Below are 57,671 nucleotides of genomic sequence, written 5' to 3' on the forward strand. Positions count from 1 at the left end.
AAAGCGGTCGAGTTCGTCAGGAGCGGCGCCGAAGTGTATCGGAACGTGTGACATGCCCCTGATCCAGATTGAACTCAACGGCCAGCCGCGTCCGGCGGCCACCACACAGAGCCTGCAGGACCTGATCGCCGCGCTCGAACTCACCGGCAAGAGTCTTGCGGTGTCGATCAACCGCGAGGTGGTCAAACGCGCCGAGTGGCCCCATCGCCACCTGCAGGCGGATGACAGAATCGAAATCGTTCACGCCATCGGCGGCGGCTGAACAGGAGGAAACACCATGCAGCTCGATGACCTGCCCGCGACCAGCGAAGTCGCGATGAAAGAAAACGACACCGACCATCAGCTCACCATCGCCGGCAAGACCTATGGCTCGCGCCTGCTGGTCGGCACCGGCAAGTACAGGGATTTTGAGGAGACCCGCGCCGCGGTCGACGCGAGCGGCACATCCATCGTCACCGTCACCATCCGCCGGGTGAACATCGGCCAGCATCAGCACGAACCCAATCTGCTGGACGCAGTACCGCCTTCGCAGTTCACCATCCTGCCCAACACCGGCGGCTGCTTCAACGCCAGGGATGCGGTCTATACGCTGCAGATGGCGCGCGAACTGCTGGGCGGGCACTCGCTGGTCAAGCTGGAGGTGCTCGGCGACGAGAAGACCCTGTTCCCCAACATGCCCGAAACCCTGAAGGCGGCCGAAACGCTGATCAGGGATGGGTTCGACGTCATGGTCTACTGCAGTGACGACCCCATCCAGGCAAAAATGCTCGAAGACATGGGCTGCGTGGCGATCATGCCGCTGGCCTCGCTGATCGGCTCGGGCATGGGCATTCTGAACCCGTGGAACCTGTCACTGATCATCGAGCAGACGCAGGTGCCAGTGATCGTCGATGCAGGCGTCGGCACCGCGTCGGACGCCGCCATTGCGCTGGAACTCGGCTGTGACGGCGTGCTGATGAACACCGCGATCGCCAGGGCGCAGGACCCGATCCGGATGGCGCTGGCGATGCGCGACGCCGTACGCGCCGGACGTAATGCCTATCTGGCGGGCCGCATGCCGAAGCGCTTCGCAGCTTCGCCATCCTCTCCGATGTCGGGGCTGATGAGCTGATCAGGCGGCGGGGCAAGCCGCCCCGCCATCCATGTTTCCGGCAATGTCCTGCCGGCGTCCGTGACAGGATAATCTTCACTGTCGTCACCCCTACTCCCGGACCCGATGAGTATTCGCCCCACCTCTGCCATGTGGAAACAGTTCATGCAGCGCGAAGCCGACAGCGCGATGAGCCTGCAGGGACAGATTCGTCAGATGCTGGTCGCCGCCATCCTCGACCGCCAGATTCCGCTCGACGAACCGATTCCTTCCAGCCGGGAGCTGTCGTCGCACATCGGCGTGGCGCGCAATACGGTCGTCATCGCCTACCAGCAACTGGTGGATGAAGGCTACTTGCTTTCGCGCGAACGCAAGGGCCACTTCGTCAACCCGGCCATACTCGAAGGCCGTGCGGGCAAAGTCGAGACGCCACACGCCGACCCCGCCGCCGCGGCACCCGACTGGAACCGGCGTTTCCGCTTCCGCCCCTCCGCGCAACGCAACATCAGCAAGCGAGCCGACTGGCAGCACTATCCTTACCCCTTCGTCTACGGTCAGTTCGATCCCACGCTATTTCCCACCGCCGACTGGCGAGAGTGCTGCATGAAAACACTCAGCGTGCTCGAGATCAGCGAATGGGCGCAGGACATGATCCTGCGCGACGACGAGTCGCTGGTCCGCCAGATCCGCACGCGGGTCCTGCCGCGCCGTGGAGTCTGGGCTTCGGACGACGAAATCGTCATCACCGTCGGCACCCAGCAGGCGCTCTATCTGCTGGCCGACCTGCTGATGAGCAGCGACACCCCGGTCGGCATCGAGGACCCCGGCTATCCAGACGCGCGCAACATCTTCAGCAGCCGCACCCGGCGCATGGAAAGCCTGGAAATCGACCAGCACGGGCTGGTCGTCGACGACCGCCTCAAGCGCTGCGACTATGTCTACGTCACGCCGAGTCACCAATGCCCGACCACGGTGACCATGCCGCTCGAGCGTCGCGAGGCCTTGTTGAAAATGGCCGAACAGTCGGACTTCATCATCATCGAGGACGACTACGACAGCGAGAACCCGTTCGAAGGCGAACCGCTGCCCGCGCTGAAAAGCCTGGACCGCAGCAATCGCGTAATCTACATCGGCAGCCTGTCGAAGAGCCTGGCACCGGGCATGCGCCTCGGATATGTGGTCGGTCCCGCCGAGCTGATCGGCGAGTTGCGCGGCGTCCGGCGCTTGAACCTGCGGCATCCGGCCGCCTACATGCAGCGCGCCTTTGCCATCTTCCTCTCACTCGGACATCACGACTCGCTGCTGCGCAGGTTGTCGACGGCACACCACGAGCGCGCAGCCGCCCTGACTGCAGCGCTGGCTCGCCACCTGCCCCAGTTTCGCCATGTGCCGATCGCCGGTGGCTCGTCATGCTGGGTGGAAGGACCGGACTGGCTCGACGCCGGCGCGCTTGCCGAGGCGGCACTCGCGCACGGCATCCTGATCGAACCCGGCAGCGTGTTCTTCACCGCCGAGCCGCCCCCAAAGAACTGTTTCCGTCTGGGGTTTTCGTCCATTGCCGCAGAGAAAGTCGAACCTGGCATCAAGGCCTTGGCCGAAGTCGTGAAAGACCTTCATTCGATCGAATAATTTCACGCATCTTCAAATACTTATCTGGACCAAACGATTCACGCGAACTGGTCCTACGTCGTTTCCCACCCGAGGCTTAACCTGTACTCACCTTATCGACTGATCAGCACCAGGGTGCCGATACAGCGACACCCGAGACAGCCCCGGACACACGAGGAAACAACATGACCCAACCTACCACTGCCCTTCTGGAAGCCTTTGGCGACGCCTGGAACCGTCACGACATCGACGCCCTGATGAGCTTCATGGCCGATGACTGCTCCTTTCACGCCGTGGCCGGCCCCGATCTGCTCGGTCGCAGCTTCGTCGGTCGCGACGCCGTACGCGAAGGCTTCATGCTCGCCTGGCAAACCTTCCCCGATGCGGCCTGGCTCGATGGCGACCATTTCGTCGATGGCAACCGCGGCGTCAGCGAAACCACTTTCGTCGGCACCAAGGCCGACGGCACCCGCATCGAAGCCCGCATGGTCGATATCTTCACCTTCCGCGACGGCAAGATCGCGGTGAAGAACGCCTTCCGCAAGGATCGGCCACCGGTCACGGCAGCCTGAACGCGGATTCACGCCACACTGAATCGAGGAATCCGAACATGGACGCAGCGACTGCCAGCTTGCGCGCCGCCACCGATGGCCGCGCCACCGCAGCTTCAAACCCCTACGACCCTGCCTACGACCCGCTGGTCTCGGCCACGCCCGGTCAGGGGCGCGACTACGCGCCGACCTACTGGATCGGCACCGCCGGCGAACCGCCGGCGGACGACGGTCCGATCCGCCACGACATCGACGTCGACGTCGCCATCATCGGCTCCGGCTTCACCGGCCTGACCACGGCAATCTTCCTCGCCCAAGAGTACGGTATCAAGGCCACGGTGCTGGAGGCCAACCGCAGCGCGTGGGGCTGCAGCGTACGCAATGGCGGTCAGGCGCAATGCGCGTCGGGTCGTCTGAAGCGCTCGCAGTGGATCGCGCGCTACGGCATGGAGGCCGCGCTCGGCCTGCATCGCGAATGCCTCGACGGCATGGAGAACTTCAAGGCCCTGATCAAGGACATCGATTGCGACCCGCAGCCCGGCGGCCATCTGTACGTTGCCCACCGCGCCCGCGTGATGCCCATCCTGGAGAAAGAAGCGCGGCTGCTGCGCGACGTGTTCAAGTACGACGCCCGCATCCTGAATGCGGACACCGTAAGACGCGAATGGGTGGGCGACGAGGAAGCCTGCGGGGCGATGCACGAACCCGAGGGCATCGGCATTCACGCCGGCAAACTGGCATTCGGCTATCTGAAGAAGGCCCGCGCACTCGGCGCCACCGTACATCCGGCCAGTCCGGTACAGGGCTGGGAAACCCGCAACGGCGTGCACTACCTCAAGACCCCAGGCGGCACGGTACGCGCCCGCGCAGTCGGCATCTGTACCGGGGGCTACACCTCGAACAGCCTTCATCCGCAACTGAAGAATCGCCTGTTGCCGATCCTGTCGAATTCCATCGTCACCCGACCGCTGACAGCACAGGAAATCGAGGCCTGCGGTCTGCGCACACACCAGGTGATCACCGACACCCGCGTCCTGCGCCACTACTACCGCCTGATGCCCGACAACCGGCTGCAAATCGGCAGCCGCAGCGCGATTACCGGCAACGATGCGCCGCAGAAGCAGTACGAACAACGCCTGATCGAGGACATGTGGCGCAAGTTTCCCGCGCTCCGTGGCGTGCAGATCGACTACTCGTGGTGGGGCTGGGTGGACGTGAGCCACGACATGATGCCGCGCATCCATCAGCCTGACCCGAAGGAATCGGTCTATTACGCACTCGGTTACGGCGGAAATGGCGTGATGTACTCGGCCCAGGCAGGTCGCCGCCTTGCGCAGTGGATTGCAGGCAAGGGGAGCGAACTGCACCTGCCGATCTTCACGTCGAAACTGCCCTTCCCAAACGTACGGGAAATGGTGGTATCGGAAGCCTTTGCCCCCTTCCGCCGCTTTGGCCAACGTTTCCTGTATCGCTGGTACGCCTACAACGACGAACGCCCCTGACCCCTGACCGCCCCTTTCAGCATCCCGGAAGGCCCCGAAACCTTAATCATGGGGAGAAAAGGTCCCCGACACGAAGACCCGACGCCGCAGCCCGCACCGCGGTGGAGGTTTTTCACAGCTAATTACCCGGCAATCAATCAGGCGATACCAAGCGAATTGCGGCGCGGTGACTCCCTCCCCTTCAAGGGGAGGGCTGGGGTGGGGATGGGTGTGGCCGGAACGCGGCAACCCATCCCCCTCCTGGCCTCCCCCTTGAAGGGGGAGGAACAAGGTGCCAAGACCTCCGCTTCAGAGGGAGGAACAAGGTGCTAAGACACGGCGTCACCGATTTGCTCGCCGGATTGATAGCCTTGCAGTGCCCCATGTCCGACCATCGGATGAGAAAAACAGACATACTGGAGACAATCATGAACCTGAAGAAAACCGTACTGATCTCACTCGTCACCGCCGGCCTGATGGCAGGCTCGCAGGGCGCACTCGCCGCCACCTTCAAGATGGCGCTCGGCGATGCGGCCGGCGGCACGCAATGGGAACTGGGCCAGACCTTCAAGACCGTGTTCGAACAGAAGACCGGGGGCAAGCACAAGGTCGACCTCTTCCCCAACGGCCAGCTCGGGGACGAGCAGAACACGGTCAACAATGCCGCGCTCGGCACGCTGGATTTCTCGGTATTGGCGATCAACAACGTCACCCCGTTCTCGCCGTCGGTCGGCGTACTGACCCTGCCCTACGTCATCCAGAGTGCCGAAGACGCGAAGAAGCTCACCCTTGGCGAGATTGGCAAGGAACTCACCGAGAACACGGTACGGGATGCTGGCGTACGCATCGTGGGCTGGGCCTACTCGGGCTTTCGCGTACTGACCAACTCGAAGAAACCGGTGACCAATGTCGCCGACCTCAAGGGCATGGTCATCCGCGTACCGAAGAACGAGATCATGATCGCCACCTACCAGGCCTGGGGCATCAACCCGACGCCGATGGCGTGGTCGGAGACCTTCACCGCCCTGCAGCAGCGCGTGGTCGACGGCCAGGACAACCCCTACATCACCGTTTCGGCGATGAAATTCAACGAAGTACAGAAGTACATCACCAATATCCGCTACATCTTCTCGCTGGAGCCGCTGATCGTCAGCGAATCGGTATTCCAGGAGCAGAAGCCGGACGTGCAGAAAGCCATCCTCGAAGCCGGTCGTGAAGCCACCGAGCACAGCTTCAAGTATCTGCTCGAAACCGAAGACAAGATCAGGAAGGACCTCGTCGCCAAGGGCATGCAGATCAGTGACGCAGCCAATGGCGAGAAGGAGTTCATCGATAAGGCCACCACCACGGTGTGGCCCAAGTTCTACGCCAGCATTGGCGGCAAGGACAAGCTGGACAAGGTCCTGAAGTCGCTCGGGCGATAAGTCCAACTCTGCCGGCGCCCCCTGGCGTCGGCAGCGCTCTCCCCGCGCACGTCGCGCCTCACAATCAGATTGCCAAAACGGGCGGACGCGATATCGTCTCCGTTCGCCACCATTCGATGCACTCGAACACCTGCTTCGCGGAGCCCGCCATGTCCATCAAGAACGTCACCCTCAAGCTCCTGGGCAACATCGAGGAATACCTGGCGGAAGCGCTTCTGGCCTGCTTCGTGCTGCTGCTGTTCGCGCAGATCCTGCTACGCCAGTTCTTCCAGTACTCGCTGCCCTGGGGTGAAGAACTCGCCACCTACATGTTCGTCTGGTTCGCCTATCTGGGCGCGACGGTCGCGGCAAAGATGTCGGCGCACAACCGCGTGACCTTCCAGTTCCAGTTCTTCCCGCCCATCGTGCGCAAAGTTTGCATGGCCGTGTCGGACGTGCTGTGGGTGTGCTTCAACATGTACTTCGTGTACCTGAGCTACGACTTCGTGTTCAACCGCATGAACCTGTTCTGGAAGTCGCAGACCCTCGGCCTGCCGATGAAGTACTTCTACATGATTCTGCCGGCAGCCTTCACCCTGATGTCGATCCGCATCCTGTGGAACCTCTACCTCACGCTGTTCAAGGGCGTGGAGTTGCTGGATCCCGAAGCGGAAGAGATCGAGAAGCTCAAGCAGACCGCTGCCACACAACAATAAACGCGGCCCACCGCAGAGAGACAAGTCATGGACGCCTATATCGTAGAGATCCTGTTCGGCGGATTCTTCCTCATGCTGTTGCTGGGGGCGCCGATCACCATTGCACTGGGTGGCGCGGCACTGGCCACCTTCATGGCGGTGGAGAAGAACCCCATTGCCTTCGTACAGATAGCCTTCACCTCGGTGGGCAGCTTTCCGTTGATGGCCCTGCCCGCCTTCGTGCTCGCCGGCGCCCTGATGGAAGCGGCCGGCATCTCACGCCGGCTGGTGGACATCGCTGAAACTCTGGCCGGCCCGATCACCGGCGGCCTGGGCACCGCCACCGTGCTGGCCTGCCTGTTCTTCGGCGCCATCTCGGGATCGGGCCCGGCCACCACCGCGGCCGTTGGCATGCTGATGATTCCGGCCATGGTCAAGCGCAATTACGACCGCGGCTACGCCTCCGCGGTCACCGCGGCCTCGGGCGGACTCGGCATCATCATCCCGCCCTCGATCCCGATGGTGATCTTCGGCATTTCCGCCATCGGCCTGATGCCGCCGCCGGAAGCCGTGGCCAAATTCGGACAGTTCGATACCGTGTCCATTCCCAAACTCTTCGTCGCCGGGGTCATCCCGGGCATCCTGATGGCGGGAAGCCTGGTACTGATCAATTACTTCATCTCGAAGAAGCACGGCTATGTCGGCCTCACCGAAAAGTGGTCCTTTGCCGACATCCGCGTGTCGCTGCGCAAGGGGGTATGGTCGGTACTGGCACCCGTCATCATCCTCGGCGGCATCTACGCCGGACTGTTCACCCCGACCGAGTCGGCCATCGTCGCAATCTTCTACACCTTGTTCGTGGGCATCTTCCTGCACCGCGAGCTGAAGTTCGCCTCGCTGCTCAACTCGCTGCGCACCACGACCTGGATCACCGGCCGCGTGCTGCTGATCCTGTTTACCGCAACCGTGTTTGGCCGCCTGCTGGTGGAACAGCGCATTCCGGCAATCATTGCCGATTCGATGCTGGGTTTGACCGACAACATCTACCTGATCTGGTCCATGGTCATCGTGTTCCTGCTCTTCGTCGGCATGTTCATGGAGACGCTGGCCGCCATCATGATCCTGGTACCGGTGCTGCTGCCGGTGATGTACACGCTCGGGATGGACCCGACCCACGTCGGCATCGTCATCATCTGCACGCTGTCGGTCGGCTTCATGACCCCGCCGCTGGGCGAGAACCTGTTCGTGGCGTCCGGCATTGGCGGCTCGAGCATCGAAGCCATCGTCCGTCGCATTCACCCGTTCGTCATCGTATCTACGATCACGATCTTCCTCATCGCGTTCTTCCCCAAGCTCTCCTTGTGGTTGCCGCACATGGTCGGTTACTGAGTGCGACGCCGGGGCGGATCGTTTCGGCCGCCCCGCTCCCCGCCCGGTCTCCCACCAAGAATCGTCCGTTCCGGAGGCACTTCATGCTGCAGACACGACACTCCCTTCAGGCGTTTGCGCTGGCCGCTTTCATCGGCCTTGCGTCACCGATCCACGCATACGCGACTTCGCCCACCCCTGCGGCCGAAAGCGCCCCCGGCGTCTACGGCAGCCCTCAGGGCGAGCGTGCCGCAGCACTGCTCGAACGCGCAGCCGATCATATTCGCAAGCACGGCATCATGGGTGTCGACGCATTCAGCCGTCAGGCCGAGTTCATCGACCGCGACCTCTATGTCTACGCGCTCGACATGAGCGGACGCTTTCTCGCCAGCGGCGGCGCGTCGGCCGCACTCGTCGGCCAGAACGTAATGGAAGAGACCGATCTCCAGGGCCGCCCCTTCTTTCGCGAGATGGTCGACATGGCTCGGACCCGCGATCAGGGCAGTATCGAATACCGTTGGTTCAATCCTGCAGACAGCAGCGGCGAACCCAAACTCACCCGTTTCCAGCGTGTCGGCAACATCATCGTCGCAGTCGGCTACTACGCTCCGCGGGCAACCCCGGCACAGGCCAGAAGCCTGCTGAAAAGCGCATTGAAGGCAATGATCGACGACGAAGCGGCGGCCCTCGCCGCGTTCCAGCAGTTCAAGGGGCCGTTCGTGCGCGACGACCTGTACGTTTTCGTTGTCGACATCGCCACGGGCAAGGTACTGGCACATGGCGCCAATCCCGGTCTGGTCGGATCAGACGGCAACGCGCAGCAGTCGCCCGACGGCCGACCCATCGTCAGCGAAATGCTCGCCCGCGTGCGCAAGTCGGGCAAGGGCGAACTGGAGTACGACTGGACAAACCCGACCACGGGCCGAGTCGAACGCAAACACAGCTTCTTCGCATCCATTCATGGTCGCCTGGTCGGCGTGGGTTATTTCTCGCGCTGACCAGAAAGCCGCTTCCGCGCGTCCTTCGCCGCCCCTCGTCTGGACCTTCATTGCCGAGCGCCCGCATGCACTTGGTCGGGAACTGATTGCCGCACGCAGCACTCATCCGGACAATGGCAATCCACTCGATCGAATAGGTGAACTGCAGGCGCTACATCAGACACTCATCGGCCACCTGTGGAAGCTGGTAGGCAGGCCGGTGAAAACCTGACATGAAATCAGCCTTACAATGCGGGTTCAAGACAACGCCCAGTGGAGCAGCAGCATGACTTACAAGGTTTTCATCGACGGTCGTCACGGCACCACCGGTCTCAAGATCGACGAGCGCCTGTCCGGCCGCGCAGAGATCGAGATCCTGACCATCCCTGAAGACAAGCGCAAGGACCCCGCGGTCAAGGCCGAGTACGTCAATTCGGCCGACGTCGTCTTCCTGTGCCTGCCCGATGCCGCCTCGAAGGAATCGGTCTCGCTGCTTGCCCCGGGCAACACACGCACCCGCTTCCTCGACGCAAGCACCGCGCACCGCACGCATCCGGACTGGGTCTACGGCTTTCCCGAACTCAATCCGGGCCAGCGTGAACGCGTGCGCAATGCGCAGAAGGTGGCGGTGCCGGGCTGTCATGCAAGCGGCTTCATCATGCTGATGCACCCGCTCGTGGCCGCCGGCATCGTGCCCGCCGACTATCCGGCCAGCACCTACTCCATCACCGGCTACAGCGGCGGCGGCAAGGAGATGATCGCCAGTTACGAAGACGCCGGCGAACTGGGCGACAACATGCGTAGCCCCCGCTTCTACGCCCTCGGACTCAGCCACAAGCATCTGCCCGAGATGCAGGCCCTGACCGGTCTCGCCAACAAGCCGCTGTTCACACCCATCGTCGGCAATTTTGCCCAGGGCATGGTGGTGGCCGTGCCGCTGCTGCCGCGCTTGCTCAAGCAGAAGGTCGCGGCGGCGGACATCCAGCACTTCTTCGCCGAGTACTACGCCGGAGAGACCTTCATCAAGGTCATGCCGTCGGACCCGGCGCCGATGCTCGATAACGGCTTTCTGCCCGCCACCACCTGCAACGACACCAATCGCGCAGAGATCTTCGCCTTCGGCCACGACGACCAGATCCTCGTTGCCGCGCGCTTCGACAACCTCGGCAAGGGCGCCTCGGGTGCGGCGATCCAGTGCATGAACATCATGCTGGGGCTGGACGAGTCGGCCGGACTGGCGGTGTAACAGGCATGAAGATGACGGGCATCGCGTTCGACAACACCTATGCGCGGGATCTGGTCGGGTTCTACGTACCCTGCCAACCCGAACCGGCGCCGGACCCGACGCTCGTCTACTTCAACCACGAACTCGCCGACGAACTCGCGCTCGGGCTGGACGATCTCGAGCCGCCGGCGCTGGCGGAGCTCTTCTCCGGCAACCGTCTGCCCGAGGGCGCGACGCCGATCGCCCAGGCCTATGCCGGCCACCAGTTCGGGCAATTTTCACCGCAACTGGGCGACGGTCGCGCGCTGCTGATCGGCGAGGTCATCGACCGCCTCAACCGACGCCGCGACATCGCCTTCAAGGGCTCGGGAAAGACCCCGTTCTCACGGCGCGGCGACGGTAAGGCCGCCATCGGCCCGATGCTGCGCGAGGTGCTGATCGGCGAGGCCATGCACGCGCTTGGCATTCCGACCACGCGAGCGCTCGCGGTGGTTGCCACCGGCGAGAGGGTGTATCGCGACCGCAGCCTGCCGGGCGCCACGCTGACACGCATTGCCGACAGCCACCTGCGCGTGGGCACCTTCCAGTTTTTCGCCACCCACGGGTCCATCGAGCAACTGACGACACTGGCCGAGTACACCATCGCACGGCACGACCCCGAACTCGTGGGCGCGCCGGATCGATACCTGAACTTTCTGCAACGGGTGGCGGAACGTCAGGCCGCACTGGTGGCGCAGTGGATGCACGTCGGTTTCATTCACGGCGTGATGAACACCGACAACATGAGTCTGGCCGGCGAAACCATCGATTACGGCCCCTGCGCCTTCATGGACGCCTACGACCCGGGTACGGTCTTCAGTTCCATCGACGACATGGGCCGCTACGCCTACGATCAACAAGCGCGCATCGCACGCTGGAACCTGGCCCGCTTTGCCGAAACCCTGTTGCCACTGCTCGCCGACGACGAGCAGCAGGCGATCGAGCTGGCCACCGGGGTGATCGACGCCTTCCCCGCACGCTACCAGCACCACTGGCTCGAAGGTGCCCGAGCCAAGCTCGGGCTGCGTGGGCAAATCGACGATGGCGAGCGCATCGACACCGCGCTTGCCCAGGACTGGTTGACTTTGCTGCAGGCCAAAAAGGTCGATTTCACGCTGGCCTGGCGACGACTCGCCGACGCCGCTGCGGGCGATGAAGGACCGCTGCGTGCGCTGTTCACCGAGCACCAGACACTCGACGACTGGCTGGCACGCTGGCAGGCGCGCTGCGCTGCAGAAGCTGACAGCCCCGGTCCAAGAGCGGAACACATGCGTCGCGTCAATCCGTGGCTGATTCCGCGCAATCACCGCGTCGAGGAGGCGCTCGACGCGGCTACGCAGGCGGGCGACCTGGCCCCCTTCGAGCAACTGCTGGAAGCCTTGCGACTGCCCTTCGAGGAACGCCCGGCATTCGCCCGTTACGCCGAGCCGGCACCGGCAGACTTCACCCAGGCGTTTCGTACCTTCTGCGGCACCTGAGTGCAGCGCGACCCACCGTCACCCGGTCCTGATCGCCGACACGACATCGACCGGCCGGGCGCAGGCCCGGAACACGAACCGGACATTCCCGGCGCCGGATGCGTCACCGCATTGGTTCGGCCAATCCGCCACCATTGAGCGCCTTGTCCGCCCTGAGCATGTCAACGGCCAGATCGACGAAACGCCTGACCTTGGCCGAGCGCAAGCGGCCCTCGCCGTGGATCACATGAACCGGCAGCGGCATCTCCTCATACGCTGACAGCACCACCCTGATCGTCCCCGCCGCCTCTTCATCCGCGATCTGATAGGACATCAGCCGGGTCAGCCCGAAGCCCTCACGGGCAGCCTCGAGAGCCCCGTCATTGGTGTTGACCAGAATGCGTGGCTTGAGCCTGATGCTCAGTTTCTTGCCGTCCCTGAGAAATGGCCATTCAGCGCCAGTCGAGACGGCAGTGGCGGAAATGATGCGGTGCCCAGCCAGGTCCTCGGGCGTGTCCGGCGTACCGTACTGTTCCAGATAGGCGGGCGCGGCACAGACGACACGACGCACCTGCCCCACCCGGATCGCATGCAGCGACGAGTCCGGCAAGTGCCCGATGCGAATGCCGACATCGAGCCCTTCGTCGACCAGATTGACGACACGATCGATGAGAAACGCCGATACCGTCGTCTGGTCGAAGATCCGCTGGTAAGCCGTGATGACCGGCATCACATAGCGCTTGCCGAACAACACCGGCGCCGTAACCGCGAGTCGTCCGCGCGGCGTCGCGTTGATCCCGGCCGCAGCCTCGTCTGCCTCTTCCACCTCGAGCAGGATGCGCCGCGCGTCCTCAAGATAGCGGCCGCCAGCCTCGGTCACCCGCACCAGGCGCGTGGTCCGCGTCAGCAGTCGCACGCCCAGACGCCCTTCGAGGCAGGCAACGGCACGGGTCACCGCCGGCGGGGACATGCGCAGGCGCCGCGCCGCCGCCGCAAAGCTCTCCTCCTCGGCCACCGCGACGAACACCGTCATCAGATGAAATCGATCCACCTATTCTTCCTGCTTCCGAAATAGTGGGTTTCATTCTACGGATATTCTTCTCACGGATGGAATTTGGCAGAGTGGCAGCCATTGGCAACGCGATCGCCAACCCAACAACACGCTCGACCGCCCACTCAAGCGGGGCAAAGTACGCTCCCGCTCACAAGGAGATATCCACATGGCCCGCGCCTTTGCAAAGATTGCCTTCACGCCTGGCGTCCAAGCCGTGCAGACGCGCATGGGCAGCCGCCACGCCTACCGTTCCGTCGACATGGGCGAATCGGAGGCGGTTGCACTGACCTCGTTCGAGACGGAATTCATCCGCAGCCGCGACAGCTTCTATCAGGGCACGGTCGGTGAAAACGGCTGGCCCTATGTGCAGCACCGTGGCGGCCCCATCGGGTTTCTGAAGGTGCTGGACGCACGCACGATCGGCTATGCGGATTTCTCCGGCAACCGCCAGTACATTTCGGTTGGCAATCTCGAGGGAGATGCGCGTGTGAGCCTTTTCCTGATGGACTACCCGGGACAGCGGCGCCTGAAGATCTGGGGGCATGCCCGCCTGATCGACAAAGACAGCGAACCGGCCCTGATTGCGCGGCTGGCATCGCCGGACTATCCCGCCCGTATCGAGCGCGGCGTGCTGATCACGGTCGACGCCTTCGACTGGAACTGCCCGAAATTCATCACCCCGCGGTTCACCGAACGCGAACTGAACGCGCTTGTCGATGACGGACTCGGCCAACCGGCGCCGCGCCGTCAGCGCGGAGGCGCCGGCCCGCACGGATGACGCCCGCAGGGGCCGCCGCGCGGCTGCGTCATCCCAAGAGTATCAGCACAAGCATCAGGCTGAGCGCCGACAGCAGCGTCTGCAAAGTGATGATGCCGGCCATCAGGTGGGCATCACCGCCCAATTGACGGGTCAGCACATACGCGGTTGGCGCCGTCGGCAAGGCGAAGAAAAGCACCAGGATGGCGCGTTCGTTGGCGGGCAGCCCGAGCAGGACGGCGCAGGCAAACGCGACTGCCGGCACCAGCAGGAGACGGCTCAGGCTGTTCGCGAGCAACGCCTTCAGCTCGCCGCGAAGTTCGCCCGGCTTCAATGCAGCACCCACGCACAGCAGCCCCAGCGGCAGGCTGGACGCCGCCAGCAGCGCCAGCAGTCGATCCGCGCCCCACTTGATCTCAATACCGCTCAGGTTGAGCAAGGCACCGGCCGCGCAGGCAAGAATGAGGGGGTTCTTCGCGATCGGGCGCAGCAGCGATTTCGCGCTGGTGTGGCACCCCGCAGACAGGGCCAGCACCGACAGCACGTTGACGGTGGGCACGAGCAGCGCCAGCATCACCGCCGCCAGCAGCAGACCTTCCTTGCCGAAAAAACCGCCAATCGCCGCCAGCCCCAGATAGGTGTTGAAGCGCAGCGTCCCCTGGAGCATCACACCGAAACGCGCCGCAGGCCAGGCATGAACCCGACGCGCGATCAGCAGCCCGACGCAACACGCCGCCAAGGCAAGCGCGACCGCCACCAGCAGGCGCGGCAACGCGGGGTTGTCCAGCGGCGCGCTCGCCAGGCTCTTGAACAACAGCGCAGGGAAAAGCACGAAATAGTTGAAACGCTCGGCACCGGGCCAGAACTCCCGCCCCGGGAACCCGTGCTTCTGCATGTAGAACCCGGTAACGATCAACACGAAGAGCGGCCACAATGCCTGCAGCACGTCGATCATCGGCGTGGAAATCCTACGAATCGTCTGCAATTCCTCGCAGACGGGTACAAGCCGTCACCTGAACCGGGCATAGACGGATATTCCAACGCAAACCACGAATTCGATCACCATTCCACTCCACCAAGGCGCATGTGCGCGATCAAGAGTCGTCCTCGTCATCCGCTAACGAGCAGCCATTCTTCAAGAACGGCATCGCCCGGCGACAGGCTGGCGATTGTTGAGCGGCAGCATGGTACAGCACGACCTCGCCACCAATGTTGGAGCACTCGGCCAATGGCCGTCAGCATACGATAAGTGGCCTGGGCCCCTTTCCCGGGGATGCCAGACACGGTAGTCGCTCGAGACGCACTTACCGAGCCAGGCAATGCGCGGAATGCTAGCTGAACGACGCCAACTGCTTCAGTCCGCCATCAACGATACCCTGCAGCACATTCATCGCCGTGCGACAAGCGATTGTCAGTTCTCCATGAGGGGACATTGCCAGTGCGATATGCCTGGTAATGGATGGATCGACAAGTCGCGACGCCTTCAGACGGCACGCCTTCGCCGCAGCGGAAATCGCGTACGGGCCCAGAAGCGCATAACCTCCGCCTTCGGAAACCACGTGGGTCTGCAAGGCAAGGCAGTCCGCCTCAAGCACGACATTCAGCGAGATACCGTGATCGGCGCTGAGTTGGTCGAGACGGTCGCGCCAACTATTCGGTCGGCAGAAGAGGACAAGTGGAAGCTCGTGAAGCGCGGCAAATGAGATCGTATCGTGAGCCGTCAAGTGACTATCCGCAGGACCGACGAGATAGGTATCCGTTTCGACAAGGTAGACGTCGCCGTTTCTGGGCGTGGGGCTATGGCGAAACAAGATAGCCAGATCCACGTACCCGGTTTCCAGCCAGTGTTCAAGCTGGGCCCCCTGTCCCTCGCGCACGACCAGATCGATCATCGGAAACTCCGATCTGAGCCGAAAATGCAAGCTGCTCACAAGGGGGTGTGCAACTGAAGGCAGGATGCCAAGCCGTACCGTTCCAATCGGCGTTCCCGCCGCTTCTCGAATGTCGTTCGACAACTGAGCCGTGCTCGCCAGCCAGGCACGCACCTTGGGCATGATGCGCAGCCCAAGCTCGGTCAGCACGACGCCTCGCCCCGTGCGCTGGAACAAACGCCCTCCGCACTCGCGTTCAAGATCCGCAATCTGCCGGCTGATGTGGGGTTGGCTAGTGCCATACGCCACAGCCACTTTGCTGAGGCTCCCAAGCTCGACTGCGTCGATGAAGAGTTTCCAGGTCTCGAAGTCCATATCGCCAACGACTCAAGCCAAACGTTTGAAGTATACCTGAAATGCCTGAAATACGCCTTCTAACATACCACCACTCTCCATAGACTTCATCCCATACCCACCGCGATTGCATTGCGAAGTGGGTGTCCATAAGCAACCTGATCGCCGACCCGCTCGTCGAGCGGGTGCAAATGAGAATAAACACAGGTGGAGACAAGAATGAAATACACGAGAACCGTAATCAAGACGCTACTGGCAGGACTACTGACAGGCGCCATGACGGCAGGTGCACACGCAGACTCGGTCCAAGTCTACGGCCTGGTCGGACTCTACGTCGGCAGTATCAAGCACAGTGGCGACACCGAATCGACCCGCGCTCTCAACGGCGGAGGGCTGCAGACCTCCTTCATCGGGGTGAAGGGATCCGAGGACCTGGGCGGTGGCCTCAAGGCCCTTTTCGCTCTCGAGAGCTTCTTTCGCCCTGACACCGGCGAACAGGGTCGCTCTTCAGCAGACCCCCTGCTCTCTCGCAATGGCTGGGTCGGCATCGAGGGCGCATTTGGCCGTGTAAGCGCTGGCCGTCAGACCAATCCGACCTATGCCGTCATGTCGCAGTTGAGCCCGTTCGGTGCCTCGGTCGTCTTTTCTCCCCTCACGGTGCAGTCTTTCATCCCGTCATACGGACGAAACGTTCTCGGTGACTCGGTGTGGAACAACGTAGTGAAGTATGCGACGCCCAACCTTGGCGGACTCCGCGGCTCAGTCCTCTATGGGTTCGGGGAAACCGGGGGCGGTGCAGGCTCTGGCAATACCGGTATCCACGCCACCTATCGGGCCGGCAAATTCATGGGGGCGATCTCGGTGCAGCGCGTCCGTATGCAAGCCAGCACACGCCTTGTGGATCCGCAGCGGGCATGGCTCGCAGGAGCGACATATGATTTCGGGGTAGCCACGATATATGCCAATACGATTCGCACCAGCATCGACAACGGCAACAAGACCCGGCTCTACGATTTGGGAATGTCGGTGCCCATCTCCAGGCCCGGCAAGCTGATGCTCGAAGCGGCCCAAACCCGGACCGACCTTAAACAAGCGGCAGATCACCGCCGCACGACGGTTTCTTTCGGCTACGACCACCGCCTGTCCAAGCGCACCGACGTCTTCGCAATCTATTCATACGACAAGAGAACGGACAAGAACCTCGGCAATACGATCGCCGCGGGTATCCGTCACTTGTTCTGAACAAGCCGACATCGCAAGCGCGGGAAACCGATTCCCCGACAGACACGGCATGAACCACCCCATTCTCTGCTCGCGAGGCCGATGCCGACGCACACACTCACGCGCGGTGCGTACTCGAGAGCAGGACGACTCGCGCTGCCCCCCAGCGCGCGTAACCAAGGTGCAGGTAACCGACGCCCCGGAAGCCTCGCATCGTTTCCCCCTGGCAAATTGAAGGAACTGAAATGAAGACTATCGACCTCCGCGGCCTCGTCCCTGCCCCCGTAACCCCCTTCACTCGCGATGGCGCAGTCGACTACGCGGCCATTCATCGCATTGGCGCTTGGCTCGGCAGCATCGAAGGCGTAAAAGGCCTTACCGTGCTTGGCCATGCCGGCGAAGGCACCTTCCTCGAGCGCGACGAACAACTGAAAGTCATCGAAGCCTTCCGCGAGTCGGTAGGCGACCGCCTGCCGATCATCGCCGGCATCACGCTGGAAGGCACCGCCGTCGCCGCGGAAGAGGCCAAGCGTGTAGTAAAGGCCGGGGCCAGTGCCGGCCTCGTATACCCATCTCACGGCTGGCTGCGCTTCGGCTACCAGAAAGGTGCGCCCCAGGATCGGTACCGAGCCATTCACGAAGCCAGTGGCCTGCCGCTGATCCTGTTCCAGTATCCGGACGTCACGAAGGCAACCTATAACCTCGAAACAATGCTCGAGATCGCCGCGCTGCCCGGCGTCTTCGCCATGAAAAACGGCGTGCGCAACATGCGTCGCTGGGATACGGAGATCCCCGTCATCCGCAAGGAGCGCCCTGATCTCCAGGTTCTGACCTGCCATGATGAATATCTGTTGCACACCATGTTCGATGTCGATGGTGCGCTGGTGGGATACGGGTGCATCGCACCGGAGCCGCTCATCGAGATGATCGCCGCCGGCAAGGCTAAGGATTACAGAAAGGCACGCGAACTCCATGACCGCCTGCTGCCGGTGACGAAGAACGTCTATCATCGCGGCTCCCATATGGAAGGCTCGGTCGCACTGAAGTGGGCGTTGGTTGCCCGCGGCATACTCGAGCACGCCACCGTCCGCTCGCCCTTGCTCCCGCTAGCAGAAGGCGCCGACAAGGAAGTCGCCGAGGCAATGCAGGCCGCTGGCCTGGGCCGCGTAGCCTGACGGATTCGAAGGGGCCGCAGGCAAGCGGTCCCCGTTTTCCGTAAGAAGGGAACAGCGACCGACAAAGCCAGAGTCGCCAGCGCATCAGATCGCTGACCCTGGGTAGAAGATTGAGGAGACAAGAAATGCAGAAACTGACATCCGCACTCGTACGCTGGTCAGCCGTCGTTGTGCTCGGCAGCGCCATTCCGCTTTCGGCCGGCGCGGAGACTGTCCGCATCGGCGCCATGCCCGTGGGATCGGGTTGGTATGTCGCCGCGGCCGCAATCAAAAAGACGCTAGAGGAGACGGCGAGCGGCCTGGACGTAGAGATTATTGCCCGTGGCGGTGGCGTGGCAAACCCCATGGTGGTGCAACAGGGCAAAGCACAGATCGCCCTGTCCAACGTTGCCACTTCCCAGTGGGCGATGAAGGGAGAATTGCTCTACTCCGGCAACAAAGCGCCTGACATCCGCTCATTGGTGGGCGGCCTCAACCCAGTCTTCATTGGTGCGATCGTCCGCAACGATTACCTGAAGCAGAACGGCTTCAAATCCCTCAAGGAGATTCTCGAGTCGGGAAAGCCGGTAAATATCATGATGAAGCCCCCTGGCTCGAACATTCCTCCCGCGGTGGACGTCATCCTCCAGGCACACGGCAGCAGTGTGAAGAAGATCAAGGCGGACGGTGGCCGCATCATCCAGGTTGATTCTTCTCAGATGGCAGGAATGATCCGGGATGGGCGCGCCGATCTCTATTTCGACACGATTCTCCGGGGTCATCCGACAATTCAGGAAATCTCGCTCACCGGTGACGTGAGCTTCATCGACTTATCTCCGGAAGCCATCTCGGCACTATCCGAGATCGGAATCGTCAAGGGCGACATCCCGAAGTGGTTCGACATTCAGACGGAAGTGACCATCGGCGGCGACTACGGCACGCATCTCATCGCCCGCAAGGATCTGCCTGACGACATCGCCTACAAGATCACGAAAACAGTCGTCGAGCACATGGACAAGTTGGCCGCCGAGTTTCCCGCATGGAAGGCTTTTGTCCGCGAAAAGGCGGCAAGCCCCGAGAAGAATGGCATCCCCCTTCATCCCGGCGCCGTCCGTTACTACAAGGAAATCGGCCTGCTTTGATTTCACGGGACGGCGTGATCGCCGCCCCGTGAAATCCCACCGCAACCAACGGGAATTAGGGAAATGGTCAGCAATTCCAATGCCACGCTGCGCGATCCCAAGACTTGGCTCGCTCTCGGCTTCATCACATTCCAGTTCTGGATTCTCTTCAACCCACAGCAGCCCCATCTGGAAAGGCCTGCACATCTCGTCATTGCACTACTGTTGACATTCCTTGCCATACCGCTAACCGGCACGGGCCTGCCGCGATTGATCGAACGTACCATCGACGGATTGATCCTGCTCGCGACCATTGGCGTGGGCATCTATTACTGGCAGGAAATGCCCCGCCTTACCACCCGTATCGAAAACGTCTCCCCCATCGAGTGGTACGACATGGCGCTCGCCGGCACCCTCGTGCTGCTACTGCTGGAAGCCGTGCGACGAACCGTCGGCATGATTCTCCTTGCAGTGATCGTGGCCTTCATTGCGTATGGCGCGTTCGGCTACATGCTGCCGGGCGAGATCGGTTTCGGCCAGATCGAACTTGACGCGTGGTCGGAAATACTCGCCATGACAACAAGCGGAATCCTGGGTGTAACCACGGAAACGTCGGTCAATTTCATCTTTTACTTCATCGTGTTTGGCGTGGTCTATAGCGCCGTCGGCGGCGGTCAGTTGTTCATCGATATCGCAATGCGAGCCGTGGGCAAGTCCCGCGGCGGCGGCGCCAAGGTGGCCATCGTCGGCTCTAGCCTGATGGGTACGATTTCGGGAAGCGCCGTCGCAAACGTGACCGCCACCGGCGTGTTCACCATTCCGCTCATGCGCCGGACGGGCATGTCCGGCGAACGCGCGGCAGCGGTGGAAGCAATTGCCTCGACTGGCGGCCAATTGATGCCCCCGATCATGGGTATTGCCGCCTTCGTGATGGCCGAACTGCTGGTCGTTCCGTACGTTCAGGTGGCGCTTGCGGGCGTCTTCCCGGCACTTGCCTTCTATTTCGCACTGTTCGCGTCGGCCGACCTTCATGCCCGCAAGCATGGCGTCGGAACACTCACCGAAGACGACCTCAAGGGCATTGCACCAGTGCTGCCGCGGCTTCACATGCTCGTGCCGGTGATCGTCCTCGTCGCCGGGTTGATGATGGGCTATTCCGCACAGATCGCGGTCACCCTTGCCACAGTGACCTGCCTCCTGATTCCCCTGGCCCGAGCGGAAACCCGTTACCCCCTGAGCAGTCTTCCGGCAATGATTCTGGACACCGGAAAGCAGGCGGCAACCATTGCGGTCCCGATCGCTGCCATCGGCATCGTCATTGCGGTGGCCATCCAGTCCAACCTAGCGCTGAAGTTCGCCTCGGGCCTGATCTCCGTCGGCGGCGGCTCCTACGCCATATCGTTGATCCTGGTCGTCCTGGGCTGCATTGTTATGGGTATGGGCCTGCCAACGGTGGCAGCCTACATCATCGGCGCAATCCTCTACGTTCCTGCGCTGGAAACACTTGGCGTGGAACCGCTGCAAGCGCACTTCTTCGTGATGTACTTCTGCATCCTGTCCATGGTCACGCCTCCAGTATCACTGGCATCCTTTGCTGCAGCAGGGGTCGCCAAGACAGATGCGATGAAGACCAGCATGGTGGCTTTCGGAATGTGCGGCGTTGCCTTTCTCATTCCATTCGCGTTCATCGCCGACAAGGCCCTGCTTTTCCAAGGCTCGTATGCGGAGATCGCCATTGCCGGCACAGGCCTGATCGTTTCAACGCTGATCTGGGCCATGGGGCTCACCGGGTTCATCGTGCGCAACCTTAACCTGATGGAGCGCGGCTTACTGCTGGCATGCGGCGCAGCGGCCATGATCACCCGAACAGGTAGCCTGATCTGGTCAGCGGCCATGGTAACGGGCGTGCTCTATGTCGCGCTGCACCTGGCTCTTGGCCGGCGTCAATGTCGTCACCCCGCCATCAATAGCAAATAGGTCACCCCGACGAGGATCAAGGGCAGGCATCGAGCCGCCGGAGGCAGAACCAACGCGTCCTGGGGCAATGGGCACGACTGACATACGGTCGGCCGATTGCCCCAGGACACCGGGCACACCCAAACCAAGCTCATCCGGCCGACGTCGTTCTCCTCCGCAGATGATCCAAGCGAAGTAATGGCCGCGGTAACCATCCGGTCTCCAACCGGGCTGGCGAGTCCGCTCCAGACGCGCTTCTGATGAAATTCCAGCCCTCGAAGGCGACATTCTCCGACGCGTTCGTGCCAGAGCTTGTCGATCACCGCCGGCAACGCCGATGGCCAGTCCATATCGCGGCTATGGACCGCGACGCTGGCCGCACATAGACCGAACCCGAACAAAACCCCGATCGCGCCGGACACCTTTCGCCTCATCATCATTTCACCCCGCATCTGTCATGATCAAAATCGATGAGCGAAGTCTAGGGACGAGCCGTTTTCAGCACATGGCCCGAAAGAGCCATTCTTCAGAAGCACGATGGGCCACCCGACGCCGGCTCGATCTCATTTTTACGACATCTATACGCGCAGCCCCACAGATCAATCGGTGTTTTTACATGGATTGCCCTAGTCTTGCGATATCCCGATCTTCACCGCTTCACATGAACTCCACGCACCAGACCACCACCGGCCAGAAGGCGCGATATCGGGCACTGCGAGGGTGGGCCACGACCATGCTCGCCTGTGTTGGCACGACCCTGATCGCCACGCCGCTGCGCAGCTATCTCGACCTCGCCAACATCGTCATGCTGTTCCTCCTGACGGTGCTGGTGATCGCGGTCAGGCTCGGGCGCAATGCGGCAATCCTTGCGTCGATCCTTAGCGTGCTGCTATTCGACATCTTTTTTGTTCCGCCGCGCTTCTCCCTGGCGGTGAGCAATCTCCAATACGTCGTCACCTTCGCGGTCATGCTGGTGACCGCGCTGACCACCACGCACTTCACCTCCACACTGAGGCTGAAGGCGCGTGAGGCCGAGCTTCGAGCACAACGCACCCAAGCCCTTTACCTACTGGCCAGACAACTTGCCGGAGCCCTCGCAATCGAGCAGGTCGTGGACCTCGTGCGCGCCTTCATCCACGAACAGTTGCACGCACGGAGCACCCTACTGCTGCGCGATGACAGCGCTCTCGGTCTGTTTGCGGCAGCCCCCGCAGGCGAGATCGCGATCGACATGCACGCCGCCGACATTGCGCTCAGAACGGGCGCGCCCGTACGCGGCGAAAAGGCTGACGGCATGGGGCTCGCCCCCCTCTATCTGCCGCTGTCGGCCTCCATGCGCATCCGCGGCGTCCTCGCCGTCGATTGTTCGGAGCATGCTGCGGACACCCGAGCGGAGACGATTTCATTGCTGGAGGCACTGGCCTCGCTGGCGGCGGTGGCGCTCGAGCGCCTGCACTATGCCGAGGTCGCTCAGGCGACCGAACTCAGGATGATGACCGAGCGCCTGCGCAGTTCAATTCTGTCGGCGCTGTCGCACGACCTTCGTACCCCTCTTACGGCCATGGTGGGCCTGGCCGACTCACTGTCCCTGATCGTGCCGGCGTTGCCGCCGGCTGCACTCGACACAGCACAAGCCTTGCATGAGCAGGCCGCCAGGCTGGCGGGGCTGGTGGATAACCTGCTCGATATGGCCAGACTCAATGCCGGAGCGGTCACGCTGCGGCGGGAATGGCAGCCGCTGGAAGAAGTGGTCGGCGCCGGCATCAAGCTACTAGGCACGGCACTGGCAAGCCACACGGTCAAGGTTCGACTGCCCAAGGATCTTCCGTTGCTGCATTTCGATGCCGTGCTCATCGAGCGGGTGTTGTGCAACCTGCTCGAGAACGCCGCCAAATACGCACCCGCAGGGACGGTGATCGAGCTCAACGCCGAGACCTCCGGCGATCTTGTCGAGGTCATGGTCGCGGACCACGGACCCGGCTTTCCGGCCGACAGGCAGAACGAACTGTTCGACATGTTCTTCCGTGGCCGGACGGCTTCCGCCAAACCCGGCACCGGTCTGGGTCTGGCGATCTGCAAGGCCATCGTGGAAGCGCATGGCGGCCGCATCGTGGCGGAGAATCGTCCGCAAGGCGGCGCCTGCGTGAGACTCTCCCTTCCAGTCGGCACACCGCCCATCGTCGAAGAGGAGTTGCCGTGACGCATCCGCCAATGGTGCTGGTCATTGAGGACGAGAAGCAGATTCGCCGTTTCCTGCGGCTTGCCATCGAGGCCGAAGGCTGCAGAGTCATCGAAGCCGAAAACATGGCCGATGGCCTGCTCGAGGCCGGCGCGCGCAAGCCGGATCTGCTCATCCTCGATCTCGGGCTACCCGACGGCAACGGCATCGACCTGATTCGCGATCTGCGGGCTTGGTCGGACGTGCCCGTCCTGATTCTCTCGGCCCGAACACGGGAGGACGACAAGATCGACGCGCTCGACGCCGGAGCCGACGACTATCTGACCAAGCCTTTCAGCGTCGGCGAACTGCGCGCGCGCGTCCGCGCCCTGCTGCGGCGCAAAAGCAGGCTCGGAGAGGCCGCATCTCCCATTGCCGAATTCGGCGATATCCGCGTCGACCTGTCGCGGCGCGTGGTAACCCGGGGCGGCGATTCGGTTCATCTGACGCCCCTGGAGTACCAACTGCTGTCGGCATTGCTCGCCCATCCGGGCAAGGTGTTGACCCAGCACAGCCTGCTCCGGGACATCTGGGGGCCGGCGTATATCGAGCGCGGCCACTATCTGCGCGTGTATGTCGGCCACCTGCGCCAGAAGCTCGAGGACGACCCCGCGCAACCCAGGCATTTCCTGACCGAGACCGGTGTGGGCTATCGCTTCCAGCCATAGGAAAAGACATGCATCGAGTCGACGAGAAGAAACGCCTGGCCACCCTGACCCTGGCGGCGATGGGCATCGTGTACGGAGACATCGGGACCAGCCCCCTTTACGCCATCAAGGAAGTTTTCGGGAGTGCGCATCACCCGGTGCCGATTACGCCCGAGAACGTTCTGGGCGTGCTGTCGCTGTTCCTGTGGTCGCTCATCATCGTGGTCACGCTGAAGTATGTGGTGTTCATCATGCGCGCGAACAACAAGGGCGAAGGCGGGATCATCGCACTGATGACACTGGCGCTGCACGATGGCAAGCCCGGCACGTGGCAACAGCGGCTGCTGGTGATCCTGGGCCTGTTTGGCGCCTCGCTGTTCTATGGCGACGGCGTCATCACCCCGGCAATTTCCGTATTGTCTGCAGTCGAAGGGCTGGAAATCATCACGCCGGCGTTCGAACCGTACATCCTGCACATCACCCTTGCGATACTGGTCGGGCTGTTCGCCTTCCAGCGGCGCGGAACCTCGAGCGTGGGCGCACTGTTCGGCCCGGTCATGGTCATCTGGTTTGCGGTGCTGGCCGTGTTCGGTGCCCTCGCGATCATGCGCAACCCGCAGGTGCTGGCCGCGGTCAACCCGCTGCACGCGGTGCACTTCCTGCTCGGCAACGGGCTGCTGGGCTTTCTCGCACTGGGTGCGGTGGTGCTGTGCATCACCGGCGCAGAGGCGCTGTATGCCGACATGGGGCATTTCGGTGCGAAACCCATCCAGTACGCTTGGCTGGGTTACGTGATGCCGGCGCTGGTCATCAACTATTTCGGCCAGGGCGCCTTGCTGCTGGCAGATGCGCGCGCGGTCGAAAACCCCTTCTACCTGCTCGCACCAGAAGCCTTGCGCTACCCGCTGGTGATACTCGCGACACTGGCGACCATCATTGCTTCCCAGGCGGTCATTTCCGGCGCGTTCTCGATTACCCGGCAGGCCATTCAATTGGGTTATACCCCGCGCTTCGAGGTTCAGCACACTTCGGACAAGGAGATCGGCCAGATCTACCTGCCGGGCATCAACTGGTTGTTGCTGGTCGCCATCGTCGCACTCGTCATCGAATTCGGATCGTCGTCGAATCTGGCGGCAGCCTACGGCATCGCCGTCACCGGCACGATGCTGATCACCAACATCCTGGCGATTGCCGTCGCCGTGCGCCTGTGGAAATGGCGTCCCGTGCGCGCCGTTCTCGGCGCCCTGCCCTTCATCTGCATCGATCTCGGCTTCTTTCTCGCGAATTCGGTCAAGATTCCCGACGGTGGCTGGTTCCCCCTGGTCTTCGGCCTGGTCATCTTCACTCTGCTGACAACCTGGAAGCGTGGCCGCGAGCTACTCGGCCAGCGTCTCGCAGCCGATTCAATGGCGCTCAAGCCATTCGTCGCCAGCCTATCCGAAGATGGTGTGGAGCGCGTGCCGGGTACCGCGGTATTCATGACCACCAACCAGGAGGCGGTCCCCCATGCGCTGCTGCACAGCCTCAAACACTACAAGGCACTCCACGAGCAGGTGATCATCCTCAGCGTCAGGGTCTTCGATGAGCCCTACGTACCTGTTGCGGAGCGCCTCGAGGTTCATCGGCTGGAGGAAAATTTCTGCCAGATCGTGGTCCAGTATGGTTTCAAGGATGAGCCAGACATCCCTGCAGCGCTCGCGCTGCTGACCGAACCCGGTCTGGCGATCGACATGATGGAAACCTCGTTCTTCCTCGGCCGTGAAACCGTGATCCCCAAGCTCGGATCAGACATGGCCTACTGGCGCAGCCTGCTTTTCGTGGCCATGTTCCGCAACGCCGGAAGCGCCACGGCCTTCTTCAGGATCCCGTCGAATCGCGTCGTCGAACTGGGATCCCAGGTCGTTCTTTGATCGACGCTGCCGTCGCCTTGAGGCTTCGCGCCAGGCTGTCGCCGTTGGCGATGGAATGGCCAGTCCGGCGGGGCATTCAAACCTGCATTAGAATCGGCGCCTGTTCGCCGCCTGCAATGCATCGACAAGAACGCCATGAGACTCCTGCTGATCGAAGACGACCCGATGATCGGAGCCGGCGTGCAGCAGGCACTGCGCCAGGACGGGTATGCGGTCGACTGGGTACGGGACGGCATGGCGGCGGAACTGGCGATCCGGGACAATCCATATGAGCTGCTGCTGCTCGATCTGGGCTTGCCGCGCATGGGCGGCATCGAATTGCTCGAGCGCCTGCGCACGGCCGGGAACACCCTTCCGGTGCTGGTGATGACGGCGCGCGACGCGGTCAGCGACCGGATTCGCGGGCTCGATGCCGGTGCCGACGACTACCTGGTCAAGCCTTTCGACCTCGACGAACTGGGCGCGCGGGTGCGGGCACTGCTGCGCCGGCAGCGGGGACAGGCAAGCCCCCTGATTACGCTTGGCGCCCTGACGGTGGATCCGGCCAGTCATGAGGTAAAGCTCGCGGGCGAGGTCGTGCGTCTGTCCGCGCGCGAGTTCGCCCTCCTCGGCGCCTTGCTCGAACAGCCCGGAAAGCCGCTGTCGCGCGCGCAGCTCGAGGAACGCATCTACGGCTGGAACGAAGAAGTCGAGAGCAACGCGGTCGAAGTCCATATCCACGCGCTGAGGCGCAAGCTCGGCGCGGACTGGATCCGCAACCTGCGCGGTGTCGGCTATTACATTCACGTTCCGGGGCAGGCATGAACTCGCTTCGCCGTACCCTCCTTGTCTCCTTGCTCAGCGCCATTGTGGTGATCTTCGCCATTGGCGGCTACCTGACCTACCGCGCCGCGCTTGTAGAGGCCGACGAGCTGATGGACTACCAGTTGCGCCAGTTCGCACTGTCGCTGCGCGATCAGCATTTCTCCCAGCCCATGTCACCGCCGATCGAGGCACCCGAAGAGTCGCTGGACTTCGTCATCCAGATCTGGGACAGCCAGGGCGTACGCCTCTACTTGTCGCATCCGCACAGCGTGCTGCCCGACCTCGCCCGCTTCGGCTACAACACGGTCGATACCAGCGAGGGCCAATGGCGGGTGTTCTCGATCCCGCTGCGCAACCAGGTGATCCAGGTCGCCCAGCCGATGAAGGTGCGCAGCAGGATTGCAGCCGACGCCGCGCTGCGCACGCTGATTCCGACCCTCACGCTGATGCCGCTGCTCGGCGTACTGATCTGGCTGCTGGTCGGGCGCGGCCTGCGCCCGCTCGACAGGCTGGCGCGCGAGGTCGGAAAGCGGCGGCCCGACTCGCTCGAGGCGCTGCCGCAGGCGAGCGTCCCCGACGAAGCCAGGCCACTCGTGGCCGCGCTCAATGATCTCCTGCAGCGACTCGATCACGCATTGACCGCGCAAAGAGCTTTCGTCGCCGATGCGGCTCACGAACTGCGCACCCCGCTTGCGGCCTTGCAGATCCAGCTCCAGCTCACCGAACGCGCCAACGACGAGTCCTCGCGCCGCGCCGCGCTGGCCGAACTGCGCAGCGGACTGCAGCGCGCGACCCACCTGGTGCAGCAATTGCTGACGCTGGCGCGACAGGAGCCCGACGCCGCCAGGCCACTGTCTGCAGTTGCGCTCGCCGATATCGCACGCCAGGCCCTCGCCGATCATGCGGCACTGGCGCATGATCGCGGAGTCGACCTCGGCGCCAACATGCTGGACGACACCATCACCGTCGCCGGTGACGCCGCAGCGTTGCGCACGCTGGTCGGCAACCTCGTCGACAACGCCATCCGCTACACCCCGCCGGGTGGAAAGGTCGATGTCAGCATTCGTCCGGACACTGTCGACACCTCCACGCCGCCTGCTGCCGTCATCGAGGTCGGCGACAGCGGCCCGGGCATTCCCCCGGAAGACCACGAACGCGTCCTCGCACGCTTCTACCGCCGCGAGGGTACGGAGCAGCCAGGTAGCGGACTCGGGCTTGCCATCGTCACAACGATCGCCCGCCGCCACGGCGCCGCCCTCGTGCTGGGCACGTCGCCCCTCGGCGGATTGCTGGCGAGCGTACATATTCCCTTACAACCGCAACCGCCCCTTTCTTAAGTCTGATTTAAGTCGACGCTTCGTATAGTGCAGTCGTCACGGGCCCACCGGCCCGCATCGATTCAAGGAGCGCGACATGAAAACACAGGCCATCAAACTCACCGGCATCGCGGTTGCCATCGCAGCGATCTCCATCGGCGGTCTCAGTTTTGCCCAACACAGCATCGGCTCGGCGCACGCTGCAGCGGCACCGGTCACTGCAACCGCCCCGGCATCGCCTGCAGTGGCCATGAACCTGCCGGACTTCCAGAGCATCGCGGAGCGCTACGGCCCCGCAGTCGTCAATATCAGCGTCGAAGGCACGGTCAAGACCGGCATGCAGGTGCAATCGCCATTTGGCAATCTCGACCCCAACGACCCCTTCTCCCAGTTCCTGCGCCGCTTCGGGCCCCAGTTCCAGGTCCCGCAGGGAGACCAGATCACCCACGCGATGGGCTCGGGCTTCATCGTGTCGGACGACGGCGTGATCCTGACCAATGCGCATGTGGTCGACAACGCCAGCCAGGTCACGGTCAAGCTCACAGACAAGCGCGAGTTCACCGCCAAGGTGATCGGTATCGACAAGCCGACCGATATCGCCGTGCTGCGCATCGACGCCAAGAACCTGCCCACCGTTCCGCTCGGTGACCCGAGCCAGACGCGTGTCGGCGAATGGGTGCTCGCCATCGGTGCCCCCTTCGGTTTCGAGAATACCGTGACCGCCGGCATCGTCTCGGCCAAGTCGCGCTCACTGCCCGACGAAGGCTATGTGCCCTTCATCCAGACCGACGTAGCGATCAACCCGGGCAACTCCGGCGGGCCCCTGCTCAACCTCAAGGGCGAAGTGATCGGCATCAACTCACAGATCTACAGCCGCTCGGGCGGCTACCAGGGTCTTTCATTCGCGATTCCGATCAATGTCGCCGCCCACGTAAAGGATCAACTCATGGCGCACGGCAAGGTCACCCGCGGCCGCCTCGGTGTGGCGGTGCAGGATCTGAATCAGGGTCTGGCCAACTCCTTCGGCCTCGACAGCGCGCGCGGGTCGCTGGTCACCAAGGTGGATGCGGACAGCCCGGCGGCGAAAGCAGGTCTCGAGGCGGGCGACGTCATCACCGCGATCAACGGCGAACCGGTTGCCTCCTCGTCCGAGCTGCCACCCAAGGTGGCTGCCATCATGCCGGGCAATACGGCCAAGCTCTCGGTATGGCGCAAGGGCAAATCGATCGAGCTTCCGGTCACGGTCGGCGAACTCAAGGCCGCGCAGATCGCAGGAAACGACACCCCGGGTGTCGACCACGGCAAACTCGGCGTCGCGGTGCGTCCGCTTACGCCCGAAGAACGTCAGCAGGTCGATGCCAAAGGCGGGCTGCTGGTGCTCGAGTCCACCGGCCCAGCCGCCCATGCGGGCATCCAGCCGGGTGATGTCATCCTCGCCGTTAATGGCAAGTCGGTCAGCAGCGTCAACGGCCTGCGCAGTGATCTTTCTTCGGTCGGCAATCACGTCGCCCTCTTGATTCAGCGCGAGGACGCCCGCATCTTCGTTCCCATCGACCTCGGCTGAATCACCCCCTACTTTCTGCCGCAGCACACGCTGCGGCCCCCCGGAGACAGGCATGAAGAACAGGCAGCGTATTTCCCGGCGCGTGCTGCGCCACTTCCTCCAACTCGCCGCGGCCACCTTCGCCATCGGCGCCAACGTATCGCCAGCAAGCGCAGCTGAAGAGAACCTGCATGGAAAGGACCAGCAGGACGATAACAAATACGCGCACAATGCCCCGGCCCGCGCAGATCAAGCGGCCTATCCGCTCAGTTTCGCGCTACCCGGGTCAGGCACCGCGGCCATCGCCACACCGGTGCGATCGGACATCCGCGTACTCGACCAGCAAGGACGCAAACTCGTGCAGATGACGCTCGACGGGCCGAGCATGGTCGGCCCCTTCGACCATGGCGCCTACACCTTGCTGATCAAGACACAAGGCATGACCGAAGTCCATCGCCTGCGCATCGGCACCGACACCCTGCCCTATCTGCACTTCACCGACGCCGCCTGAATCGTCGTGGCGCATCATGACCTGAGCGCCTCGACGACCAGAACATCAGCGGCCAGACGGTTGCACGGCACAACCTTCGTCTTAAACGTAGGCACGTGCCGTGCATTCGCATGGTAAGAGGGGCACGCGATACGCGAAAAGGCCGCACGTCGTACTATGACTTCCGTCATGGACACCGCTTTTGCACACATGCATACTTGTGCGACAAAACAAGACCTCGCCACACCTGTGCAGCCCCGTGTCCATTCCGCAGCAGGTGGAGCCACTCATGCCCTCGTTACCGCGGCTCGACCATCTCAATATCCGCAGCCGGATCCGGCTCATTGTCGTCATCCTGATCGGCGCCATTGCGTTTGGCGCATGGCTCGATACGACCATGCTGCGCGAGGCCCTGTGGCGGGAAAAGGAGTTGCAGACCCGACACGTCGTCGAAGCCGGCTACGGCGTACTCGCGCATTTCCATGAGCTTCAACTGGCGGGCAGTCTCTCGGAGACTGACGCCAAGGCCGCGGCAATCAGCACCATTCGTACCTTGCGCTATGCCGACACCGAGTACTACTGGCTCAGCGACATGAACCCCGCCAAACCACGGGTCATCATGCACCCGCTATTGCCAGCGCTCGAGAACCGGACGCTTGAAAGTGATCGTTTCAACCTCGTAACTGGCATGCGCGGAGGAAACGACACGACCTTCACCCCGTGGAACGGCGACATGAATCTTTTTTCCGCCTTCGCCGAGATCGTCGGTCGCAGCGGTGAAGGTTTTGTCAGCTACCGTTGGCCGAAGCCGATCTCGACCAGCGCGATGTCCGAGGACGTCTATCCAAAGCTGTCATTCGTCAAACGTTTCGAGCCATGGGGTTGGGTCATCGGCTCGGGCGTCTATATCGATGACGTCGATCGCGCAATCAGCGTACAGATGCGCAACAACGTGTTGCGAGTCATCGCCGTGGGCGGCTCTCTGCTGCTGCTTGCGTCGGTCGTCGCGCGCAGCATCACGCTTCCCCTGCGTCGAACCATACGGGCCATACGCGCCACTGACGGGGGGAACAACCGGGGACAGCGCCTGCCCATCAACGGAAAATGCGAATTATCCGAACTCTCCTCCGTTTTCAACGACATGCTCGATCGGCTGGCCACGCACGAAGCCGATCTGGCCCGGCACCGCGAAGACCTCGAAGCGGCGGTAGCGGCGCGAACGGCGGATCTGGAAGACGCCAACAGCCGCCTCGAAACGGAACTTGCCGAACGCAACCGGGCCGAACGGGCACTGCGAGAGAGCCGGGCCCGCGTGCGCGCGCTGCTCGACGCAAGCGGTGAGTCTGTCCTGCTGCTCGCGACCTCGGGTGAGATCCTGGAGATCAATATCTGCGCGGCACAACGCTTCGACGCCACGCCGGAGACCATGACCGGCCTCAACTTTTTCGACCTGATCCCCGCCGACGTCGCCGCGACACGAAGACAGGCAGTGCGGATGGTGGCGCAGACCGGCAGAGCCATGCACTTGCTCGACGCCCGCGGTGCCATCCATTTCGACAACAACCTGTATCCAGTCAAGGATGACGCAGGCCGCGTTGGCAGCATCGCTGTTTACGCGAAAGACATCACCGAACGACACCGCAACACCTCCATCGAATCGATCTTTCATCGCCTGGATGCGCTGCTACTGCAGTCACCAACCGATCAGGAATCGATTGCACGCATGTTCTGTCAGGGCATCGTACCTATCTTCGGTCTCGCGGGCGGCTGGATCGGACGCGCAGACCCGGACGGGAGGCTCACGATCGTCGCCACCTCCGACGACGAAGCCTGCATGTACTCAGCGCTGAAAAGTGTGGAACTGCGCTGGGACGGCACCCAGCGCTGCCAGCCAGCAGCAAGGGTGATCCGCGAACGTACGCACTACATCGCAAACTTCGACGACCCCGGTTGCTCGTCGTGTACCGGCGTGCTGCCCACGCCCGACGCACGAGCCTCGATCCTGCTGCCGCTGGCGCTGCGGGGAAAGGCATGGGGCGTACTCACGCTGTATGCGCAGTCGGTCGACCTGCTCTCGCAGCCAGCGACCCTGCAGTCGATCAAGGCCGTTGCCGACCGTTTCGGCGTGTCACTCGAGTCCGCCGCACAGCAGGAATGGCTGGCGTTGCTCAACACCGCGCTGTCCACCGTCGCCAACGCGGCTTTCATCACCGACAGCAACGCGCGGATCCTGTGGGTCAACAAGGCCCTGAGCAGGATGTCGGGCTATCGCGAAGACGAACTCGTGGGCGCCACCCCCAGGTTATTCAGTTCCGACGTGCATGACAAGCGCTTTCACCAGCAGTTCTGGCAATCCATCAGCAGTGGCAAGGCCTGGCATGGCGAGATCGTCAATTCCCGCGCCGACGGCAGCCTGTACACCGTGGAGCAGACCGTCACGCCCCTGCTCGATCGCCACGGCCACGTCAGCCATTACGTGGCGATCCTGGAAGACATCACCGAACGCAAGCATGCGGAAGAGCGGGTTAGGCACAGTGCGCACCATGATCCGCTGACCGACCTGCCCAACCGGGTGCTGTTCCTCGACCGCCTCGGCCAGGCGCTTGCGATGTCCAGACGCGAGGAGCGCTGCGGCGCCCTCCTATTCCTCGACCTCGATCACTTCAAGGAAGTGAATGATCGGCTCGGCCATACCGCCGGCGACGCGCTGCTGGTGACCGTCGCACAACGTCTGAGTGCCCAGATCAGGGAAACCGATACCGTGGCCCGTCTTGGCGGCGACGAGTTCACCATCATCCTGCCCGGGCTCAGGGATGCCGAGGATGCAGGGAGACTGGCAGAAAAGGTGCTGGCATCCCTGTCCGCGCCAATGGACATTGCCCGTGAGACCCTGAGCATCGGCGTGAGCATCGGTATTGCCCTGTTCCCGATGCATGGAGCGACCATCGAGCGCCTGCTGAACGCTGCGGACGAGGCGATGTACCAGGCCAAACGCTCCGGTCGCAATCGTTTTCTGTACGCCCCCCAGCCAACTCCGGTCGATTGATTCGGCATCCTCCGGCACCGCCCTGTTCCGACGCATTGCCGCGGGGTCGATGACGTGTGATTGAATGCAAGGCCCCGGCCATTGACTGGCCCTGCCGACCGCATCGCTCAAACGGCCTCACACGATTCTCCGCGCCCGGATCGGACGTTTACCCGAAATCCAGCTTACGAAGTCCGTCATTGGTCAAGGAGAAAAATCACATTGTCTTTCCGTCGCACCTTGTCTAAGTTCAAGCTATCTGCATCGCCAATGTCATCGCAAAGACGGGCAACAGGATGCAGGAACGGGAACCAAGCACTGCCGCAGCCATGACATCGGGTGCCGAAAAGCACCTCGTGTTCTCGCGGCATACGCAAGCGGACTGATCGCCACGCGACGACCGCGCCCGTCGACGACAAGTCTTGCGGCCCGATCTTGAGGGTCTGGTCCGGCGTCATGCCGGTCCGCGAGCGCCAAAGACCCGCCGTCTGCGGCCGATCGCGAGACCGGACCACCCCCGCCCAGGTCGGGGAAGCATCAGGCACCCCAGCAATCAGGAGTCCGCCATGCCCGTTCAGTTCGCATCACCCGGGGTCTATATCCAGGAAATCCCGAGCGGGGTTCGCACCATTTCCAGCGTTGCCACCTCGATCGCGGCCTTTCTCGGCGCGGCACCACGCGGCCCCGTCAACAAGGCCGTCCGCATCCACAGTTTCGCCGACTTCGAGCGCAGCTTTGGCGGCCTGGCGGCCGACGCCGAGATGAGCTACGGCGTTCGCCAGTTCTTCCTCAATGGCGGCTCGGACGCCTGGATCGTACGTGTGGTGAAAGACGCTGCACCGGCCAGTCGAACCTTGCTCAGCGCCGCAGCGGCCAACGTACTGACCGTGACCGCACTGGACGCGGGCGTGTCCGGCAACGGCATTCAGCTTCGGGCGGACTACGCCACGGCATTCCCGGACAGCACCTTCAATCTGAGCATCATTCGCGATGCCGATGGCCGGGCCGAACAGTATGCCAATGTGTCCATGAACTCGGCGGATGCGCGCTACCTGCCGGATCTGCTCAACGGCGTCTCTCAGCTGGTCAAGGTCACCCGCGACGTGGGTCAGGCCACACTCGACGGCTTGCCGGCAGGCACCTCCACCAGCGGCCCCATTGCCGATGTGCAGGCGGTGCTTGACGCCACACACACCGATTTCCGCGTGGTCGTAAACGGTCTGGCGCCGGTCAACGTCAGCATCACGTTGCCAACCGACATCGCCGGCGGCACGCCGACCCAGCGCCTCACCGCGCTGGCGGCGGCGATCCAGGCCAAGGTCCGCGCCCAAGCCGGGGGGCAGGCGGCATTGCTCGCCTTCACCTGTACCCGCAGCGGCGCCACCCTTGTACTCAGCTCCGGCACCGGCGGCGAGTTCTCCTCGGTCCGCGTGCTGGCAGGTGCGCGCAACAACGCAGCCGGCGCACTCCTGCTCGGAGCCGCCTCAGGCGGCCGCGAAGTCGATGCCGTTGCCGGCATTCGCCCCGCCCTGCTGCCCGAACCCGCGACATTGACCAGCGGCGCCTATGCCGCAACTGATCTCGACACGCTGCCCGACGCCACCCACAGCAGCCTGCGCATCAGCCTCGACGGCTACGGGCCGGACGTCATCGATCTTGGCGCGGCGCCCGCGGCCGGTGCCAATCTGGCGGCAAAACTGGCGGACGTTGGCCAGCGGCTGCAGGCCGCGGTGCGCGCGCTCAAGCCGGGTAATCCGGCCTACCGCGACTTCACCGCGACCGCCCAGGGCAGCACGCTGGTCCTCGCATCCGGATCGCGCGGCGCCGGCTCGGCCATCGCAATCAGCGCTGCACCGACGAACGACCTCGCCGCCGGCCTGCACCTGCTGGCGGGTGCCGTCTTATCGCCACCTCCGACGAACGCCTATCTGGGCGGCGGCAGTGAGACACCCTACGGCCCTGCCGACATCTATCCCGCCTTCATCGGCAGCCGCTCGCTGCGGCAGGGGCTTTACGCGCTCGAAGACGTCGATCTGTTCAACCTGCTGGTACTGCCCGGCGTCACCGACAGCGGCGTGCTGGCCGACGCCGCAGCCTACTGCGAGGAGCGCAGGGCCTTCTTCATCATCGACTCCCCCCCCTCGGCGACCGACGTCGCCACCATGGTCAGCAGCGCATCGGGTACCGACCTGCCCAAGTCCGATCACGCTGCGGTGTATTTTCCGTGGACGCACGTCGCCGATCCGCTGCGCAACGGCAAACCGCGACTGACCCCGCCCGGCGGCACGATCGCCGGCCTCTATGCGCGCACCGACGCCAATCGCGGGGTGTGGAAAGCGCCGGCCGGCACCGACGCCAACCTGGCCGGCGTGCAGTCGCTGGCGCTGACGCTGACCAACGGCGAGAACGGCAGCCTCAATCCGCTCGGCGTCAATTGCCTGCGGACCTTCCCCGTGTACGGTGCGGTGTGCTGGGGGGCGCGTACCTTGCGCGGCGCCGACCAGATGAGTTCGGAATACAAGTACGTGCCGGTGCGCCGCCTCGCGCTGTACATCGAGGAATCGCTCTATCGCGGTACCCAATGGGTGGTGTTCGAGCCCAATGACGAACCGCTGTGGGCACAGATACGGCTCAACATCGGCGCCTTCATGAACGGACTGTTCCGCCAGGGCGCCTTCCAGGGCAGCTCGCCGCGCGAGGCCTACCTGGTGAAGTGCGACCGCGAAACCACGACACAGGACGACATCAACCGCGGCGTGGTCAATATCCTGGTCGGCTTTGCGCCGCTCAAGCCTGCGGAGTTCGTCGTGATCAGCATCCAGCAGCTGGCGGGGCAGATCCAGACCTAGATCCGGCGCACCGCTCAGTCGAACCCCGCACCATTTTCGAGGAGGCCGCACCATGGCGCAGTTCACCGTCAATTCGCAACGCTTCGACCCCTACAAGAACTTCAAATTCCGCGTCAAATGGGACGGTCGCTACGTTGCCGGCATCAGCAAGGTGTCCTCGCTCAAGCGCAGCACCGAGGTGGTGGAGCACCGCGAGGGCGGCGACCCGTCGAGTGCGCGCAAGTCGCCCGGCCGCACCAAGTTCGAGGCCATCACGCTCGAGCGCGGCGTCACCCACGACAAGGACTTCGAGCAGTGGGCCAACAAGGTGTGGAACCTCGGCTCCGGCCTCGGCAGCGAAGTGTCGCTCAAGGACTTTCGAAAGGATCTGATCATCGAGGTCTACAACGAGGCCGGGCAGGTCGCGCTGGCGTACAAGGTCTTCCGCTGCTGGGTGTCGGAATACCAGGCCCTGCCCGACCTCGATGCCAACGCCAACGCCGTCGCCATCCAGCAGATCAAGCTCGAGAACGAAGGCTGGGAACGGGATTACGAGGTCAGCGAGCCGGCCGAACCCAGTTTCGTTGAGCCGTCCTGACTTCAGGCGTCCGAGTTCGAGATCCCATGCACCCGCTCAACGCTGCCCAACTCCTGTCGCTGTGGGACGCCGGACAATCCCGGCACCCGATCGACCGTGCGCTGCTCGCGCTCGCCCTCGCGCTGCCCGACCAGATGCGCGAAGGGCTTGCCGATCATCCGGTCGGATGGCGCGAAGGACGCTTGCTGGCATTGCGCAATGCCACATTCGGCCCGGCACTGGAAGGTTTCGACCGCTGTCCGGCCTGCGGCGCGTTGATGGAATTCGCACTCGACGGCGACGCGCTGCTGGCACACTTGCCCGCACCCGCCGACGACCTGCGTATCGAATTTGCGGGACAACAGTGGCGCCTGCCCACCAGCCGCGATCAGGGCGCCCTGAGCCTTGCGGCCGATGCGGACAGCGCGGTGCAACAGCTGCTGGCGCGCTGCCGGCTGACGAGTACTGGAGACGGGGCGTCGCCCGCAGCGCTCGACAGCACCCACCTTGCCGAGCTGGAGCGCAGGATGGAAGCGGCCGACCCTGCCGCCAACATCCGTCTCGATCTCGACTGTCGCGACTGCGGCGAACACTGGCAGGCCTTGCTCGACGTCGGCAACTGGTTCTGGGATGAGGTCGGCGCCAGTGCCCGCCACCTGCTCGAGAGCGTGCATCGCCTGGCCTGCGCATACGGCTGGCGCGAGGACGAGGTGCTCGCGCTGAGTCCTGCGCGGCGTGCGGCCTACCTGGACCTGATCGGCTAAGGGGGCGACATGAGCGGCTACCTGCATCAGCTCGCCGCCCGCAGCCTCGGCCTTGTTCACAGCGTGCGCTCACGCGCCACGCTGCCACTTGCCGCCCCATTGCCTGAATCTGCCCCCCCCACGGCGGTACTGCCCATCGGGCTTGAACGCGCCCCCAACGAATCACGGCACACCGGAGTCGCTTCGCCCCGAGACAACCAGTCAACGCACGCTTCATTCGCGCAGGCGCACACGCCCGCCACCACGGCGGCGCCCCTCGACCGTCAGGGCCACCGCGACATCGTCACGAACCGGACCGCGCCGCCAGCCGACAATCGGCCGAACGAACCCACCCGCCGCGGGCCCGCGCTCGAGCCCGCGACCGACGCAACCATCGGTACGCGACCTGCCAGTGAGGCGTTTGCCCCCGCGCCCGGCGTTCGGGCCGAACGCGGAGAGACCCGCCCCCTCGCCGCGCGCCCGGCCTCGCCGCACAGCGCGCGCCCACCGGCCATTGAGCACCTCGACGCACTGGTGGCGCGTCTGCTCGAACCGGTTGCGGCGTCCGCAGCCTTTCCGGCGGCCGATCTGCCCACCGTCGCAGCGACCTCATCCGGCCCGACGCCAGCACCCGCAGCAAGCAGTCGACACGGACTCGAGGCCTTGGACAACAGGAGCACGGCGCGCGCGCCCGATGGACATCCATTGTCCCGGCGACACACGCAAGCCCCACCCCCCGGGTCCGCAGGGCCACCCGACGTCCATATCACCATCGGTCGGCTGGAAGTCAATCCGCGGCCCCTGCCGCCGACACCCGCGCCCCGCCCACGCGGACCTGCGCCGCTGTCGCTGGCGGACTATCTGGCCCGACGCAGCGGAGAACGGCGATGAGCAACGCGCTGGCCATTGCCGGTGTGACGGCGGTCCTGAAAGACCTGCTGGACTCGGGTCTGATCGAACACGCCATCAACGACACCCTGGGCGTCGGCGTCGTCGTCAGCGCGGGCGCACCGGACACGGTGTCGCTCGACGACCAGACCGCGCCGCAACTGAATCTCTTCCTGCATCAGGTCACGCCCAACCCGGCCTGGCGCAACGCAGCCCTGCCCAGCCGTGACCCCGCCGGCGGGCGCATTTCCAATCCGCCGCTGGCGCTGGACCTGCACTACCTGCTCACCGCCTACGGTCGCGCCGACCTGCAGGCCGAAGTGCTACTGGGGTATGCGCTGCAACTGCTGCACGAAAACCCGGTGATCCCGCGCGAGGCCATCCGCCGCGCGCTGCAGCCCGAAGTCGTCGACGGCGCCATCCTGCCAACGGTGTATCAGAACCTGCGCAGTGCGGATCTCGCCGAGCAGGTGGAGCTGCTCAGGATCACCCCTGCCGTACTCGGCGGCGAAGAGATGTCGCGGCTATGGTCCGCGCTGCAGGCCCGCTACCGCCCCACCGCCGCATTCCAGGTCTCGGTCGTCCTGATCGAATCGCGCCAGCCCGCGCGCAGCCCATTGCCCGTGCTCAGCCGCGGCAATGCCGACCCGGTGAGCGGCCGCGAACGCGGCGTGGCAGTGTTCACCGGCCCGGTGCCGCCGCTGCCGACGCTGGAGGCGGTGGTGCCGGCCGGCGGCCACCCCGTCGCCACGTCCGGCTCGGAGGTCCGAATCGACGGTCATCACCTGGACGGCGTCGATCGCCGCATTACCTTGAGCATTGCGGCACTCCAGCTCAGCCGCAGCATCCCGGTCGCCGGCGGCACCAGCGATCAGGTCCGATTCACCGTCCCCGCGGACCTGCCCGCCGGCCTGTACCGGGTCAACCTGTCGCTGCTTCGCCCCGGCGACGCTCATGCCCGCACGACCAACCAGCTTCCACTGGCGCTCGCACCAACGCCGGTGCTGCCACCCTTCAGCGCCGCGCGCACCGGCTCGACGGTGACGCTGGTGATCGATGTCGTACCCGCGCTGCGTCCGGGGCAGAGCGCCTCCCTCATTCTCGGCGATCACGAGATCAGTGCCGACCCGGTGTTCGCGCCCAGCACGCGTCTCACCTTCCGCATGCTCAACGCGCCCGAAGCCGGCACGACCCACCTCGTACGGCTGCGCGTCGACGGTTTCGAAACGCCGATCGTCGATCGCAGCGCCACACCGATGGCCTATCTCGACCGCAGGATCACACTGCCATGAACGCCCCCCTGGCACCCGACTGGAGCAGCGCCAACCAGCAGTTGCTGGTGCTCGAATTCGCCCGCCTGAAAACCCAACTGCAACCGGGCGCGCACGACGGATTTTCTGCAGTGGAGGCGAATACCGCGCGGACGCTGATCGCCGCGCGCCAGTTCCTCGGCGAGGACAGCGCCATCGACTGGCTGTGCCGCAACTTCGATCTCTCCACCTTCGAGCGCGACCTGCTGCTGCTGTGCGCCGGGGTCGAGATGGATGCCGAGCTCGCGCGTGCCTGCGCCCACGCACATGGCGATCCCGCAAAGCCGTGGGCCAGCTTCGGGCTCGCCCTGGCGGCGCTGCAGGCACCGCACTGGAGTGCCCTGTCGCCGCATGCCCCGCTGCGGCATTGGCGCCTGCTCGAGGTCGACGACAGCACGGGCCTCACGGCCGGGCAACTGCACATCGACGAACGCATCCTGCACTTTCTCGCCGGCATCAACGATCCCGACGTCCGCCTGCTGCATCTGTTGCGCCCGGCGGCACCGCTGCCCATGCAGGCAAAGACGCATGCGCAATGCACCCAGGCGGCCATCGCCGCACTGGCGGCCATCGGCGCCCCGCACAAGGACCCGCCACTGATCGCCCTCGAAGGCGACGACCGTCCGGCCGCAGAGGATATCGCCAGCCGTGCGGCCGCCAGCTACGGCCTTCAATGCCAGGTGCTGATGGCGACCGACATCCCTGCGGCGGCTGAAGAGCGGGCTGCGCTGCGGGTCCTGTGGCAACGCGAAGCGCGTCTGCTCGGCTGCGCCCTGCTGGTCGTGGTGGACGACGCGCCAGGCCCGGCGGCCGATGCCGCGCGCGCCCTGATCGAAGGGTTCGGCGGCATGCTGTTCCTGTCCAGCCCCTGCGCACTGGCCATCGACGTGCCGCTGCGCAGCTTCAGGGTGGACAAGCCTTCGGCCGCCGACAGCCGCGATTTCTGGGTCGAATCGCTGGGCGCCGGCACAACGCGCGAACACAGCGACATGATCGCCGCGGTGGCGAGCCACTTCCGCGTTGACAGCCGCAGCATGCAGCACATCGCCGAATCCATGCAGCTTGCCGGCGAAGGTGCACACGCGGCCGCGACCAACCCGGTCTGGCAGCGCTGCCGACAGGCGAGCCGCACCGGGCTCGACGCCCTGGCGCAGCGCCTGTCGTGCACCGCGCGCTGGGACGAGCTCGTGCTGCCCGACGCGCAGATCGGCGTCCTGCGCCAGATCGCCGCCCATGTCAGACAGCGTCACACCGTACTCGAGCAGTGGGGCTTCGCGGCACAGGGCGGTCGCGGGCTTGGCCTGGCGACACTGTTTTCCGGTGACAGCGGCACTGGCAAGACGCTCGCCGCCGAGGTGCTGGCGAACACCCTCGAACTCGATCTCTACCGTATCGACCTCTCTGCCGTGGTCAGCAAGTACATCGGCGAAACCGAAAAGAACCTGCGCAAGGTATTCGACGCCGCCGAGGATTGCGGTGCCATCCTGCTCTTCGACGAGGCCGATGCCCTGTTCGGCAAGCGCACCGAGGTCAAGGACAGCCACGACCGCCACGCCAACATCGAGGTCAGCTACCTGCTGCAGCGCATGGAGGCCTACCGAGGTCTGGCCATTCTCACCACCAACCTCAAGTCCAGCCTCGACAAGGCCTTCCTGCGCCGGCTGCGCTTCGTGGTGCAGTTCCCCTTCCCGGACCACGCGCAGCGCCTGGCCTTGTGGCAGCGCGCCTTTCCCGCCGCCACGCCGACGCAGGCGCTCGACCTGGACAAGCTGGCGAGCCTGTCGATGGCGGGCGGCAGCATACGCAACATTGCCATGAACGCCGCGTTTCTCGCCGCCGATGCGGGCGAGGCGGTAGGCATGCACCACATTCTCCAGGCCGCACACGGCGAGGCGACGAAACGCGAGCGGCCGCTCACCGAAGCGGAAACACGGGGGTGGACATGAAATCGCTTCATCTGCACATCGACTCCCTGAGCTTGCCGGGCGGCACCCCGGCCCAGCAGCGTGCGTTCGTCGCGGCGCTGGAGAAGGCCCTCGCCGCGCGCCTGAGCATCGCGGACACCCCTGTGCCGTCCCAGGCGGCCAGTCGTGTCGATACGTTCGCCGCGGCAGGGGCTGATACCGTGCGTGTGCTTGCCGACGTGCTGGGAGCGCGTCTCCGCAGTCCGCGCTCCACCGAAAATCGATAGCCAGGAGGCTGCCATGTCCGCCACCACCCATGCCCCATCGATTGCAGCGCGCGAACCCCTTGCACGTCCACCCGTGCGCACACTGCAGCGCAAATGCGCATGCCAGAAAAACAGGACCAGGGACGACGAGCGCCGACCCGGTGGCCTGGTGCAACGCCGGACGCAGCGCGCAGCGACGTGCCAGGTGGTGCCGGAAGAGGTCGGTGCCGTGCTCCATCGCGCCGGCCAGCCGCTTCCGGACGCGATTCGCGAAGATTTCGAGTCACGTTTCGGCCACGACTTCAGCCACGTCAGGATTCATACCGATGCACAGGCCGCACAGTCGGCTGCGGCGGTCAGCGCCCGCGCCTATACCGTCGGCCGCGACATCGTGTTCAACCGCGGCGAATTCCAGCCCGGTAGCCATCAGGGCCGCCACCTGCTCGCGCACGAACTCACCCATGTCATCCAGCAGGCGCAGATGTCGGGCGGCGGCGCATTCGAAATCGGCGCCGAGCACTCGGCCTTCGAACTGGAGGCCGACCGCGTGGCCGACCGCATTGTTGCCGGCACACCCCCGACCGCCATGCGCCCGCCCGCCAGCGCGAGCGCATGGCGTGAAGCGCCACTGGCCATCCGCCCGGCGCCGGCCGCGATGATCCAGCGCGTCGGCGAGTGCGCAGGAAAAGGCGGCTACAACTGCAACGGCGTACGCTGCACCACGGCAGCGGGACGGCGCGGGATGTGCCAGTGGGGTGGGCTCAAGTACGGCTGCAACTGTCGCGACCAGTCGAACGACGAGGATGCCGTGAGACGGGTGCGCGAGGCTTTGCCCTACTGGCTGTTTGCCATCCTGTCGGCGGCGGCGATCGCGGCCATCGCGGCCTGCTTTGCCAGTGGTGCCTGCGAGGTGGCGACGATCATCGGCGCGGTCGGTGCAGGCGCGGCTGCCATCGTCATCGCCGCGCTGGAAGCGGCCGGTGTCACCGTGAGCGACGGGAGCGAGGCGTGAGCGGCCCGCTCTCGCCGCGACTGTTGCGTGGCGGCCTGATCCTGATCGACCCCTCGAGCGGCGCGGTGCAGCGCGTGATCGCGCTGCAGTACAACCCCGACAGCCTGAGCCGGACGCTGCAGCCGCAGGCAGTCGAACCGGGCGGCACGTTCTCCGAGGCACTGCGCCTCAAGGGCCCACCGGCCGAAACCATCAAGCTCGACGCGGAGATCGATGCCACCGACCAGCTCGAGTTTCCGGACCAGCATCCGGCGGTGCGATCGACCGGCATCCATGCACCGCTCGCGGCGCTGGAAACCATCGTCTATCCCGACAGCGGCACGCTGATCCGCAACAACCAGCTTGCCAGCCTCGGCACGCTGGAAATCGCACCCACCGTGGCTCCGCTCACGCTTTTCGTATGGAGCCGCGAGCGCGTGGTGCCGGTGCGCATTACCGAGTTCTCGATCACCGAGGAAGCCTTCGACGCCAGCCTCAACCCCATCCGCGCCAAGGTGTCGCTCGCCCTGCGGGTGCTTCATGTGGGCGACCTCGGTTTTGGCGACAAGGGAGGACATCTGTACATGGTCTATCACCAGCGCAAGGAACGTCTGGCCACCAGCCTCGGCGCCGGCAGCCTGTCAGCGGTCGGCCTGGGTTCGCTGCCATGAGTGTCGAGCGCTTTCCGCCCAACAGCCGCTATGCCGGCATCGCCACCGCCGAACTGAAGACGGCCGATGGCGGCACGCGGGTTTTCCTGCGCCGCCGCTTCATCCCCGACCCGGCGAGCCTCGTCACCGCAGGTGAAGTGCCGGTGCAGGCCGGCGACCGCCTCGACCGCATCGCGGCGGACAATCTGGGCGACCCTGTGCAGTTCTGGCACATCGCCGACGGCAATGGTGCACAGATACCGGGCGAACTCGAAACGCCCGGCCGGGTGCTGCGCCTGACGCTGCCCGCCGGCCTCAGTGGCGGCGGCAATTTCGGCAATGGAGGCAGCGGTGCTTAAGGGCATTCACCTGACCCTGCTGGTGGGCCCCGGCGTGCCGATACCCGCGCCCAAGCCGGTCATGGATGCACTCGAGAGCATCGAGGTCACCACCGCGGCCGGCAGTCCGAGCGGATTCCAGCTCGCCTTCGCCATCGACAACCATTCGCCGCTGCACACCCTGTTGCTGATCGCCGGCGGCCAGGTGCCGTGGCTGCGGGTGATTCTGGTCGCCACGCTCAACAGTCTGCCCACGGTCCTGATGGACGGGCTCATCACCCGCCAGGAGATCAGCGCCGGCAACGCGCCCGGCCAGAGCCGTCTCACCGTCACCGGCGAGGACCTCACCGTGGCGATGGACAAGCAGGACATGAGCGGTCTGCCCTATCCGGCGATGCCGCCGGCCGCGCGCGTGGCGCTCATCGTTGCCCGCTACGGGCTCTACGGCATGCTGCCGCTGGTGATTCCGTCGGTGTTCGAGGATGTGCCGATTCCGGTCGACCGCATCCCCACCCACGAAGGCACCGATCTGGACTACGTCAATCAGCTCGCGCGCGAGGCCGGCCACGTGTTCTACATCGAGCCCGGCCCCCTGCCCGGCGCCAACATCGCCTACTGGGGGCCAGAGATCCGCCTCGGCCCGGTGCAGCCCGCGCTCAATACCGGCATGGACGTGCACACCAACGTCGATTCCCTCAGCTTCGCGGTCAACCAGTCCGATGCCGAGCTGCCCATCGTGTTCATTCAGAACCCGATCACCAAGTTTCCGATCCCGCTGCCGGTGCCCGATGTCAGTCTCGCCAACCCGCCGCTGGGCCTGATTCCGCCGATGGTGAAGAGCTTCAGGCTGCTGAAGAACACCGCCAAGCTGTCTCCGATCGCGGCACTGGGAAAGGGTCTGGCCGCTGCGGCCGGTTCGTCCGCCGATGCGGTGACCGGCGATGGCAGCCTCGACGTGCTGCGCTACGGCCATATCCTGAAGGCGCGCCAGCTGGTGGGCGTGCGTGGCGCCGGGCTGGCCTTCGACGGCCTCTACTACGTCAAGCGCGTAACCAGCCGGCTCAAGGCCGGCGAGTTCAAACAGGCGTTTTCGCTGGCCCGCAACGGCCTGGTCTCCACCCTGCCACTGGTGCCCGCATGAGCGACAAGACACGCCATTACGGCAAGTTCCGCGGGGTCGTGGTGAACAACATCGACCCCATGCAGATGGGCCGCATCCAGGTCCAGGTGCCCGACGTACTGGGTCCGGCGCTGTCGTCCTGGGCGATGCCCTGCGTGCCCTTCGCCGGCATCCAGAGCGGGGCCTTCGTGCTGCCGCAGATCGGCGCCGGGGTGTGGGTGGAATTCGAGCAGGGCGACGCCGACTACCCCATCTGGGTCGGCGGCTTCTGGGGCTCGGCGGCCGAAGTGCCGGCGCTGGCGCTGGCCGGGCTGCCGGTGTCGCCCAGCATCGTGCTGCAGACCGGCAACCAGAACGGCCTGATGATCTCCGACCTGCCCGGCCCCACCGGCGGCATCCTGCTCAAGACCATGACCGGGGCGATGATTTCCATCAGCGAGGTCGGCATCACCATCTCCAACGGCCAGGGCGCCACGATCATGCTGACCGGCCCCACGGTGAGCATCAACCAGGGCGCGCTGACGGTGATCTGACGACGAGGACGACACGATCATGCCCGGATTCCTCCTCCATCTCGGCGCCACCGTCCTTTGCGCACATGGCGGCCAGGCCACGCCGAGCGCGCCCAATCCGCGGGTGTTGCTGTCGGGTCAGCCGGCCACCACGCTGGGCGCCCCCTATGTCATCGCCGGCTGCGCCATGCCGCCGCCGACCGCCGGCAACGGCCCCTGCGTCAGTGGGCAGTGGCTGATGGGCGCCACCCGCGTCTTCATCGGCGGGCAGCCCGCGCTGCTGCAGGGCTCGCCATCGATGTGCGCGCCGACCGCTACGCCGATGACCGCTGCGGTGACGCAGACGCGGGTCACGGGGATGTGACATGAGCCTGCACTTTCCTTTCCAGCCCGACCATCGAGGCCGCAGCACCGAGGCCGACGACGACGCCCACCTACGCGACATGATCGAGCAGGTCCTGTTCACCGTGCCCGGCGAACGCGTCAATCGCCCCGACTTCGGCTGTGGCCTGCTGCAACTGGTGTTCGCCCCCAACAGCGACACCCTGGCGGCCGCGCTGCAGATGACCGTGCACAGCGCACTTCAGCAGTGGCTGGGCGAGCGCATGGTGGTCGAGGCGGTCGATATCGATCATGACGACGCCGTGCTGTCGGTCGAAGTGCAGTACCTCAGCCGCCATGGTCAGGCGCGCCAGCGCGCGCGCTTCACGCGGGAGGCCCCATGAACCGCCAGTTCCGCAGCGACAATCCGCGTCGCCTGCAGCGCCTGCGCGATCAGCAGCCGCCGGGCAGGAACGGCATCGACTTCGTCGAGATCGTGTCCGCCGACCAGCGCAGCCTGCGCGTGGTGTGCGTACATCCGGTCGCCGGCATCGGCCGCGCCCATGTCCGGATTACCGGTGGCGTGCGCATCACCGCCATCCGCCTGGCGGAAGACCCGGTGCTCGCCGGGCGCGAAATCCGCCTCACGGTGGACACGGCTGGCGACTTCTCGTGGTACACGCTGGCACTGATCGACCCCGCCGCCCCCGATGCGCCGGCGCCAGGCTTCGACATCTGCCTGTCGAACATCCGTTTCAACTTCAAGGCCGGCTGCCCGTCAGTTTTCGATTGCGCTGACACCGCCGGCTGCCCGCCCCTGGCGCCCCCCGAGCCGCGTCTCGATTACCTGGCGAAGGACTACGACAGTTTCCGTCGCCTGATGCTGGACCACATGGCGCAACGGGTGCCCGGCTTCACCGAGCGCAACCCGGCCGACTTCACCGTAGCCCTGATCGAAACCCTGGCCTATGTCGGCGACCACCTGTCCTACACCCAGGATGCGGTCGCGACCGAAGCCTATCTGGGCACGGCGCGGCGTCGAAGCTCGCTGCGCCGCCATGCCCGCCTGCTCGACTACGCCGTGCATGACGGCTGCAATGCCCGGTGCTTCGTCACCCTGGACGTCGGTGCGGCAGCCGACGGTGCCATCCTGCCCGCCGGAAGTGTGCTGCTGGCAAGCGCCGACGACGGCCGGCCGGTGCGTGGCACGGCGCTGATGGACGAACTGCCGCTGCCCGGGATCGAGGTCTTCGAAACGCTGCACGCACTGCAGCTGCACGCAGCCCACAGCAGCATCGCCATTCACGACTTCGCCGACCCCGCCTGCTGCCTGGCACGCGGCACCACCGCTGCGGCATTGGTCAACACCCCCGCGCTCGCGCTCGCACCCGGCGACGTGCTGATCCTCGAAGAGATTATCAGCCCGCTCACCGGCAAGTCCGCCGACGCCAATGCCAGCCACCGCCATGCGGTACGGCTGACCGCCGTCGACACCGGCCATGACGACCTTACCCACACCGACCTGCTGCTGGTGCGCTGGCATGCTGACGATGCGCTGCCTTTCCCGTTGTGCGTGAGCCACGAGTTCGAACACGGCGGTGCAGTGGTCACGGAGGCCATCGCCGTTGCCCGCGGGAACGTGGTGCTTGCGGATCATGGACTCACGCGGTCATGGCAGCCGATGCAGCCCGACACCGTGAGCGACGACGGTCCCGCCGCGCTGCGGCGTCCATACCGCCCCCGGCTGAAGGATGCGGGCATTGCCTTTGCCGAACCCTACGCCCACGACCTCGCCCTATCCGTCCCGCTGGCGGCGACCCGCGTGCTCGACCAGGACCCGCGCCGCGCCCGACCGGCGAACATGGCACTGCAGGCCGACAACCCCGACCTGTTCGGCGACCAGCCGGACGCCGCCGGCACGCAATGGTCGCCACAACGCGACCTGCTCGCCAGCGAGCGCTTCGCCCGTGAATTCGTCGTCGAAACCGAGAACGACGGCAGTGCCTGGGTACGCTTCGGCGACAACCGCTTCGGTGCCGCACCGCCCGCCGGACAGCGCCTGCTCGCGCGCTACCGGCTCGGTGGCGGCAGCCGCGGCAACGTCGGCGCCGAAGCCATCACCGCCTTGCTCAGCGACGATCCGGCACTCGCACTCGGCGTGCATGCGGTGCGCAACCCCTTGCCGGCACGCGGCGGCGCCGAGCCGGAGGCGCTCGACGCGATCCGGCTCAAGGCGCCCGAGGCCTTCCGCGTGCAGGAACGTGCGGTCACCGTGGCCGACTACGCACGCATCGCCGAACGCCATCCCGAGGTCCAGCGTGCCGCCGCCCGCCTGCGCTGGACCGGGAGCTGGCACACCGTGTTCCTGATGCTCGACCGCCGCGGCGGCCTGCCGGTCGATGCGCCGTTCAAGGCCGCGATGGGCGATTTCATGGCGCGCTACCGCCTGGCCGGCCACGACCTCGACTTCGCCAATCCGGTCCATGTCGCACTCGACATCCAGCTCCAGGTCTGTGTCGCGCCAGGCCACTTCGGTGCCGACGTCAAGGTCGCCCTCATCGATGTCTTCGGCGCCGGACTGCGCGCACGCGGCGACCCGGGTTTTTTTCATCCCGACCATTTCACCTTCGGCACGCCGCTCCACCTGTCGTCGGTCGTCGCGACGGCCATGGCCGTCACCGGCGTCGCCTGGGTGGACGTGCTGCGCTTCCAGCGCTGGGGACGCACCGCCAGGGGCGAGCGCGAAGCCGGTCGAATCGAGGCCGACGCACTGGAAGTCCTGCGTGCAGACAGTGACCCGAACTTTCCCGAGAACGGCCGGATCAGCTTTATTGTGGAGGGCGGATCATGAGCACGCCGGAGACCTGCGGCTGCTGCAGCGCACCCGGCGCGCTGACGCCGACCACAGTCATCCAGCCCCCGGGGATGACCCGACTCGCGCTGCGCATCGGCACCCACGGACGCTTCCGCCAGAGCATGCTGGCCGCCATCGCAGGCAAACCCGACCTCGCCGCACTAAGCACGCGTGACAGCGACGATCCCGCGATTGCCCTGCTCGACAGCTGGGCGGCAGTCCTCGACGTCCTCACTTTCTACCAGGAGCGCATCGGCAACGAGCACCACCTGCGCACCGCCACCGAGCGCCGATCGGTGCTGGAACTGGCACGCGCGATCGGCTATGAACTGCGCCCCGGCGTCGCCGCATCGACCTGGCTCGCGTTCACGCTTGAGACGGCTGCCGGTGCGCCGGTCGCGCTCCGTATCGATGCCGGCACCCGCGCCCAGAGCGTTCCGGGACAGGACGAGAGCGCCCAGGTCTTCGAAACGCTGGAAGCGGTACATGCAGTTGCGCGCTGGAATGCCCTGCCGCTGCGCGCCACCGAAGCGGTGCCACCGCGCATGGGCGGACGCCAGCTGTATCTCGCCGGCACCGCCACGCGGCTCGCGCAAGGCGACGCCGTGCTGGTCATCGGAGACGAGCGTGCGCGCGACCCGGGCAACGAGAACTGGGACTTGCGCCGCGTCGCCCGCGTGCGCGAAGTGTTGCCTGCCGATGCAAGCGACCCTGCCGACACAGGCTATACGGTCGTCACCCTCGACCGCGGGCTCGGCAAGCCATGGCGCGGCGTCGATCCGGCCATGCTCAATCCGCGCTGTCTCGCACTGCGCGCCCGCGCCCATCTGTTCGGCCACAATGCCCCCGACTGGCGGGCCATGCCAGCCGGCCTGCGCGCCACCTATCTCGGTCTGGCGGAAGACAGCGCACCACCGATCGGCCAGCACCCGGAGTGGCCAGGTTTCACCCTCGCCGACGTCTCCGACCCGCCCGGCAACAGTGCGGATGGCAGCGGCCTGTACGGCGAGTATTACCGCGGCAAGGGCTTTCGCGAACGCATCCTGGCCCGCACCGATGCCACGGTGGATTTCAACTGGGGCGCGGGAAAACCGGATCCGGCGATGCCTGCAGACCACTTCTCGGTCCGCTGGAGCGGCTGGGTCAAACCGCCGACGACCGGCGCCTATACCTTTCACCTCACCGCCGACGACGGCGTGCGCCTGTGGGTGGATGGTGAGCTGATCGTCGACTTCTGGGCCGACCAGAGCCCCACTGAGCGTATCGGCCGCGCCGAACTGACCGCCGGCCATAAGCACGACATCCGCCTCGAGTACTACGAGAACGGCGGCAGTGCCTCGGTCAGCCTCGCATGGTCGGCCAGCGCCATGCCGAAGACAGTCATTCCCACGGCCCGCCTCTACCCGCGCGATGTGCATGCGCTGCATCTGGACGGCAGCTATCCGAAGTGGGTCGAGGGCGGCTGGGTGGTGATGTCGATTCCGGACTACGAGGAGACGTATCGCATCCTCGCCGCCGAAGACGACGCCCGCGCCGACTTCACGCTGTCGGCGACGACCACCCGGCTCCGGCTGCAGGGCGAGAACGCACGCGAGGTCTTCAACGATCAATTGCGCGCCACCACGGTATTCGGCCAGTCCGAGGCGCTGGCATGGGCGCGGCGCCCGGTTTCGGGCCTGGTCGGCGGTCATGTGCTCGAACTCGATGTGTGGGAGCCCGAGCTTGCGCGCGGACGCTGGATGTCGCTGAGCGGGCTGGTGCTCACCGCCGCAGCGTCGAACGCCCGGGCGCGCGAGCGGCTGATCCGGCACGACGCGCTCGCCGCCATCCGCATCGCCCGCGACCAGCGCAGCGCGGTGCTCGAATTCGAGGATTTCGAGTCTCATACCGTCGGTCTCGCACAGATGGCCGAAATCGTCCGCATCCAGCATAACGACAGCAGCGCCGGCCATACCCGGCTCGTGCTCGACAGCGATCTGACGCAGGCCTATCTGCCGTCGACGGTGCGCATCAACGCCAATCTCGCGCCTGCCAGTCAGGGCGACAGCAAGCAGATGCAGGTGCAGCCCGAAGCCCTCGGCAGCGGCGATGCCGCGCGCAGCCTGCAGCGCTTCACGCTGCGCCAGTCGCCGCTGACCCACATCGCCGCGCCCACCCCGAGCGGCACCGCTGCCACGCTCGATGTACGGGTGGACGGTCTGCAGTGGCACGCAGTGCCGCGCTTCACTGCCGCGAAGCCCGACGAGCACGCCTACACCGTACGTCTCGATGACGACGGTGGTACGACGGTGCAGTTCGGCGACGGCAGCCACGGCGCGCGCCTGCCGAGCGGCAGCGGCAACGTCGAAGTTCGCTACCGGGTCGGGCTGGGCAAGGCGGGCAATGTCGCGGCCGGGCAGATCAGTCTGCTGCTGACCCGGCCGCCGGGCCTGAAGGCGGTCACCAACCCGGTGGCGGCCAGTGGCGGCACCGACGCCGAAGGCGGCGACAGCGCGCGCCGCCATGCGCCGCTGACCGTGCGCACGCTCGAGCGCATCGTGTCGCTGCGCGACTTCGAGGACTTTGCCGCCGCCTTCACCGGCATCGGCAAGGCACAGGCGGTGTGGCTGTGGGACGGCGAACAGCGTCGCGTCCATCTCACCGTGGCCGGTGTCGACGGTGCAGCGCTCGACCCCGGCAGTGCCCTTTACCGCAACCTGCTTTCCGCCATCGATGCGGCGCGGCCGCCGCATCAGCCCCTCAAGGTCAGCCCCTGCCGCATGACGTACTTCGGCCTCGGCGCCGGGGTCTGGATCGATGCCGCGTTCGAGGCCGACGCCGTGCTTGCCGCAGCGAGAGCAGCCCTCGAGACCGATTTCGGCTTTGCCGCGCGCGGCTTCGGGCAGCCCGTCATCGGCAGCGAGGTGCTCGCGAGTCTGCACGCGGTGCGCGGCGTGGTCGCCGTCGATCTCGACGTCCTGATCCGCATCGAGGACGGATCGCCCGCGCAGCGGGTCGATGGCCCCGACGGCCATCTGCCGGCGCTGGGCGCGCACTGGCAGGGCAGTGCGCTGCAAGCGGCCGAACTGCTGCTGCTCGACCCCGCCGCCGTCAGTCTCGTGGAGCGTACGCCATGAAACTCGATGCAGATGCCCTGCTCGCCCTGTTGCCCGCGTTCTACCGCGAGCGCGATGCCGAATCCGGCGGCGCGCTGCGCGCCCTGCTTGCCATCATCGCCGAACAGGGCGCACTGCTCGAAGCCGATCTGCAACGGCTTTACGACAACGCCTTCATCGAGACCTGCGACGACTGGGTGGTGCCCTACATCGGCGATCTCCTCGGCGTGCGCGCGCTGCACCCGGTCAGCGGCACCGCGGCTTTCGGCCCGCGCGCACTGGTCGCCAACACCCTGCGCCTGCGCCGCCGCAAGGGCACAGCGCTGGTCCTTGAAGCGCTTGCGCATGACGCTACCGGGTGGCGCGCACGCGCGGTGGAGTTTTTCGAACAGCTTGCGACGACCCAATATCTCGATCATCCACGGCCGCACGCGGTGCGCACGCCCGACCTGCGGCGATCGCTCGCGGTCGATCGCATCGACGGCCCCTTCGGCCGCGAAATGCATACGGTCGATGTGCGCGCACTGCCCGCCGGCCGCTTCAACCTGCCCAACGTCGGACTCTACCTGTGGCGCCTGCAGGCCTACCCGGTGCAGCGCGGCACGGCGCGACCGGCCACCGCGCGCCCCGGCTTCTACACCTTCGACCCGTTGGGCCACACCCGGCCGCTGTTCAACCGTCCCCGCAGCGAGACCGACATCGGCCACCTGGCCGAACCGATCAATGTGCCCGAAGCCCTGCACTGGCAGGACCTGCACGCCGAACTCGAGGCGCGGCGACAGGCACTGACCGACGGCGATTCGACCAACGAAACCTGGTTCGCCACGGCGGGAGGCAGCGCCGTGCTGCGCGTGTGGGTGGATGGGCTCGAGATTGCGCCCGAGCATCTCGTGGTCTGCAACCTGAGTGCGATCCCCGGCGTCATCCCCGAGGACTGGCGCCGACCGCCAGCGAGCCTGACCGTCTCCCCCACCCGGCCGGGGCGACCCGATCGCGTCTTTCCTGCCGCAGGCGGCGTGCTGGTGGGCATCGATCCGCAACGCGGCCGCCTGGCGCTGCCATCCGGGGTGACGCCGACCACGGTCGAGGTCGGCTACGCCTGCGGTTTTCCCGGTGACATCGGCGCCGGCCCCTTCGACCGGCGGCCCGCCATCGATGAAACCGACCCGCTCGCCGCCCTCCCCGATCCAGCCGATTTCGACGTCCACCTGCATATTCCCAGCGCCGCCACCCCGACGCTGGCATCGGCCCTCACCCCCCCGGCCAATCCGGCCGACGCCGCCAACCGTGTCGTCGCCGGCCGCCGCACGCTGATCACGCTCGACACTGATCACTCCGAGGTTCTGTCGCCCGTGCTGGATCTGCCCGACACCTACGTCGCCATCGAAGCCGCCCACGGCCGGCGGCCGGTGCTGGAAGGCGACCTGCACCTCAAGGGCAATGCCAGCACCCGCCTCAGCCTGGATGGGCTGCTGATCAACGGCGGACTGCAACTGCAGGGCCCGCTGCGCGGTGTCAGCCTGCGCCACTGCACGCTCGTGCCCGCCCATGGCGGCATCGACCACACCGGCACCGCCACCGATCTCACCCTGAGCCTGTACCGCTGCCTGTGTGGCGCGATCAACAGCAACAAGCCGCTCGCTGCGGTGCTGATGCGCGACAGTGTGATCGACGGCAACGGCGGCGCGGCGATCGATGTGGACGATAGCGCGCTGAAGGTGAACGCCTGCACCGTACTGGGCAGCGTGAGCGCTGGCCGCATCGAGGCCGCCAACAGCATCTTCGACGGACTGGTACGTATCGCCCGCCGCCAGGACGGTTGCGTGCGCTATTGCTACTTGCCGCCAAAGTCGGAAACGCCGCGGCGGTATCGCTGCCAGCCCGACCTCGTCAGCACGGACCTGCCGGCCGCGGAGGCCAAACGCGAAGCGCGACGCGTCACCCCGGCCTACACCAGCGTCCGTTTCGGCACGTCGGCCTATACCCAACTCACCACGTCCACGGCAATCGAGATTCGCTGCGGCGCCGAGGATGGCGCCGAAATGGGCGTCTGGCAGCACCTGCAGCAGGCACAGCGCGAGGCGAACCTGCGCCTCGCGTTGGACGAATATCTGCGCTTCGGCCTCGATGCCGCGCCCATCTTCGTGACCTGAACCCATACACCGTCACCCGTTTGCCGGGAGAGAGACCATGAAAGCCGACCTCAGCCGCGCCACCTTCGACCCCGCAAGACGTTACCGCACGGTGCGCATGCAGCAGGGACGCGTGCAGCTCGACGCCGACTGGAACGAGCAGCAGGACATCCTCAACCACCGCGTGGAAATCGACAGCCGTGACAGCCTCGGGGCGGTAGCCGCGCCGATCGACAACGCCGGCTTTGCGATCGCCCCGGCGGGCAAGGACCTTGCCGTATCGCCGGGCCGGCTCTACGTCGACGGCTTGCTGTGCGAAAACCCGGTTGCAGCCAGTGTCGCGCGTCAGCCGGATCTCCCTGCCACGGCTTCACCGGTACTGCCGGCCACCGCCGCGCGCCTGCCGCTGCCGCCCAAGGGCATCGCCGCCACCGATATCGACGGCATCGTCGTGTTCGACAACACCGGCACCGCCGTTGCCCCCGCCGACGGCACCTACCTTGCCTATCTCGAAGTGTGGCAACGCCATCTGAGCACGCTCGACCTTGCCATCGGCGACAACAGCATGCGCGAAGTCGCACTCGGCGGCCCCGATACCTGTACGCGCGAGCAAACCGTCTGGCAGGTGAAGCTGCTGCGCGCGGGCGACCCCGACGCTGCGCTCGACTGCCTGTCCGCGATTCCGGCGTGGAGTACGCTCACTGCCGCACCCGACGGTCGGCTGGCGGCCCGCGCCGAAGCCACCATTCCACCCAAGACGCCGTGCCAGCTTCCGCCCGAAGCAGGCTATCGCCTGCTGGAGAACCATCTCTACCGGATCGAGATCCACGACGACGGCACGGTGACGGGCAAGGCGCGCTACAAGTGGTCGCGCGACAACGGCAGTGTGCTCACCCGGGTGGTGCGCTGGCTCGACGACCCGATCGCGGATGAATTCGAAGTCGCCAGCATCGGCCGTGACGACGAGCTGACCATCAGCGCCGGGTGCTGGGTCGAATTCATCGACGATACCCACGAACTGCTCGGCCAGCCCGGCCCGCTGGTGCCGGTGGTTCGCACCGAAGGCAACGTGGTCACCGTGGATCTTGCGCAACGCATCGGACATCCGCTCGATGCAGCCCTGTTTGCGGCCAATCCGCGGGTTCGGCGCTGGGACGGCGTGGTCGAGCTCAAGACCAGTGCGATTGCAAACCCCAACACCGGTTGGGAGGAGCTGGCCCAGGATGGCATCGAACTGAAGTTCGCCCCCGGCAGCTACCGCATCGGCGACTACTGGCTGATCCCTGCACGCACGGCCACGGCCGACATCGAATGGCCTCGCGAGGCCGGCAAGCCGGCCTTCCTCGCCCCGGCCGGCATTCTGCGCGCATTCGCGCGACTCGCCCTGCTGCGCTTCGAGAGCAATGCCTGGAGTTTGCGTGCCGATTGCCGCCCGCTGTTCCCCAACCTCACCGAGCTGACCCAGCTCCACTACGTCGGCGGGGATGGTCAAAGCGTCATGCCCAATCCGCCCGGCACCTCGTCGCCAGCACCCCTGCCCGCGCCCTTGCAGGTCGGGGTCTGCAATGGACAGTTTCCCGTGGCGAACGCCGAGATCCGCTTTACCGTAGACACCGGGCAGTTACCCAACGGCACCCAGACCGAGGTGGTCAAGACCCTCGCCGACGGTGTTGCCTCGATTGACTGGTCGCTCGACAGCGATCAGTCGAAACCGGTGCAGCACGCCCATGCCGAACTGCTGGTGGCTGGACAGGTGATCCCAGGGCGCTACCTGCCGGTCGAGTTCACGGCCAGCCTCGCACTTGCACGTACGGTGGCCTACGACCCATCCGCATGCGACGACCTGCTCGCCGCAAACGCCTTCACCGTGCAGGATGCCATCGATACCCTGTGCAAACGCACGCACAGCGGCGGGGGTTGTTGCGTCACGGTTGGCGAAGGCGGCGCGTTTCCGAACCTCGATGTCGCCCTGCGCACCCTGCTGGAGAAAGGTGCGCTCGACATCTGCCTGTGCCTGATGCCCGGGCAGCACACCCTGCGCGACGACCTCAGCATCACCGGCAGCAGACGCCACCGGATCCTGATCCATGGCTGCGGTGCCGCCAGCCGGCTGGTGCTGCGTGAGCAGCTTCTGCAGTTCGACACCTTCGCAGCGCTCACGCTGCAGGACTTCACCGTTGTCCGCAGTGGGGCGCCCATGAGCATGAATTTCCTGCGTTGCGGCAGTTTGCGCATGCGCGGGATGGACTGGGTCGGCAGTTCGGGCACCGGCAGCAGCCTGTTGCGGATTACCGGCAGCGAGCGTCTGCTCATCGACGACAGTCGCCTGCTGGCTGACGGCAACGACGACAGGACGCTTGGCCTCGTTCTCGAGCGCATCACCGCGCTGGCGGGCATCAAGGCGGCCTTTCGCCCAACGGCAGCCATCGACGGCAACTTGCCGGGGTTCGCCGAGGATCTCTTCGCCCTCAGCCCCGAAGACAAGAAGAACATGGGCGCACAGATCGCCACCATGATCCGCGAGGCGCCCAATTCCAACGTCGCCTTCAGCGCGCGCCAGACGAGCGCGCTCAACGCGCTGCGCCTCGCCGCCACCGGCCCATCGGCCTTCCGCCTCGCCATCGCGCTCGAGGCGCTAGGCCATGCACTACTGAGCGACCGCCCGACTTTCGCGCTGGCGCTGCAGGACACAGTCACCGCGACGATCGTGAACTGCCACATTAGGGGCCGCATCACGCTGTTCGGCGAAGGCAGCGACGCGGCCTTTCCCACGCGCGACCTGCTCGCGCGCCTGAGCGCGGCGATCAACCAGGGCGCAGTCACCCTCGACGGCAGCGGCGAGTTGACGCTGACCCGCAACCGCCTTGGCGGCCTGCGTTTGAGCGAGTCCGTGTTCAAGGACGTGCTGGCGAACTTCCAGGGCAGGCTGCCGGTGTGCAGTTGTCTGCGTGTCGTCGACAACCGGATCGAGAGCGAGCTGGACCACTACCCCGGCACACTGTGCGCGCTCGAAGGCAACAGCCTCGAGCCGGAAGGCGACATCGGCCTGCTCGTCGGCAGCCAGGCGAAACTGATCGGCAACTTTTCCCGTACCAAGAGCAGGCTGTTCGCGCTCGGCGTCGCCCCGGAGAGCTTCGGCAATGGCGACCTCACGGTCACCCCGGTGTAGGTCGCCAGCGGCATTATTCCCCTACTTTGCGTCGCAGTTTCGCGAATCCGTTTTCGACGGTAGAGTGCGGCATTCACTTTTGCAGCAAAGGATCGCCAACGCCGCATGCAGGCTAGCGGGCGCTGACATCACGTACATCGCCGGGTGCCGGCGCGGGTCTGTCCGATCCGGCACCCTTGATTGGTCCGGCCCTTGTTTCGGCGTCTCATCGCCCCCATTGTGGCCTGACTACAAGAACAGGAATTCGACTTTTGAACGATCTACTCGCGCGCCGCCTGGCCTTGCTCGACAAGCCCGAACATCTCGATCTGCTGCGCCATTGCCGGCACGGGCTGGAGAAGGAGAGCCTGCGCGTCGCCCCCAGCGGCAACCTGGCGCTGACGCCGCACCCGGAAGCATTGGGCTCGGCCCTCACCCACCCGCAGATCACCACGGACTATTCCGAGGCGCTGCTGGAATTCATCACCGCAGCCGAAGAGGATCCCCTGCACACGCTCGACGAGCTCGATGCCATTCATCGTTTCGCGTACAACCGCCTCGGCGATGAGATCCTGTGGAGCCAATCGATGCCCTGCATTCTGCCGGGCGAGGCACAGATTCCGATCGCCGAGTACGGCAGCAGCCATACCGGACAGATC

General features: G+C 65.1%; 46 protein-coding genes (1 of these 46 only partly in view). 43 read left to right on the plus strand and 3 right to left on the minus strand.

Annotated elements, in window-relative coordinates; all coding sequences use genetic code 11:
- The first annotated feature begins 52 nt into the window (after positions 1–52).
- The 11 genes from thiS (at position 53) to J5J83_RS04855 (ending at position 11,915) form a co-directional block, all read left to right on the plus strand.
- Positions 53–262 (plus strand): sulfur carrier protein ThiS, encoded by a 210-nt coding sequence (gene thiS / locus J5J83_RS04805; RefSeq protein ID WP_212346070.1) that lies wholly within the window; start codon positions 53–55, stop codon positions 260–262.
- Between the two features lie 54 nt (positions 263–316).
- Positions 317–1,111, plus strand: coding sequence for a thiazole synthase (locus J5J83_RS04810; protein WP_212352811.1), 795 nt, complete (start codon positions 317–319; stop codon positions 1,109–1,111).
- A gap of 105 nt (positions 1,112–1,216) precedes the next feature.
- Entirely contained in the window at positions 1,217–2,719 is a 1,503-nt protein-coding gene (locus J5J83_RS04815) for a PLP-dependent aminotransferase family protein (RefSeq protein WP_212346072.1), read from the plus strand.
- 164 nt (positions 2,720–2,883) lie between these two features.
- Positions 2,884–3,270 (plus strand): nuclear transport factor 2 family protein, encoded by a 387-nt coding sequence (locus J5J83_RS04820; RefSeq protein ID WP_212346075.1) that lies wholly within the window; start codon positions 2,884–2,886, stop codon positions 3,268–3,270.
- Between the two features lie 38 nt (positions 3,271–3,308).
- Complete coding sequence (locus J5J83_RS04825) at positions 3,309–4,751, plus strand: FAD-binding oxidoreductase (RefSeq protein WP_212346077.1); 1,443 nt, start codon at positions 3,309–3,311, stop codon at positions 4,749–4,751.
- A 407-nt stretch (positions 4,752–5,158) separates the two neighbouring features.
- The gene (locus J5J83_RS04830; protein ID WP_212346078.1) at positions 5,159–6,154 is read left to right on the plus strand and encodes a TRAP transporter substrate-binding protein; all 996 of its coding nucleotides are present in this window, start codon (positions 5,159–5,161) and stop codon (positions 6,152–6,154) included.
- Between the two features lie 149 nt (positions 6,155–6,303).
- Positions 6,304–6,849 (plus strand): TRAP transporter small permease, encoded by a 546-nt coding sequence (locus J5J83_RS04835; RefSeq protein ID WP_212346080.1) that lies wholly within the window; start codon positions 6,304–6,306, stop codon positions 6,847–6,849.
- Positions 6,850–6,876: 27 nt separating this feature from the next.
- The gene (locus J5J83_RS04840) at positions 6,877–8,217 is read left to right on the plus strand and encodes a TRAP transporter large permease (RefSeq protein WP_212346082.1); all 1,341 of its coding nucleotides are present in this window, start codon (positions 6,877–6,879) and stop codon (positions 8,215–8,217) included.
- Positions 8,218–8,300: 83 nt separating this feature from the next.
- On the plus strand, positions 8,301–9,194 hold the full coding sequence (locus J5J83_RS04845; protein ID WP_212346084.1) for a cache domain-containing protein: 894 nt from the start codon (positions 8,301–8,303) through the stop codon (positions 9,192–9,194).
- A 265-nt stretch (positions 9,195–9,459) separates the two neighbouring features.
- Entirely contained in the window at positions 9,460–10,419 is a 960-nt protein-coding gene (gene argC, locus J5J83_RS04850; RefSeq protein WP_212346086.1) for an N-acetyl-gamma-glutamyl-phosphate reductase, read from the plus strand.
- A 5-nt stretch (positions 10,420–10,424) separates the two neighbouring features.
- Entirely contained in the window at positions 10,425–11,915 is a 1,491-nt protein-coding gene (locus tag J5J83_RS04855) for a protein adenylyltransferase SelO (protein WP_212346089.1), read from the plus strand.
- A 103-nt stretch (positions 11,916–12,018) separates the two neighbouring features.
- On the opposite strand, the gene J5J83_RS04860 is transcribed toward J5J83_RS04855, so the two are convergent.
- The gene (locus J5J83_RS04860) at positions 12,019–12,945 is read right to left on the minus strand and encodes a LysR family transcriptional regulator (protein WP_212346091.1); all 927 of its coding nucleotides are present in this window, start codon (positions 12,943–12,945) and stop codon (positions 12,019–12,021) included.
- 169 nt (positions 12,946–13,114) lie between these two features.
- Here J5J83_RS04860 and J5J83_RS04865 point away from each other — a divergent pair, with 169 nt between their 5' ends.
- Positions 13,115–13,726 carry a pyridoxamine 5'-phosphate oxidase family protein gene (locus tag J5J83_RS04865; protein WP_212346094.1) on the plus strand — a complete coding sequence of 204 codons (612 nt, stop codon included), beginning with the start codon at positions 13,115–13,117 and terminating at the stop codon, positions 13,724–13,726.
- 28 nt (positions 13,727–13,754) lie between these two features.
- Here J5J83_RS04865 and J5J83_RS04870 read toward each other — a convergent pair whose 3' ends face one another.
- Both J5J83_RS04870 and J5J83_RS04875 read right to left on the minus strand, forming a co-directional pair.
- Positions 13,755–14,660: an AEC family transporter gene (locus J5J83_RS04870; protein ID WP_212346097.1), complete on the minus strand. Its 906-nt coding sequence runs from the start codon at positions 14,658–14,660 to the stop codon at positions 13,755–13,757.
- 376 nt (positions 14,661–15,036) lie between these two features.
- Complete coding sequence (locus tag J5J83_RS04875) at positions 15,037–15,951, minus strand: LysR family transcriptional regulator (protein WP_212346100.1); 915 nt, start codon at positions 15,949–15,951, stop codon at positions 15,037–15,039.
- A gap of 198 nt (positions 15,952–16,149) precedes the next feature.
- Between J5J83_RS04875 and J5J83_RS04880 the strand changes: the two genes are divergently transcribed.
- From J5J83_RS04880 to gshA, 31 genes are all read left to right on the plus strand, one after another.
- Positions 16,150–17,172, plus strand: a complete 1,023-nt coding sequence (locus tag J5J83_RS04880; RefSeq protein WP_212346103.1) for a porin — start codon at positions 16,150–16,152, stop codon at positions 17,170–17,172.
- 224 nt (positions 17,173–17,396) lie between these two features.
- Complete coding sequence (locus J5J83_RS04885) at positions 17,397–18,326, plus strand: dihydrodipicolinate synthase family protein (protein WP_212346106.1); 930 nt, start codon at positions 17,397–17,399, stop codon at positions 18,324–18,326.
- Between the two features lie 125 nt (positions 18,327–18,451).
- On the plus strand, positions 18,452–19,447 hold the full coding sequence (locus J5J83_RS04890; protein ID WP_212346109.1) for a TAXI family TRAP transporter solute-binding subunit: 996 nt from the start codon (positions 18,452–18,454) through the stop codon (positions 19,445–19,447).
- A gap of 63 nt (positions 19,448–19,510) precedes the next feature.
- Complete coding sequence (locus J5J83_RS04895) at positions 19,511–21,403, plus strand: TRAP transporter fused permease subunit (RefSeq protein ID WP_212346114.1); 1,893 nt, start codon at positions 19,511–19,513, stop codon at positions 21,401–21,403.
- A 640-nt stretch (positions 21,404–22,043) separates the two neighbouring features.
- On the plus strand, positions 22,044–23,582 hold the full coding sequence (locus tag J5J83_RS04900; RefSeq protein WP_212346117.1) for a DUF4118 domain-containing protein: 1,539 nt from the start codon (positions 22,044–22,046) through the stop codon (positions 23,580–23,582).
- 11 nt (positions 23,583–23,593) lie between these two features.
- The gene (gene kdpE / locus J5J83_RS04905; RefSeq protein ID WP_212352813.1) at positions 23,594–24,268 is read left to right on the plus strand and encodes a two-component system response regulator KdpE; all 675 of its coding nucleotides are present in this window, start codon (positions 23,594–23,596) and stop codon (positions 24,266–24,268) included.
- Between the two features lie 8 nt (positions 24,269–24,276).
- The gene (locus tag J5J83_RS04910; protein ID WP_212346119.1) at positions 24,277–26,157 is read left to right on the plus strand and encodes a potassium transporter Kup; all 1,881 of its coding nucleotides are present in this window, start codon (positions 24,277–24,279) and stop codon (positions 26,155–26,157) included.
- A 135-nt stretch (positions 26,158–26,292) separates the two neighbouring features.
- Positions 26,293–26,961 (plus strand): response regulator, encoded by a 669-nt coding sequence (locus J5J83_RS04915; protein WP_212346122.1) that lies wholly within the window; start codon positions 26,293–26,295, stop codon positions 26,959–26,961.
- Positions 26,958–28,298, plus strand: coding sequence for an ATP-binding protein (locus J5J83_RS04920; RefSeq protein WP_212346124.1), 1,341 nt, complete (start codon positions 26,958–26,960; stop codon positions 28,296–28,298). The genes J5J83_RS04915 and J5J83_RS04920 overlap by 4 nt, the downstream gene beginning before the upstream one ends.
- A gap of 76 nt (positions 28,299–28,374) precedes the next feature.
- Positions 28,375–29,841 carry a DegQ family serine endoprotease gene (locus tag J5J83_RS04925; protein ID WP_212346126.1) on the plus strand — a complete coding sequence of 489 codons (1,467 nt, stop codon included), beginning with the start codon at positions 28,375–28,377 and terminating at the stop codon, positions 29,839–29,841.
- Positions 29,842–29,893: 52 nt separating this feature from the next.
- Entirely contained in the window at positions 29,894–30,331 is a 438-nt protein-coding gene (locus J5J83_RS04930) for a hypothetical protein (RefSeq protein ID WP_212346128.1), read from the plus strand.
- Between the two features lie 268 nt (positions 30,332–30,599).
- Complete coding sequence (locus J5J83_RS04935; RefSeq protein WP_212346130.1) at positions 30,600–33,356, plus strand: diguanylate cyclase; 2,757 nt, start codon at positions 30,600–30,602, stop codon at positions 33,354–33,356.
- A 545-nt stretch (positions 33,357–33,901) separates the two neighbouring features.
- Positions 33,902–36,184: a phage tail sheath subtilisin-like domain-containing protein gene (locus J5J83_RS04940; RefSeq protein ID WP_249115617.1), complete on the plus strand. Its 2,283-nt coding sequence runs from the start codon at positions 33,902–33,904 to the stop codon at positions 36,182–36,184.
- A gap of 52 nt (positions 36,185–36,236) precedes the next feature.
- A complete protein-coding gene (locus J5J83_RS04945) occupies positions 36,237–36,761 on the plus strand; it encodes a phage tail protein (protein WP_212346132.1) in 525 nt (174 codons plus the stop codon).
- A gap of 26 nt (positions 36,762–36,787) precedes the next feature.
- A complete protein-coding gene (locus J5J83_RS04950) occupies positions 36,788–37,504 on the plus strand; it encodes a hypothetical protein (RefSeq protein ID WP_212346134.1) in 717 nt (238 codons plus the stop codon).
- 9 nt (positions 37,505–37,513) lie between these two features.
- Positions 37,514–38,374, plus strand: coding sequence for a hypothetical protein (locus tag J5J83_RS04955; RefSeq protein WP_212346137.1), 861 nt, complete (start codon positions 37,514–37,516; stop codon positions 38,372–38,374).
- Positions 38,371–39,663 (plus strand): DUF4255 domain-containing protein, encoded by a 1,293-nt coding sequence (locus tag J5J83_RS04960; RefSeq protein ID WP_212346139.1) that lies wholly within the window; start codon positions 38,371–38,373, stop codon positions 39,661–39,663. Before J5J83_RS04955 ends, J5J83_RS04960 begins: the two co-directional genes overlap by 4 nt.
- Entirely contained in the window at positions 39,660–41,627 is a 1,968-nt protein-coding gene (locus tag J5J83_RS04965) for an ATP-binding protein (protein WP_212346140.1), read from the plus strand. Before J5J83_RS04960 ends, J5J83_RS04965 begins: the two co-directional genes overlap by 4 nt.
- Positions 41,624–41,872: a hypothetical protein gene (locus J5J83_RS04970; RefSeq protein ID WP_212346142.1), complete on the plus strand. Its 249-nt coding sequence runs from the start codon at positions 41,624–41,626 to the stop codon at positions 41,870–41,872. Before J5J83_RS04965 ends, J5J83_RS04970 begins: the two co-directional genes overlap by 4 nt.
- A 13-nt stretch (positions 41,873–41,885) precedes the next feature.
- Positions 41,886–42,863 (plus strand): DUF4157 domain-containing protein, encoded by a 978-nt coding sequence (locus J5J83_RS04975; protein WP_212346144.1) that lies wholly within the window; start codon positions 41,886–41,888, stop codon positions 42,861–42,863.
- A complete protein-coding gene (locus tag J5J83_RS04980; protein ID WP_212346146.1) occupies positions 42,860–43,513 on the plus strand; it encodes a hypothetical protein in 654 nt (217 codons plus the stop codon). Before J5J83_RS04975 ends, J5J83_RS04980 begins: the two co-directional genes overlap by 4 nt.
- Positions 43,510–43,851, plus strand: a complete 342-nt coding sequence (locus J5J83_RS04985) for a LysM domain-containing protein (RefSeq protein ID WP_212346148.1) — start codon at positions 43,510–43,512, stop codon at positions 43,849–43,851. The genes J5J83_RS04980 and J5J83_RS04985 overlap by 4 nt, the downstream gene beginning before the upstream one ends.
- Positions 43,844–44,971, plus strand: coding sequence for a hypothetical protein (locus J5J83_RS04990; protein ID WP_349251862.1), 1,128 nt, complete (start codon positions 43,844–43,846; stop codon positions 44,969–44,971). The genes J5J83_RS04985 and J5J83_RS04990 overlap by 8 nt, the downstream gene beginning before the upstream one ends.
- Positions 44,968–45,483, plus strand: coding sequence for a phage baseplate assembly protein V (locus J5J83_RS04995; RefSeq protein ID WP_212346150.1), 516 nt, complete (start codon positions 44,968–44,970; stop codon positions 45,481–45,483). The genes J5J83_RS04990 and J5J83_RS04995 overlap by 4 nt, the downstream gene beginning before the upstream one ends.
- 19 nt (positions 45,484–45,502) lie before the next feature.
- On the plus strand, positions 45,503–45,826 hold the full coding sequence (locus J5J83_RS05000; RefSeq protein WP_212346152.1) for a hypothetical protein: 324 nt from the start codon (positions 45,503–45,505) through the stop codon (positions 45,824–45,826).
- Position 45,827: 1 nt separating this feature from the next.
- Positions 45,828–46,187: a GPW/gp25 family protein gene (locus J5J83_RS05005; protein ID WP_212346155.1), complete on the plus strand. Its 360-nt coding sequence runs from the start codon at positions 45,828–45,830 to the stop codon at positions 46,185–46,187.
- Entirely contained in the window at positions 46,184–48,634 is a 2,451-nt protein-coding gene (locus J5J83_RS05010) for a putative baseplate assembly protein (RefSeq protein WP_212346158.1), read from the plus strand. The genes J5J83_RS05005 and J5J83_RS05010 overlap by 4 nt, the downstream gene beginning before the upstream one ends.
- Positions 48,631–51,753, plus strand: a complete 3,123-nt coding sequence (locus J5J83_RS05015; RefSeq protein ID WP_212346161.1) for a putative baseplate assembly protein — start codon at positions 48,631–48,633, stop codon at positions 51,751–51,753. The genes J5J83_RS05010 and J5J83_RS05015 overlap by 4 nt, the downstream gene beginning before the upstream one ends.
- Positions 51,750–53,885, plus strand: coding sequence for a hypothetical protein (locus J5J83_RS05020; protein ID WP_212346164.1), 2,136 nt, complete (start codon positions 51,750–51,752; stop codon positions 53,883–53,885). Before J5J83_RS05015 ends, J5J83_RS05020 begins: the two co-directional genes overlap by 4 nt.
- Positions 53,886–53,922: 37 nt before the next feature.
- Positions 53,923–57,033 (plus strand): DUF6519 domain-containing protein, encoded by a 3,111-nt coding sequence (locus J5J83_RS05025; RefSeq protein ID WP_212346167.1) that lies wholly within the window; start codon positions 53,923–53,925, stop codon positions 57,031–57,033.
- A gap of 251 nt (positions 57,034–57,284) precedes the next feature.
- Positions 57,285–57,671 carry the beginning of a glutamate--cysteine ligase gene (gene gshA, locus J5J83_RS05030; protein ID WP_212346169.1) on the plus strand. The gene runs 1,206 nt beyond the window's last position, so the window shows 387 of its 1,593 coding nt (coding positions 1–387); its start codon is at positions 57,285–57,287; its stop codon lies off the right edge, out of view.

Origin of the sequence: Azoarcus sp. L1K30 (genome assembly GCF_018122735.1) — a bacterium.
Taxonomy (GTDB): domain Bacteria; phylum Pseudomonadota; class Gammaproteobacteria; order Burkholderiales; family Rhodocyclaceae; genus Parazoarcus.

What these genes read in the sequence shown, in the direction of transcription:
- thiS (WP_212346070.1), top strand. Translation starts at nt 53, where the DNA reads ATGCCCCTGATCCAGATTGAACTCAACGGCCAGCCGCGTCCGGCGGCC.
- J5J83_RS04810 (WP_212352811.1), top strand. Translation starts at nt 317, where the DNA reads ATGAAAGAAAACGACACCGACCATCAGCTCACCATCGCCGGCAAGACC.
- J5J83_RS04815 (WP_212346072.1), top strand. Translation starts at nt 1,217, where the DNA reads ATGAGTATTCGCCCCACCTCTGCCATGTGGAAACAGTTCATGCAGCGC.
- J5J83_RS04820 (WP_212346075.1), top strand. Translation starts at nt 2,884, where the DNA reads ATGACCCAACCTACCACTGCCCTTCTGGAAGCCTTTGGCGACGCCTGG.
- J5J83_RS04825 (WP_212346077.1), top strand. Translation starts at nt 3,309, where the DNA reads ATGGACGCAGCGACTGCCAGCTTGCGCGCCGCCACCGATGGCCGCGCC.
- J5J83_RS04830 (WP_212346078.1), top strand. Translation starts at nt 5,159, where the DNA reads ATGAACCTGAAGAAAACCGTACTGATCTCACTCGTCACCGCCGGCCTG.
- J5J83_RS04835 (WP_212346080.1), top strand. Translation starts at nt 6,304, where the DNA reads ATGTCCATCAAGAACGTCACCCTCAAGCTCCTGGGCAACATCGAGGAA.
- J5J83_RS04840 (WP_212346082.1), top strand. Translation starts at nt 6,877, where the DNA reads ATGGACGCCTATATCGTAGAGATCCTGTTCGGCGGATTCTTCCTCATG.
- J5J83_RS04845 (WP_212346084.1), top strand. Translation starts at nt 8,301, where the DNA reads ATGCTGCAGACACGACACTCCCTTCAGGCGTTTGCGCTGGCCGCTTTC.
- argC (WP_212346086.1), top strand. Translation starts at nt 9,460, where the DNA reads ATGACTTACAAGGTTTTCATCGACGGTCGTCACGGCACCACCGGTCTC.
- J5J83_RS04855 (WP_212346089.1), top strand. Translation starts at nt 10,425, where the DNA reads ATGAAGATGACGGGCATCGCGTTCGACAACACCTATGCGCGGGATCTG.
- J5J83_RS04865 (WP_212346094.1), top strand. Translation starts at nt 13,115, where the DNA reads ATGGCCCGCGCCTTTGCAAAGATTGCCTTCACGCCTGGCGTCCAAGCC.
- J5J83_RS04870 (WP_212346097.1), bottom strand. Translation starts at nt 14,660, where the DNA reads ATGATCGACGTGCTGCAGGCATTGTGGCCGCTCTTCGTGTTGATCGTT.
- J5J83_RS04875 (WP_212346100.1), bottom strand. Translation starts at nt 15,951, where the DNA reads ATGGACTTCGAGACCTGGAAACTCTTCATCGACGCAGTCGAGCTTGGG.
- J5J83_RS04880 (WP_212346103.1), top strand. Translation starts at nt 16,150, where the DNA reads ATGAAATACACGAGAACCGTAATCAAGACGCTACTGGCAGGACTACTG.
- J5J83_RS04885 (WP_212346106.1), top strand. Translation starts at nt 17,397, where the DNA reads ATGAAGACTATCGACCTCCGCGGCCTCGTCCCTGCCCCCGTAACCCCC.
- J5J83_RS04890 (WP_212346109.1), top strand. Translation starts at nt 18,452, where the DNA reads ATGCAGAAACTGACATCCGCACTCGTACGCTGGTCAGCCGTCGTTGTG.
- J5J83_RS04895 (WP_212346114.1), top strand. Translation starts at nt 19,511, where the DNA reads ATGGTCAGCAATTCCAATGCCACGCTGCGCGATCCCAAGACTTGGCTC.
- J5J83_RS04900 (WP_212346117.1), top strand. Translation starts at nt 22,044, where the DNA reads ATGAACTCCACGCACCAGACCACCACCGGCCAGAAGGCGCGATATCGG.
- kdpE (WP_212352813.1), top strand. Translation starts at nt 23,594, where the DNA reads ATGGTGCTGGTCATTGAGGACGAGAAGCAGATTCGCCGTTTCCTGCGG.
- J5J83_RS04910 (WP_212346119.1), top strand. Translation starts at nt 24,277, where the DNA reads ATGCATCGAGTCGACGAGAAGAAACGCCTGGCCACCCTGACCCTGGCG.
- J5J83_RS04915 (WP_212346122.1), top strand. Translation starts at nt 26,293, where the DNA reads ATGAGACTCCTGCTGATCGAAGACGACCCGATGATCGGAGCCGGCGTG.
- J5J83_RS04920 (WP_212346124.1), top strand. Translation starts at nt 26,958, where the DNA reads ATGAACTCGCTTCGCCGTACCCTCCTTGTCTCCTTGCTCAGCGCCATT.
- J5J83_RS04925 (WP_212346126.1), top strand. Translation starts at nt 28,375, where the DNA reads ATGAAAACACAGGCCATCAAACTCACCGGCATCGCGGTTGCCATCGCA.
- J5J83_RS04930 (WP_212346128.1), top strand. Translation starts at nt 29,894, where the DNA reads ATGAAGAACAGGCAGCGTATTTCCCGGCGCGTGCTGCGCCACTTCCTC.
- J5J83_RS04935 (WP_212346130.1), top strand. Translation starts at nt 30,600, where the DNA reads ATGCCCTCGTTACCGCGGCTCGACCATCTCAATATCCGCAGCCGGATC.
- J5J83_RS04940 (WP_249115617.1), top strand. Translation starts at nt 33,902, where the DNA reads ATGCCCGTTCAGTTCGCATCACCCGGGGTCTATATCCAGGAAATCCCG.
- J5J83_RS04945 (WP_212346132.1), top strand. Translation starts at nt 36,237, where the DNA reads ATGGCGCAGTTCACCGTCAATTCGCAACGCTTCGACCCCTACAAGAAC.
- J5J83_RS04950 (WP_212346134.1), top strand. Translation starts at nt 36,788, where the DNA reads ATGCACCCGCTCAACGCTGCCCAACTCCTGTCGCTGTGGGACGCCGGA.
- J5J83_RS04955 (WP_212346137.1), top strand. Translation starts at nt 37,514, where the DNA reads ATGAGCGGCTACCTGCATCAGCTCGCCGCCCGCAGCCTCGGCCTTGTT.
- J5J83_RS04960 (WP_212346139.1), top strand. Translation starts at nt 38,371, where the DNA reads ATGAGCAACGCGCTGGCCATTGCCGGTGTGACGGCGGTCCTGAAAGAC.
- J5J83_RS04965 (WP_212346140.1), top strand. Translation starts at nt 39,660, where the DNA reads ATGAACGCCCCCCTGGCACCCGACTGGAGCAGCGCCAACCAGCAGTTG.
- J5J83_RS04970 (WP_212346142.1), top strand. Translation starts at nt 41,624, where the DNA reads ATGAAATCGCTTCATCTGCACATCGACTCCCTGAGCTTGCCGGGCGGC.
- J5J83_RS04975 (WP_212346144.1), top strand. Translation starts at nt 41,886, where the DNA reads ATGTCCGCCACCACCCATGCCCCATCGATTGCAGCGCGCGAACCCCTT.
- J5J83_RS04985 (WP_212346148.1), top strand. Translation starts at nt 43,510, where the DNA reads ATGAGTGTCGAGCGCTTTCCGCCCAACAGCCGCTATGCCGGCATCGCC.
- J5J83_RS04995 (WP_212346150.1), top strand. Translation starts at nt 44,968, where the DNA reads ATGAGCGACAAGACACGCCATTACGGCAAGTTCCGCGGGGTCGTGGTG.
- J5J83_RS05000 (WP_212346152.1), top strand. Translation starts at nt 45,503, where the DNA reads ATGCCCGGATTCCTCCTCCATCTCGGCGCCACCGTCCTTTGCGCACAT.
- J5J83_RS05005 (WP_212346155.1), top strand. Translation starts at nt 45,828, where the DNA reads ATGAGCCTGCACTTTCCTTTCCAGCCCGACCATCGAGGCCGCAGCACC.
- J5J83_RS05010 (WP_212346158.1), top strand. Translation starts at nt 46,184, where the DNA reads ATGAACCGCCAGTTCCGCAGCGACAATCCGCGTCGCCTGCAGCGCCTG.
- J5J83_RS05015 (WP_212346161.1), top strand. Translation starts at nt 48,631, where the DNA reads ATGAGCACGCCGGAGACCTGCGGCTGCTGCAGCGCACCCGGCGCGCTG.
- J5J83_RS05020 (WP_212346164.1), top strand. Translation starts at nt 51,750, where the DNA reads ATGAAACTCGATGCAGATGCCCTGCTCGCCCTGTTGCCCGCGTTCTAC.
- J5J83_RS05025 (WP_212346167.1), top strand. Translation starts at nt 53,923, where the DNA reads ATGAAAGCCGACCTCAGCCGCGCCACCTTCGACCCCGCAAGACGTTAC.